Annotated in this window: 56 protein-coding genes, 1 tRNA gene and 1 pseudogene (1 of these 58 running past the window's edge); 24 read left to right on the top strand and 34 right to left on the bottom strand. The window is 44.6% G+C overall.

Annotated elements, in window-relative coordinates; genetic code table 11:
* Positions 1-678, bottom strand: partial view of a SulP family inorganic anion transporter gene (locus ACQEXP_RS10450; protein ID WP_269377458.1) — the 5' portion only. The gene continues 993 nt to the left of window position 1, outside the view; 678 of the gene's 1,671 nt are visible here — the first part of the coding sequence; its start codon is at positions 676-678; the stop codon falls past the left edge of the window.
* Between the two features lie 397 nt (positions 679-1,075).
* Here ACQEXP_RS10450 and can point away from each other — a divergent pair, with 397 nt between their 5' ends.
* Positions 1,076-1,744 carry a carbonate dehydratase gene (gene can / locus ACQEXP_RS10445; protein WP_269377459.1) on the top strand — a complete coding sequence of 223 codons (669 nt, stop codon included), beginning with the start codon at positions 1,076-1,078 and terminating at the stop codon, positions 1,742-1,744.
* Between the two features lie 65 nt (positions 1,745-1,809).
* On the opposite strand, the gene hpt is transcribed toward can, so the two are convergent.
* On the bottom strand, positions 1,810-2,340 hold the full coding sequence (hpt, locus tag ACQEXP_RS10440; protein ID WP_269377460.1) for a hypoxanthine phosphoribosyltransferase: 531 nt from the start codon (positions 2,338-2,340) through the stop codon (positions 1,810-1,812).
* A gap of 317 nt (positions 2,341-2,657) precedes the next feature.
* Here hpt and ACQEXP_RS10435 point away from each other — a divergent pair, with 317 nt between their 5' ends.
* Positions 2,658-3,278, top strand: coding sequence for a LuxR/HapR/OpaR family quorum-sensing transcriptional regulator (locus ACQEXP_RS10435; RefSeq protein ID WP_426969753.1), 621 nt, complete (start codon positions 2,658-2,660; stop codon positions 3,276-3,278).
* A gap of 123 nt (positions 3,279-3,401) precedes the next feature.
* Here ACQEXP_RS10435 and lpdA read toward each other — a convergent pair whose 3' ends face one another.
* From lpdA to xerD, 7 genes are all read right to left on the bottom strand, one after another.
* Complete coding sequence (gene lpdA, locus ACQEXP_RS10430) at positions 3,402-4,829, bottom strand: dihydrolipoyl dehydrogenase (protein WP_138973118.1); 1,428 nt, start codon at positions 4,827-4,829, stop codon at positions 3,402-3,404.
* A gap of 265 nt (positions 4,830-5,094) precedes the next feature.
* Complete coding sequence (gene aceF, locus ACQEXP_RS10425) at positions 5,095-6,981, bottom strand: pyruvate dehydrogenase complex dihydrolipoyllysine-residue acetyltransferase (RefSeq protein ID WP_426969752.1); 1,887 nt, start codon at positions 6,979-6,981, stop codon at positions 5,095-5,097.
* A gap of 19 nt (positions 6,982-7,000) precedes the next feature.
* Positions 7,001-9,664, bottom strand: coding sequence for a pyruvate dehydrogenase (acetyl-transferring), homodimeric type (aceE, locus tag ACQEXP_RS10420; protein WP_426969751.1), 2,664 nt, complete (start codon positions 9,662-9,664; stop codon positions 7,001-7,003).
* A 31-nt stretch (positions 9,665-9,695) separates the two neighbouring features.
* On the bottom strand, positions 9,696-10,487 hold the full coding sequence (gene pdhR / locus ACQEXP_RS10415; RefSeq protein WP_269377464.1) for a pyruvate dehydrogenase complex transcriptional repressor PdhR: 792 nt from the start codon (positions 10,485-10,487) through the stop codon (positions 9,696-9,698).
* 452 nt (positions 10,488-10,939) lie between these two features.
* Positions 10,940-12,676 carry a single-stranded-DNA-specific exonuclease RecJ gene (gene recJ, locus ACQEXP_RS10410; protein WP_426969749.1) on the bottom strand — a complete coding sequence of 579 codons (1,737 nt, stop codon included), beginning with the start codon at positions 12,674-12,676 and terminating at the stop codon, positions 10,940-10,942.
* A gap of 39 nt (positions 12,677-12,715) precedes the next feature.
* A complete protein-coding gene (locus tag ACQEXP_RS10405; protein WP_269377466.1) occupies positions 12,716-13,462 on the bottom strand; it encodes a thioredoxin fold domain-containing protein in 747 nt (248 codons plus the stop codon).
* A gap of 40 nt (positions 13,463-13,502) precedes the next feature.
* Positions 13,503-14,399, bottom strand: a complete 897-nt coding sequence (gene xerD, locus ACQEXP_RS10400) for a site-specific tyrosine recombinase XerD (protein ID WP_269377546.1) — start codon at positions 14,397-14,399, stop codon at positions 13,503-13,505.
* A 164-nt stretch (positions 14,400-14,563) separates the two neighbouring features.
* Between xerD and fldB the strand changes: the two genes are divergently transcribed.
* Positions 14,564-15,085, top strand: a complete 522-nt coding sequence (gene fldB / locus ACQEXP_RS10395; protein WP_426969747.1) for a flavodoxin FldB — start codon at positions 14,564-14,566, stop codon at positions 15,083-15,085.
* 60 nt (positions 15,086-15,145) lie between these two features.
* Here the strand turns inward: fldB and ampD are convergent, their stop codons facing one another.
* Positions 15,146-15,700 carry a 1,6-anhydro-N-acetylmuramyl-L-alanine amidase AmpD gene (ampD, locus tag ACQEXP_RS10390; protein WP_426969745.1) on the bottom strand — a complete coding sequence of 185 codons (555 nt, stop codon included), beginning with the start codon at positions 15,698-15,700 and terminating at the stop codon, positions 15,146-15,148.
* A gap of 133 nt (positions 15,701-15,833) precedes the next feature.
* Between ampD and nadC the strand changes: the two genes are divergently transcribed.
* From nadC to yacG, 8 genes are all read left to right on the top strand, one after another.
* The gene (nadC, locus tag ACQEXP_RS10385) at positions 15,834-16,721 is read left to right on the top strand and encodes a carboxylating nicotinate-nucleotide diphosphorylase (RefSeq protein ID WP_426969743.1); all 888 of its coding nucleotides are present in this window, start codon (positions 15,834-15,836) and stop codon (positions 16,719-16,721) included.
* A gap of 201 nt (positions 16,722-16,922) precedes the next feature.
* Positions 16,923-17,369, top strand: coding sequence for a pilin (locus ACQEXP_RS10380; protein WP_269377469.1), 447 nt, complete (start codon positions 16,923-16,925; stop codon positions 17,367-17,369).
* A complete protein-coding gene (gene pilB / locus ACQEXP_RS10375; RefSeq protein ID WP_426969742.1) occupies positions 17,369-19,060 on the top strand; it encodes a type IV-A pilus assembly ATPase PilB in 1,692 nt (563 codons plus the stop codon). Before ACQEXP_RS10380 ends, pilB begins: the two co-directional genes overlap by 1 nt.
* Positions 19,061-19,069: 9 nt before the next feature.
* Positions 19,070-20,299, top strand: a complete 1,230-nt coding sequence (locus tag ACQEXP_RS10370) for a type II secretion system F family protein (protein ID WP_426969740.1) — start codon at positions 19,070-19,072, stop codon at positions 20,297-20,299.
* Positions 20,300-20,340: 41 nt separating this feature from the next.
* On the top strand, positions 20,341-21,210 hold the full coding sequence (locus ACQEXP_RS10365; protein WP_426969738.1) for a prepilin peptidase: 870 nt from the start codon (positions 20,341-20,343) through the stop codon (positions 21,208-21,210).
* 1 nt (position 21,211) lies between these two features.
* The gene (coaE, locus tag ACQEXP_RS10360) at positions 21,212-21,820 is read left to right on the top strand and encodes a dephospho-CoA kinase (protein WP_426969736.1); all 609 of its coding nucleotides are present in this window, start codon (positions 21,212-21,214) and stop codon (positions 21,818-21,820) included.
* Between the two features lie 34 nt (positions 21,821-21,854).
* Complete coding sequence (gene zapD, locus ACQEXP_RS10355; protein WP_269377475.1) at positions 21,855-22,595, top strand: cell division protein ZapD; 741 nt, start codon at positions 21,855-21,857, stop codon at positions 22,593-22,595.
* 64 nt (positions 22,596-22,659) lie between these two features.
* Complete coding sequence (gene yacG / locus ACQEXP_RS10350) at positions 22,660-22,854, top strand: DNA gyrase inhibitor YacG (protein ID WP_426969734.1); 195 nt, start codon at positions 22,660-22,662, stop codon at positions 22,852-22,854.
* A 156-nt stretch (positions 22,855-23,010) separates the two neighbouring features.
* On the opposite strand, the gene rplS is transcribed toward yacG, so the two are convergent.
* From rplS to ffh, 5 genes are all read right to left on the bottom strand, one after another.
* Positions 23,011-23,364 carry a 50S ribosomal protein L19 gene (gene rplS, locus ACQEXP_RS10345; RefSeq protein WP_138971390.1) on the bottom strand — a complete coding sequence of 118 codons (354 nt, stop codon included), beginning with the start codon at positions 23,362-23,364 and terminating at the stop codon, positions 23,011-23,013.
* Between the two features lie 44 nt (positions 23,365-23,408).
* Positions 23,409-24,149, bottom strand: coding sequence for a tRNA (guanosine(37)-N1)-methyltransferase TrmD (gene trmD / locus ACQEXP_RS10340; protein WP_426969732.1), 741 nt, complete (start codon positions 24,147-24,149; stop codon positions 23,409-23,411).
* A 25-nt stretch (positions 24,150-24,174) separates the two neighbouring features.
* Positions 24,175-24,723: a ribosome maturation factor RimM gene (rimM, locus tag ACQEXP_RS10335; protein WP_138971392.1), complete on the bottom strand. Its 549-nt coding sequence runs from the start codon at positions 24,721-24,723 to the stop codon at positions 24,175-24,177.
* 26 nt (positions 24,724-24,749) lie between these two features.
* Positions 24,750-24,998, bottom strand: a complete 249-nt coding sequence (gene rpsP, locus ACQEXP_RS10330; protein WP_004410028.1) for a 30S ribosomal protein S16 — start codon at positions 24,996-24,998, stop codon at positions 24,750-24,752.
* A 206-nt stretch (positions 24,999-25,204) separates the two neighbouring features.
* On the bottom strand, positions 25,205-26,593 hold the full coding sequence (ffh, locus tag ACQEXP_RS10325) for a signal recognition particle protein (RefSeq protein ID WP_269377480.1): 1,389 nt from the start codon (positions 26,591-26,593) through the stop codon (positions 25,205-25,207).
* A 208-nt stretch (positions 26,594-26,801) separates the two neighbouring features.
* Between ffh and ACQEXP_RS10320 the strand changes: the two genes are divergently transcribed.
* On the top strand, positions 26,802-27,596 hold the full coding sequence (locus ACQEXP_RS10320) for a cytochrome C assembly family protein (RefSeq protein ID WP_269377481.1): 795 nt from the start codon (positions 26,802-26,804) through the stop codon (positions 27,594-27,596).
* 121 nt (positions 27,597-27,717) lie between these two features.
* Positions 27,718-28,989, top strand: a complete 1,272-nt coding sequence (locus ACQEXP_RS10315) for an HlyC/CorC family transporter (protein ID WP_138971395.1) — start codon at positions 27,718-27,720, stop codon at positions 28,987-28,989.
* Between the two features lie 77 nt (positions 28,990-29,066).
* Here the strand turns inward: ACQEXP_RS10315 and rpoS are convergent, their stop codons facing one another.
* The 11 genes from rpoS to folB form a co-directional block, all read right to left on the bottom strand.
* Entirely contained in the window at positions 29,067-30,047 is a 981-nt protein-coding gene (rpoS, locus tag ACQEXP_RS10310) for an RNA polymerase sigma factor RpoS (RefSeq protein WP_426969730.1), read from the bottom strand.
* Positions 30,048-30,118: 71 nt separating this feature from the next.
* Entirely contained in the window at positions 30,119-31,030 is a 912-nt protein-coding gene (gene nlpD, locus ACQEXP_RS10305; protein ID WP_269377484.1) for a murein hydrolase activator NlpD, read from the bottom strand.
* A gap of 2 nt (positions 31,031-31,032) precedes the next feature.
* Positions 31,033-31,659, bottom strand: coding sequence for a protein-L-isoaspartate(D-aspartate) O-methyltransferase (locus ACQEXP_RS10300; protein WP_269377486.1), 627 nt, complete (start codon positions 31,657-31,659; stop codon positions 31,033-31,035).
* Positions 31,660-31,661: 2 nt separating this feature from the next.
* Positions 31,662-32,420 (bottom strand): 5'/3'-nucleotidase SurE, encoded by a 759-nt coding sequence (gene surE / locus ACQEXP_RS10295; protein WP_426969728.1) that lies wholly within the window; start codon positions 32,418-32,420, stop codon positions 31,662-31,664.
* Positions 32,417-33,463: a tRNA pseudouridine(13) synthase TruD gene (truD, locus tag ACQEXP_RS10290; protein WP_426969726.1), complete on the bottom strand. Its 1,047-nt coding sequence runs from the start codon at positions 33,461-33,463 to the stop codon at positions 32,417-32,419. The genes surE and truD overlap by 4 nt, the downstream gene beginning before the upstream one ends.
* A 58-nt stretch (positions 33,464-33,521) precedes the next feature.
* The gene (gene ispF / locus ACQEXP_RS10285) at positions 33,522-33,998 is read right to left on the bottom strand and encodes a 2-C-methyl-D-erythritol 2,4-cyclodiphosphate synthase (RefSeq protein WP_426969724.1); all 477 of its coding nucleotides are present in this window, start codon (positions 33,996-33,998) and stop codon (positions 33,522-33,524) included.
* Positions 33,999-34,001: 3 nt separating this feature from the next.
* Positions 34,002-34,709: a 2-C-methyl-D-erythritol 4-phosphate cytidylyltransferase gene (ispD, locus tag ACQEXP_RS10280; RefSeq protein WP_426969722.1), complete on the bottom strand. Its 708-nt coding sequence runs from the start codon at positions 34,707-34,709 to the stop codon at positions 34,002-34,004.
* Complete coding sequence (ftsB, locus tag ACQEXP_RS10275; protein ID WP_138971402.1) at positions 34,710-34,988, bottom strand: cell division protein FtsB; 279 nt, start codon at positions 34,986-34,988, stop codon at positions 34,710-34,712.
* A gap of 111 nt (positions 34,989-35,099) precedes the next feature.
* Entirely contained in the window at positions 35,100-35,903 is an 804-nt protein-coding gene (locus ACQEXP_RS10270; protein WP_426969720.1) for an undecaprenyl-diphosphate phosphatase, read from the bottom strand.
* 18 nt (positions 35,904-35,921) lie between these two features.
* Positions 35,922-36,407, bottom strand: coding sequence for a 2-amino-4-hydroxy-6-hydroxymethyldihydropteridine diphosphokinase (folK, locus tag ACQEXP_RS10265; protein ID WP_426969718.1), 486 nt, complete (start codon positions 36,405-36,407; stop codon positions 35,922-35,924).
* Positions 36,404-36,757: a bifunctional dihydroneopterin aldolase/7,8-dihydroneopterin epimerase gene (gene folB, locus ACQEXP_RS10260; protein ID WP_426969717.1), complete on the bottom strand. Its 354-nt coding sequence runs from the start codon at positions 36,755-36,757 to the stop codon at positions 36,404-36,406. Before folB ends, folK begins: the two co-directional genes overlap by 4 nt.
* Before the next feature lie 153 nt (positions 36,758-36,910).
* Between folB and plsY the strand changes: the two genes are divergently transcribed.
* Positions 36,911-37,522, top strand: coding sequence for a glycerol-3-phosphate 1-O-acyltransferase PlsY (gene plsY / locus ACQEXP_RS10255; protein WP_426969715.1), 612 nt, complete (start codon positions 36,911-36,913; stop codon positions 37,520-37,522).
* A gap of 30 nt (positions 37,523-37,552) precedes the next feature.
* On the opposite strand, the gene ACQEXP_RS10250 is transcribed toward plsY, so the two are convergent.
* Together ACQEXP_RS10250 and tsaD are read right to left on the bottom strand one after the other, a co-directional pair.
* Complete coding sequence (locus tag ACQEXP_RS10250; protein ID WP_426969713.1) at positions 37,553-38,368, bottom strand: alpha/beta fold hydrolase; 816 nt, start codon at positions 38,366-38,368, stop codon at positions 37,553-37,555.
* 121 nt (positions 38,369-38,489) lie between these two features.
* The gene (gene tsaD / locus ACQEXP_RS10245; RefSeq protein ID WP_426969711.1) at positions 38,490-39,506 is read right to left on the bottom strand and encodes a tRNA (adenosine(37)-N6)-threonylcarbamoyltransferase complex transferase subunit TsaD; all 1,017 of its coding nucleotides are present in this window, start codon (positions 39,504-39,506) and stop codon (positions 38,490-38,492) included.
* Between the two features lie 229 nt (positions 39,507-39,735).
* Here tsaD and rpsU point away from each other — a divergent pair, with 229 nt between their 5' ends.
* From rpsU to ACQEXP_RS10210, 7 genes and pseudogenes are all read left to right on the top strand, one after another.
* Entirely contained in the window at positions 39,736-39,951 is a 216-nt protein-coding gene (gene rpsU, locus ACQEXP_RS10240) for a 30S ribosomal protein S21 (RefSeq protein ID WP_001145625.1), read from the top strand.
* 26 nt (positions 39,952-39,977) lie between these two features.
* Entirely contained in the window at positions 39,978-40,421 is a 444-nt protein-coding gene (locus tag ACQEXP_RS10235) for a GatB/YqeY domain-containing protein (protein ID WP_138971409.1), read from the top strand.
* A gap of 100 nt (positions 40,422-40,521) precedes the next feature.
* A complete protein-coding gene (gene dnaG / locus ACQEXP_RS10230; protein ID WP_426969709.1) occupies positions 40,522-42,279 on the top strand; it encodes a DNA primase in 1,758 nt (585 codons plus the stop codon).
* 98 nt (positions 42,280-42,377) lie between these two features.
* Complete coding sequence (rpoD, locus tag ACQEXP_RS10225) at positions 42,378-44,234, top strand: RNA polymerase sigma factor RpoD (protein WP_269377501.1); 1,857 nt, start codon at positions 42,378-42,380, stop codon at positions 44,232-44,234.
* A gap of 154 nt (positions 44,235-44,388) precedes the next feature.
* Positions 44,389-44,464, top strand: a tRNA-Ile gene (locus tag ACQEXP_RS10220).
* 165 nt (positions 44,465-44,629) lie between these two features.
* Positions 44,630-45,871: an integrase domain-containing protein gene (locus tag ACQEXP_RS10215; RefSeq protein ID WP_114812638.1), complete on the top strand. Its 1,242-nt coding sequence runs from the start codon at positions 44,630-44,632 to the stop codon at positions 45,869-45,871.
* A 41-nt stretch (positions 45,872-45,912) separates the two neighbouring features.
* Positions 45,913-46,368 (top strand): annotated as a pseudogene (locus ACQEXP_RS10210) (tyrosine-type recombinase/integrase); the annotation flags it as partial.
* A gap of 52 nt (positions 46,369-46,420) precedes the next feature.
* Here the strand turns inward: ACQEXP_RS10210 and ACQEXP_RS10205 are convergent.
* The 6 genes from ACQEXP_RS10205 to ACQEXP_RS10180 all read right to left on the bottom strand — a co-directional run bounded on the left by ACQEXP_RS10205 (position 46,421) and on the right by ACQEXP_RS10180 (position 56,135).
* Positions 46,421-49,168, bottom strand: coding sequence for a DEAD/DEAH box helicase (locus tag ACQEXP_RS10205; RefSeq protein WP_426969706.1), 2,748 nt, complete (start codon positions 49,166-49,168; stop codon positions 46,421-46,423).
* A gap of 21 nt (positions 49,169-49,189) precedes the next feature.
* Positions 49,190-50,812, bottom strand: a complete 1,623-nt coding sequence (locus ACQEXP_RS10200) for a site-specific DNA-methyltransferase (protein ID WP_274679754.1) — start codon at positions 50,810-50,812, stop codon at positions 49,190-49,192.
* A gap of 56 nt (positions 50,813-50,868) precedes the next feature.
* Positions 50,869-52,701: an AIPR family protein gene (locus ACQEXP_RS10195; RefSeq protein ID WP_426969704.1), complete on the bottom strand. Its 1,833-nt coding sequence runs from the start codon at positions 52,699-52,701 to the stop codon at positions 50,869-50,871.
* A gap of 12 nt (positions 52,702-52,713) precedes the next feature.
* A complete protein-coding gene (locus ACQEXP_RS10190; RefSeq protein ID WP_426969702.1) occupies positions 52,714-55,614 on the bottom strand; it encodes an SNF2-related protein in 2,901 nt (966 codons plus the stop codon).
* Positions 55,607-55,780: a methylation-associated defense system helix-turn-helix domain-containing protein MAD1 gene (mads1, locus tag ACQEXP_RS10185; RefSeq protein WP_031777608.1), complete on the bottom strand. Its 174-nt coding sequence runs from the start codon at positions 55,778-55,780 to the stop codon at positions 55,607-55,609. The genes ACQEXP_RS10190 and mads1 overlap by 8 nt, the downstream gene beginning before the upstream one ends.
* Positions 55,781-55,979: 199 nt before the next feature.
* On the bottom strand, positions 55,980-56,135 hold the full coding sequence (locus tag ACQEXP_RS10180; protein WP_079380305.1) for an AlpA family phage regulatory protein: 156 nt from the start codon (positions 56,133-56,135) through the stop codon (positions 55,980-55,982).
* Positions 56,136-56,264: 129 nt separating this feature from the next.
* Here ACQEXP_RS10180 and radC point away from each other — a divergent pair, with 129 nt between their 5' ends.
* Genes radC through ACQEXP_RS10165 form a run of 3 tightly spaced genes read left to right on the top strand, consistent with a single transcriptional unit; the run spans position 56,265 to position 57,666 of the window.
* Complete coding sequence (radC, locus tag ACQEXP_RS10175; protein ID WP_001961455.1) at positions 56,265-56,738, top strand: RadC family protein; 474 nt, start codon at positions 56,265-56,267, stop codon at positions 56,736-56,738.
* A complete protein-coding gene (locus tag ACQEXP_RS10170) occupies positions 56,735-57,172 on the top strand; it encodes a DUF2787 domain-containing protein (RefSeq protein ID WP_426969699.1) in 438 nt (145 codons plus the stop codon). The genes radC and ACQEXP_RS10170 overlap by 4 nt, the downstream gene beginning before the upstream one ends.
* A gap of 50 nt (positions 57,173-57,222) precedes the next feature.
* Entirely contained in the window at positions 57,223-57,666 is a 444-nt protein-coding gene (locus ACQEXP_RS10165; RefSeq protein ID WP_426969697.1) for a DUF2787 domain-containing protein, read from the top strand.
* The last annotated feature ends 5 nt before the right edge of the window (positions 57,667-57,671 follow it).

The raw sequence follows: 57,671 nt of genomic DNA, 5'->3' as shown, positions 1-57,671 counted from the left end.
TCCTGCTGGGATCTCGCCAATGCGACGAATGGCATCGGTATCAAATAGAATGACGGAAAGTAAGGTCACAACGATCAGAGCGACTAACTGAGCTGGAACATACTTACGATAATGTTTAGGAAAGAAGAACAGAATTGCTAGGGTTAGCAAACCAAGAAACAGCTCACTAAATCTCATGTTAGCGACCGTTTCTGGCAACGCAGAAAGCGTGCCCATGACGCCACCGGATGGAGCGGCATGACCGAGCAATGGAGAGAGCTGGAGAATAATTAATATAACGCCAATTCCCGACATAAAGCCGGAGATCACGCTATATGGCATCAAAGTGACGTATTTTCCAAGCTTCAACGTACCAAGTAAAATTTGGAAAGCACCTGCCATCATGACAACAGTAAAAGTCATTGCCATACCGGTTTCTGGGTACTTCGCCACCATACTGGTGAGTACCGCCGTCATGATAACCGTCATAGGACCGGTAGGCTCAGAGATCAGCGTGTTTGATCCACCAAACAAGGCCGCAAATAAACCGACCATGATGGCTCCCCAAAGGCCAGCCTCCGCACCAGCTCCTGAAGCGACACCGAAAGCAAGTGCTAACGGTAAAGAAATAATGGCAGTTGTCACACCACCAAACAAATCCCCTCTGAGATTTATATCTTCAAAACGATTCGCGAACACAACTTTGCTCCATGCTTATTACTCAACATTACCCACAGACACCCTCGATGGTGACGCCACTGTGGTTATGTATTGGCATTACAACGTTTTACTCTAAAGTCATATCAATCCATGCTAGTTCTTAGACAGCATAACCTTAGAATTTGTAGGCAAAAATGACGCTAAATGCTGCGAAATAGCGCTATTTACATCATGTTATCAAATGTTATCGAGTAGAGATAAGTGTTAATCACATCCTATAACTCATACTTTATAACCATTTGTTAGGATAACGACTAAGTTTATGATTTTTGGCGCTCAAACACGTCAGATGAGTACCTTTTTGGCCAATTTAACTAGGAAGGAAATTGTAACATTGTGTATAGTGGTGCAAGTATATTTTAAAGGTTGTGAAGAAATGCCGGAAATTAAACAGCTATTTGAAAACAATTCCAAATGGTCAGAATCGATTAAAGCAGAACGTCCCGAGTACTTTGCGAAGTTAGAAGAAGGCCAAAGCCCAGGCTTTCTTTGGATTGGTTGCTCAGATAGTCGCGTACCCGCAGAGCGTCTTACCGGACTTTACTCGGGGGAGTTGTTTGTTCACCGAAATGTCGCCAATCAGGTAATACATACCGACCTTAACTGCCTCTCTGTCGTCCAATACGCAGTCGATGTGCTCAAAGTTAAGCATATTATCGTTTGTGGTCACTACGGCTGTGGTGGTGTTAATGCCGCCATTGATAATCCACAACTCGGTCTGATCAACAACTGGTTACTGCATATTCGAGATCTCTACTTCAAGCACCGTAATTATTTAGATGCCATGCCTGTAGATAAGCGTGCTGACAAACTGGGCGAAATCAATGTCGCGGAGCAGGTTTATAATCTGGGCAACTCAACTATCTTGCAAAACGCTTGGGAGCGTGGACAAGAAGTCGAAATTCATGGCGTGGTCTATGGTATCGGTGATGGCAAACTCGAGTATTTAGGGGTTCGCTCCAGCTCTCGGGAGTCTGTAGATACTTCATACCAGAAAGCAATGGAATCGATTCTGAACCCAGAACACCATTTACTCTGTCGCTAAGCACAACCAAAAACGCCCGCTATTGAATGCGGGCGTTTGCTTTTTGTCACTTCAAAGAGTTTTACTTACTCTTGAGGTACAACTTTGCCAATGTATGGCAGGTGACGGTATTTCTGTGCATAGTCGATACCAACACCAACAACAAATTCGTCAGGTATTTCAAAACCAATCCACTTCACATCCACGTCAACTTCACGACGAGATGGCTTGTCTAGTAGAGTACAGATTTCGATTGATTTAGGCTCACGAAGACTCAAAATCTCCTTAACCTTATTTAGCGTATTACCTGTATCAATAATGTCTTCTACAAGCAGAACATCCTTACCTTTGATGTCGTCATCAAGATCTTTAAGGATGCGAACATCACGTGAACTTTCCATCGTGTTGCCATAACTAGAAGCGGTCATAAAATCAACTTGATGAGTAAGCTCAATCGAACGAGCCAGATCCGCCATAAATACGAATGATCCGCGTAGCAAACCAACCATGACTAGATCTTCACTACCTTTGTAGTGCTCAGTAATCTGCTTACCTAACTCTTTTACTCGCTCGCTGACTTCTTGCTCAGAAATCATTACTTCTACTGTATGTTTCATACCAATCTCGTTTTTCACGTTCTCTGTACCTGGTCAATGAATAACCACTTACGTACAGTCTGATGCTTTAAGGCCGTAGTTTAGCACTAGCCAGCATCAAGGAAAAACGTTTGCCTAAAATAATGACCGATAAATTTAATGTTTCAGGTTGATCCTTAGCACGATATTAACAAAAGTGATTATAAAATAAGCAGAAATCGTTGACCTGACACATATGCACCATTACACTCATAGAGCGTCATGCAATTTATAAAATACTAAAATAGGGCACAGCCCAGACAATTATATTAACAACTCATTTGGCAAGGAAATTAACTATGGACTCTATAGCTAAAAGACCCCGTACACGTCTATCACCGCAAAAACGAAAGCAGCAATTAATGGAAATCGCTCTCGAAGTGTTTGCCCGTCGTGGCATCGGGCGTGGTGGTCACGCTGATATTGCTGAAATTGCACAAGTCTCTGTCGCTACCGTTTTTAACTATTTCCCTACTCGCGAAGATCTTGTTGATGATGTACTTAACTACGTAGTACGTCAGTTCTCAAACTTCCTCTCAGACAATATCGATTTGGATATCCACGCGAAGGAAAACTTAAACAATCTAACAAACAATATGGTTGATTTGGTGGTTAATGACTGCCATTGGCTAAAAGTTTGGTTTGAGTGGAGCGCATCGACTCGTGATGAAGTGTGGCCACTGTTTGTGACGACCAACCGTACTAACCAGCTATTAGTACAAAATATGTTTGTTAAAGCGATCGAACGTGGTGAAGTGTGTGACCAGCATGAACCAGCACATCTGGCTACGTTATTCCACGGAATCTTCTATTCACTGTTTGTTCAAGCCAACCGAATTCAAGATGAAGTGGTTATGTCTCGATTGACACAAAGCTACCTTGATATGCTGTGCATCTACAAGCATGCTGAAAATGCATAATTTTTACGAGTAAATGTTAAAGGCCTACCCTTTGTTGAGTAGGCCTTTTTTCTGTCTGAGCGAAATCGAACAATAAAAAAACCGCTGATGAATCAGCGGTTTTTTAGCGTCTCTACGAAAAAATTACTTTTTCTTTTTCGCTTTAGGGTTTGGTAGGTCAGTGATAGTACCTTCAAACACTTCCGCTGCTAGACCCACAGACTCGTGTAGAGTTGGGTGAGCATGGATAGTTAGAGCGATATCTTCTGCATCACAACCCATCTCGATAGCTAGACCGATTTCACCTAGTAGTTCACCACCGTTAGTACCAACGATAGCACCACCAATTACACGGTGCGTGTCTTTATCGAAGATCAGCTTAGTCATACCATCAGAACAGTCTGAAGCGATCGCACGACCAGATGCTGCCCATGGGAATGTCGCTGTTTCGTAGTTAATGCCTTCCGCTTTCGCTTCTTTCTCAGTCTTACCAACCCACGCCACTTCTGGCTCAGTGTAAGCAATTGAAGGAATAACTTTAGGGTCGAAGTAGTGTTTCTTACCAGAAATAACTTCTGCTGCAACGTGACCTTCATGCACACCTTTGTGAGCAAGCATTGGTTGACCAACAATGTCACCGATCGCGAAGATATGAGGAACGTTAGTGCGCATCTGCTTATCAACTTTGATGAAGCCACGCTCGTCAATTTCTAGACCCGCTTTCTCACCATCGATCAATAGACCATTTGGAACACGACCGATAGCAACAAGAACAGCATCGTAACGCTCAGCTTCTGCTGGCGCTTTCTTACCTTCCATTGAAACGTAGATACCGTCTTCTTTCGCTTCAACTGCTGTCACTTTCGTTTCTAGCATTAGGTTGAACTTGTTCTTCACTCGCTTGGTGTAAACTTTAACGATGTCTTTATCTGCCGCTGGGATAACTTGGTCGAACATCTCTACGACGTCTACCTTAGAGCCAAGAGACTGGTATACCGTACCCATTTCTAGACCGATGATACCACCACCCATGATCAGTAGTTTTCCTGGTACTTCTTTCAGCTCTAGAGCGTCCGTTGAATCCCAGATACGTGGATCTTCGTGTGGAATGAATGGCAGTTTGATAGGACGAGAGCCTGCTGCGATGATAGCGTTGTCAAAAGTAACCGTTGTTGACTCGCCTTCACCTTCTACAAGAATAGTGTTAGGACCAGTGAACTTACCGTAACCATTAACAATGTTAACTTTACGCATCTTAGCCATACCGCCAAGACCACCAGTAAGTTGGTTTACAACTTTCTCTTTCCAGATACGGATTTTGTTGATATCTGTTTGTGGCTCACCGAAAACGACGCCGTGTTCAGCCATCGCTTTAGCTTCTTCAATTACTTTTGAAACGTGTAGAAGCGCCTTAGATGGGATACAACCAACATTCAGACATACACCACCTAGGGTGTTGTAACGCTCGATAAGTACAGTTTCAAGACCTAAATCTGCACAACGGAATGCAGCTGAGTAACCAGCAGGACCAGAACCAAGTACAACAACTTGGGCTTTAATTTCTTTGCTCATTGTGACCTCTTGTAGTCATTATCCCTAACAGGCTGAGTGGGTATTGATTTATATGTTCAAGTCGATTTGTTTTAAACAGTTATTTTCAGACCGCCAACAGTTTACAGAGATGTTAATGGAGTGAAAAGTAAATCAATTTAGCCTGTGAGCTAGACAACAATTCGATGGGTAAAACCTTATTGAATCTAAGGTCTGCTATCAAATTGTCTGGTAGTTATTATTAGCAGAGGCGGCTTAGTTGCCGCCTCTTAATCGTCTATCTGAATTAAAGAACTAGACGACGGATATCTGATAGTGCGCCATTTAGGAACGTAATGAAACGTGCACCTTCAGCACCATCGATCACACGGTGGTCGTATGATAGAGATAGTGGAAGTTGTAGACGCGGTTCAAATTCTTTACCGTTCCAAACTGGTTTAATTTCAGATTTAGATACACCTAGGATACCAACTTCTGGCGCGTTAACGATTGGAGTAAACGCAGTACCACCAATACCACCAAGGCTTGAAATCGTGAAACAGCCACCCTGCATATCTGCTGCAGTAAGCTTACCAGCACGTGCTTTCTTAGAAACTACCATTAGTTCTTCAGATAGCTCGTAAATGCCTTTCTTGTTCACGTCTTTAAATACAGGAACAACTAGGCCGTTTGGCGTATCTACCGCGATACCGATGTTCACGTATTTCTTCAGAATTAGGCTTTCACCATCTTCTGATAGAGACGAGTTGAACGCTGGGAACGCTTCAAGTGCTTTAGCTGCCGCTTTCATGATGAACACTAGTGGAGTGATCTTCATGCCAGAGTCTTTCTTCGCTTCAATCGCGTTCTGCTCTTTACGGAATGCTTCTAGCTCAGTGATGTCTGCATTATCCCACTGTGTAACGTGAGGGATCATTACCCAGTTACGGTGTAGGTTCGCACCAGAGATCTTCTTGATACGTGATAGAGGTTGAACCTCTGTCTCACCAAACTTACTGAAGTCAACTTTTGGCCATGGTAGTAGACCAAGAGCCGCACCGTCCCCTTTGCCAGATGCTGCTGCACCTGCGCCAGACTCAAGACGCTTAAGCGCTTCTTTAACGTAAGACTGAACGTCTTCTTTCAGGATACGGCTCTTACGACCAGTACCTTTAACCTTAGATAGGTTAACGCCAAATTCACGAGCTAGGCGACGAACAACTGGAGACGCATGTGCGTACTCGTTGTTTTCTTGGAAATCGCCAGCTGCTGGAGCTGATGCCGCTGGTGCTTCTGCTTTAGGAGCTGCCGCTGCAGGTGCTGCTGCTTGTGCTGGAGCTGCTACAGGTGCAGGCGCTGCGCCCGCCACTTCGAATACCATGATGAGTGAGCCAGTAGACACTTTGTCGCCAGCTGCAATCTTGATTTCTTTAACCGTACCCGCGAATGGTGCAGGAACTTCCATTGAAGCTTTGTCGCCTTCAACAGTGATGAGCGATTGCTCTTCTTCCACTGTATCGCCAACTGCGACCATGATTTCAGTCACTTCTACTTCGTCGCCACCAATATCAGGAACGTTCACTTCTTTTGCTGCAGATGCTGCTGGAGCGGCTGCCACTGGAGCTTCTACTGCTGCTGGTGCCGCTGATGGAGCGCCAGCTGTTTCGAATACCATGATTAGAGAGCCAGTCGATACTTTATCGCCAGCTGCTACTTTGATCTCTTTTAGAGTACCTGCAAATGGTGCTGGAACTTCCATAGAAGCTTTGTCGCCTTCAACGGTAAGAAGAGATTGCTCTTCTTCAACGCTGTCGCCAACTGCAACCATAATTTCAGTCACTTCTACTTCGTCGCCACCGATATCCGGTACGAAAACTTCTTTCAGTTCTGCCGCTGCTGCTGGAGCTGGAGCTGCTACTGGAGCCGCTTCTGCCGCAGGAGCAGGTGCAGCTTCAGCTGCACCCTCGGCTTCGAAAATCATGATTAGAGAACCAGTAGAAACCTTGTCGCCTTCTGCGATTTTGATTTCTTTAACGATACCTGCTTGAGATGCAGGAACTTCCATAGAAGCTTTATCGCCTTCAACTGTGATCAGAGACTGCTCTTCTTCAACCTTGTCGCCAACGCTTACAAGAATCTCAGTAACTTCAACCTCATCCGCACCGATGTCTGGTACATTAATTTCGATTGCCATTTCTTATCTACCTTCTCAATTAAGCGTATAGCGGGTTAGTTTTTTCAGTGTCGATGTCGAACTTAGCAATAGCTTCAACTACTACTGATTTCTCAACATCACCACGCTTAGCTAGTTCAGATAGCGCTGCTACTACGACATAACCTGCGTTCACTTCGAAGTGACGACGTAGGTTTTCGCGGCTGTCAGAACGACCAAAGCCATCAGTACCCAGCACTTTGTAAGACTCAGAAGGCATAAACGCACGAACTTGTTCTGCGTAGTTCTTCATGTAGTCAGTTGCTGCGATCGCTGGCTCTGTACCCATAACTTGAGCAATGTAAGGTACTTTGTCTTCTGCTTCTGGGTGCAGCATGTTGTCACGCTCTACCGCTTGGCCATCACGAGTTAGCTCGTTGAATGACGTTACAGAGAACACGTCAGATGCAATGCCGTACTCTTCACTTAGGATTGTTGCCGCTTTACGAACTTCGTTCATGATAGTACCAGAGCCCATCAACTGAACTTTAGACTTGTCACCAGCGTAAGATTCAAGCTTGTAGATACCCTTACGGATGCCTTCTTCAGCGCCTTCAGGCATCGCTGGCATCGCGTAGTTTTCGTTCATTACTGTTAGGTAGTAGAACACGTTCTCTTGCTCAGGGCCGTACATGCGACGGATACCGTCTTGCATGATAACAGCAACTTCGTATGCGAACGTTGGGTCGTAAGAAATACAGTTAGGAACTGTACCCGCCATAATGTGCGAGTGACCATCTTCGTGCTGTAGACCTTCGCCGTTAAGCGTTGTACGACCAGCTGTTGCACCTAGTAGGAAACCACGAGCTTGTTGGTCGCCAGCTAGCCATGCCATATCACCTACACGTTGGAAGCCAAACATTGAGTAGTAGATGTAGAATGGGATCATTGGTAGATCGTTAGTGCTGTATGATGTTGCAGCTGCAACCCAAGATGCCATTGAACCTAGCTCATTGATACCTTCTTGAAGTACCTGACCTGATGTTGCTTCTTTGTAGTAAGAAACAATGTCGCGATCCTGTGGCGTGTAGTTCTGACCGTGTGGGTTGTAAATACCGATCTGACGGAATAGACCTTCCATACCAAACGTACGTGCTTCATCACAGATGATAGGAACAATGTTCTTACCAATGTTTTTGTTCTTAAGCAGGATGTTAAGAGTACGAACGTAAGCCATTGTAGTAGAAATATCACGCTTCTGCTCTTCTAGTAGCGACGCGAACTCTTCTAGCTCAGGAACTTGGAAGTCTTGAGTAAATTTAGGTAGACGCTGTGGCGTGTAACCTTTCAATGCTTTACGACGAGCGTGTAGGTATTCGTATTCCGCTGAACCTTCTTCAAGTTTCAGGTAAGGAAGCGCCTTCACTGCTTCATCAGTTAGGATGTCTTGAAGACCTAGACGGTCACGTAGGTGTAGTACGTGAGTCATATCCATCTTCTTAACTTGGTGCGCGATGTTTTTACCTTCAGCCGCTTCACCCATACCGTAACCTTTCACTGTCTTAGCTAGGATTACAGTTGGACGACCTTTAGTTTCTGCCGCGTTTTTGTAAGCTGCGTATAGCTTAGAAGACTCGTGACCACCACGCTTAAGAGCGAAGATTTCGTCATCTGTCATGTCTGCAACTAGTGCAGCTGTCTCAGGGTACTTACCAAAGAAGTGCTTACGTACGTATGCGCCATCTTTAGATTTAAATGTTTGGTAGTCACCATCTACAGTTTCGTTCATCAGCTGTAGAAGTTTACCTGTTGTATCTTTAGCAAGCAGAGCATCCCAGTTGCTACCCCAGATAACTTTAACAACGTTCCAGCCAGCGCCTTTAAATAGACCTTCTAGCTCTTGAATGATGCTGCCGTTACCCATTACAGGGCCGTCTAGACGCTGTAGGTTACAGTTAACTAGGAAACATAGGTTGTCTAGCTTCTCACGCGCAGCGAAAGACAATGAACCACGTGATTCTGGCTCATCCATCTCACCGTCGCCTAGGAAAGCGTATACACGTTGAGCAGAAGTATCTTTCAGACCACGGCCGTCTAGGTACTTAAGGAAACGCGCTTGGTAGATCGCAGAAATTGGACCTAGACCCATAGAAACTGTAGGGAACTGCCAGAACTCAGGCATTAGTTTAGGGTGTGGGTATGATGGGATACCTTTACCGTCTACTTCTTGACGGAAGTTATCTAGCTGCTCTTCAGTTAGACGACCTTCAACAAATGCACGAGAGTAGATACCCGGTGAAATGTGACCTTGGTAGTAAACTAGATCGCCACCGTCCGTCTCGTTTGGAGCGCGGAAGAAGTGGTTGAAACATACTTCGTAGAATGCAGCAGAAGACTGGAAAGACGCCATGTGGCCGCCTAACTCAAGGTCTTTCTTAGATGCACGTAGAACGATCATGATTGCGTTCCAGCGGATGATAGAACGAATACGGCGCTCAAGTGTTGTGTCACCTGGGTAAGCGGGTTCTTGGTCTGCAGGAATCGTGTTGATGTAGTTAGTTGTGATACCTGTTGGCATATCAACACCGTCTAGACGTGCTTTGTCTAGAACTTGCTCTAATAGGAACTGAGCACGCTCTACACCTTCTTCACGTACAACTGACTCAAGTGCTTGTAGCCATTCTTGAGTTTCCAGTGCATCTACGTCATGCTTCATATCAGACATGGCGATCTATCCTTCTATTGGTTGGATCTACTTATTTAAGTAACCGTTTCTTGTTTAAAGAATCGTTACCTTGCTGAATTCGACGCAAAGAGCGCTCTCTGCGTGACTCTTCACGAGTCAAATCCAACAATGTTTCTTCAATATAAGCTAAGTGTGAGTGTGACATTTCACGTGCCTTTTCCGGCTGACCCGAAACAATCGCATCCACAATATTAGCTCGGTGTTTACTTACTTTCTCGACCACTTCATCGCGGCGATGTAAGAGCTTTAAATTCTGTAAGACGTTTTGCTCAAGCAAAGGAGCCAAACTACGAACAATATGCAGAAGCACAACATTGTGCGCAGCTTCCGTCAGGGCAATCAAAAATTGCATAACAGCCCCAGCTTCAGCTTCGACATTTTTCTTCGTTTGCTCTTCGCTGATGTTTTTCAGGCAAGCCTGAATACGAGCAAAGTCTTCCTCGGTTCCACGAACTGCTGCAAAGTAAGCGGCAATACCTTCCATCGCATGGCGAGTTTCCAGTAAGTCCAGCTGAGTTTCAGAGTGGCTAGACAATAAATTTAGCAGAGGATCAGAAAAGCTTGTCCAAATACTCTCGCTAACAAATGTGCCACCGCCCTGACGACGAGTAAGAAGACGTTTGGCTTCGAGGCGTTGTATCGCTTCACGGATTGAAGGACGTGAGACATCGAACTGCTTCGCTAACTCACGCTCTGGTGGCAACTGCTGCCCCGGAGACAATGTTCCTTCCACTATCAGCCTTTCCAATTCTTGTTCAATGACATCAGAAAGTTTTGGCTGACGAATCCTTTGATAAGCCATAGTTGTTTTTCTTCTACTCTTTGCAGTCAATTGGTATTACCAATTTCAAGTTGGCAGGAAAATTAACATAATTAAAACGCAAGTTCCAGTCAAAAATTGACCCAAATCATAGAACAGCCCTTACACCAACACTTTGATAACAATAGCTGATTAAAACAGCAATTAAATTGGTCAGACCAATTACAATTTGTAAACAGATGGGCATGTAACGTGCTAGGGGTCACAGTTTATCTTTTTAGTTTTAAAAGAATATGAATGGGATGTGTCGGGATAAGACGGTGAGATAGGTGAGGCGAGAGAGGCGAGAAAAATAGATCTTCGATAGAATCTGCCCTGTCAATACCATTAACAGCACAGGTTCTATCAACTCACTACCCGACTCTAGCCCTTAAAAGACAAAGTCCAAATTCGCTGTTCGAAGTGAAGCACTCTATAGGGCAAAGCCCCATCCTTTATCGCGCCTCAATATGGTCAATCATCAATTGCAATGACTGATTACCACGAAACTCATTGATATCGAGCTTATAAGCTAAGCGAACCGTTTTAACGGATGCATCAGGCCAACGACGTAAATCGACATTAAAGGCAATGCCATCGATGAGGATGTTGGTCGGATGGCCTTTATGCAAAGGTTCGAGCATTAGCTTGAGGTGTTTCTCTCCCACCAGCTTTTGATGCAAAACTTTAAACTCTCCATCAAAAACAGGCTCGGGAAACGCCTGCCCCCAAGGGCCACCTGAGCGCAGCATCTCAGCAATATGCATTGAGAACTCCTCTGGCGCCAATTCGCCATCGGATAAAATCACACCTTTGAGCGCCGCATCATCCAAGTCCTGCTTTACCGCCTCATCGAACAACTGAGAGAAACGTTCAAAGTTTTTCTCTTCGATGGTCAAACCTGCTGCCATTGCATGGCCGCCAAACTTAATGATCATGCCGGGATTCTGGGTGTCAATGCGATCCAATACATCTCTCATGTGCAAGCCAGGAATTGAGCGACAAGACCCCTTAATTGTCCCCTCTCCTCCATCAGCAAACGCGATGACCGGACGGTGAAACTTCTCTTTGATACGTGAAGCCAGAATACCGATCACGCCCTGATGCCAGTCTCTTTGAAACAGAACCAAACCATGTGGCATATCAGTTTCACCGAATTGCAGACGCTCACAGAAAGCCATCGCTTCCTGTTTCATGCCTTCTTCGATCTCTTTTCGTGTCTGATTCAGACCATCCAGTTCACTCGCCATACGACGAGCAGCATGAATATTGTTACTCAGCAACAACTCAACGCCAAACGACATGTCATCCAAACGTCCAGCCGCATTGATTCGCGGTCCGAGGGCGAAACCGAAGTCAGACGCAACCAGTCGACGAGCATCTCGCTTGGCTACCTCTATCAAAGCTTGAATGCCTGGTCGCGCTTTACCTGCACGAATCCGCTGCAAACCTTGATGAACTAAGATTCGGTTATTTTCATCCAGTGGCACCACATCGGCAACCGTGCCTAATGCCACTAAATCGATCAGTTCCATCAGCTTCGGTTCAGCCATTCCTTGCTGGGTAAACCAACCATTTTTGCGCATATGTACACACAGCGCCATCATCAGGTAGAAGGCAACACCAACGCCCGCTAAAGCTTTAGAGGGAAAAGCGCATTCCTGCAAATTGGGATTGACCATCGCATCAACCTCAGGCAACTGATGACCCGGAAGATGGTGGTCTGTTACGAGAACCAGGAGACCTTGTTGCTTCGCATAGCGAACACCTTCAATCGATGATACGCCGTTATCGACCGTCATGATGACCTCTGCACCAAGCTCAATCGCTTGGTCGACCACTTCAGGGCTGAGGCCGTAGCCATCTTCAAATCGGTTTGGTACCAAGTAATCAACATTACTTGAGCCAAGCATACGCAACGCCAGCACAGACAACGCGGAACTGGTAGCGCCATCGGCATCAAAATCACCAACAACAATGATGCGTTTGTTGGCTTGCAATGCGTTAAACAGCAACTCAACCGCTTTATCTATCCCATGTAACTTTTGGTACGAATGTAGTCCACGGGCAGTGGTTTCCAACTGTTCGATGCTACGAATACCACGGGATATGTATATGCGTTTCAGTAAAGGGGCGATGGAGTCAGGAAGTAAACTTAAATCAGCTTCAGGTCTGCGTTGAATTTCTATCATAATAAATATTAGAGCCTCTAATTAGAGGCTCTTTTCAAATCATTGAGTTTGTTGAAGACGTTGGAGTAACTGTGCAGGAGGAAGATAACCACCAACCATTTCACCATTTGGAAGGAAGATCGCTGGTGTACCGCTAATACCTAACTCACGTCCCAGTGCAAAGTGCTGCTGGATGATTTGCTGGTATTTCGCATAGTCCTCGCCTTGCTCAGGAAACTCACGATTCACTTTTCCGTTATGCATCGCTGATTGAGGATCTTTTGCACCCCAGATCGCCGCCATTTGATCAGCAACAGAACCCGTCGCACCTTGACGAGGGTATGCCATGTAGCGAACAGTGATACCAAGTTCGTTGTAACCCTTCATCTGGCTGTGCAGGCGAACACAGTAACCACAAGTAATATCAGTAAATACGGTTACAACATACTTCTCGTTATCCGCCTTGAACTCAATCATACTGTCTTTGAATGCTTCAATCTTCGCCGCATTTAGGGGCGCCTGACGTTTAGCAAGAACATCTTCATATTGACCTTCTGCATCCAACTTATACAAGGTACCCGCTAAAAAGTAATCACCTGATGGCGTTGCAAATAAAACACCGCCGCTGGTTTGAACTTCAACCAAACCTTCAACTTCAGCAGGAACCACATCTTTGACTTCAAGACCAAGCTTGGCAAAACGCTGCTCAAGCAGTTCCTTGTCAAACTTAACTTCAGCGGCAGAAACGGTCTGAGTAGCCAAAATAAATGGTAATGTCAGTAACGTCATTCGGCGTAATACGCTCATTCAATTCACCTTAAATCAATCATGTTATAACCAAGAGACACTATGCTCTTGGGTGGTGTTCACTATGCAGCTGCTTCAATCGCTCCGTTGCTACATGAGTATAAATTTGTGTTGTCGACAAGTCACTATGCCCCAATAGCATCTGCACGACACGCAGATCAGCGCCATAATTGAGCAAATGTGTCGCAAAAGCATGTCGTAAAACATGGGGAGAAAGCTGCTCAGTATCAATCCCTGCTAACACGGCATAGTGTTTGATTCGGTGCCAAAATGTCTGGCGCGTCATTTGACGAGCTCGTTTACTCGGGAAAACGACATCCGAAGTTGTTTCTCCAAGTAATTCAGACCTACCTTGCTGCAAAAAAGTTTCAATCCACTCGATAGCATTTTCACCCAGCGGGACTAAACGTTCCTTGCCACCTTTACCTGTGATTCTTACCACCCCTTGTCGCAAACTGATGTTTTCCATTGTCAGACTGACGAGTTCAGTGACACGCAATCCAGTAGCGTACAATAACTCAAGCATCGCTTTGTCACGTAACTCCATTGCATCATTGGGATCTGGCGCATTGAGAAGCGCTTCAACTTGTTCTTCACTTAAGTCTTTGGGTAGTCGTTTTGGCAGTTTGGGACTGATGAGTAGTGCGCTGGGATCATCACCGCGAATTTTTTCTCTATGTAGATACTGAAAAAGACGACGAATCGCTGATAGCATTCTTGCTCGCGAGGTTTGTTTATAGCCCGAGTCAGCGAGCCAAGACTGATAGTCTTGAAGTCCAGAGAGGCTGATAAAATCGAGACGATAGTTGTTTGCTGCCATCCACTTCAATAGTTTTACCAGATCATTACGGTATGAATCTAAAGTGTTTTCTGACAACCCTCTTTCCATCCACATTGAATCTAAAAACTGCTCAACTATTCCTTGATCAGGTGACATTTGTTCAGACACAGCAAACCTCTTTATTTCGTTATGCGCTCAAATGTAAGTTCCTAAGAGTAATAAAGCTATAAAAATTCATCCTACCGACGGATATTCGCTGCAAAGCTCGCCATTTTGTGTTTAGAATTCACCATCAATTTTCCAATACAGAAAAGAATACTATGAAAATCGGTCTATTTTACGGCTCAACCACTTGTTATACCGAAATGGCAGCAGAGAAGATCCGTGCCATTATTGGTGAAGACCTTATTGATATTCACAATGTTAAAGAAGCGCCTCTGTCTTTAATGGCTGACTATGATTTTCTGATTTTGGGGATTTCAACATGGGATTTTGGCGAGATCCAAGAAGACTGGAACGAGCTTTGGGATCAAATAGAGAGCCTGCCACTGACAGGAAAAACCGTTGCTCTGTTTGGTCTAGGCGATCAAGAAGGTTACGGCGAATGGTACTTAGATGCCATGGGCTTTCTGCACGATGAAGTGAAAAAAGCGGGGGCTAACGTCGTTGGATATTGGCCAAACGATGAAAACTATCAGTTTGAAGCTTCGAAAGCTCTCACCGAAGACAAAAGCCAGTTTGTCGGCCTGGCGCTAGATGAAGACTCACAATATGAGTTAAGTGATGAACGTATCACGACTTGGGTGGAGCAAATTTTGGTGGAATATCAAGAGACGCTGTAGAGCTGGATTACGATTCCCTCTAGAGAACAAGTCCATCCTGTTATCTAGCCGTGAAGCGCTCTAGCTAGCTATAGAGCGTAGTCCGTTCCTAAATCGAGCCCAATCAAACACTAACCCAGGGTCTGTCTTACGCAGTGGCGCTATATACTGATGTCCTGTGATGCGCGGAAGTGTGATTAAAGGATACTCCTGCTGAATCTGTTGAGTTAGTTCAGTCAATGCTTGATACTGCGCATCGGTGTAAGCGACAAAATCACTGCCTTCTAGCTCGATGCCTATCGAATAATCATTACACTTTTCACGCCCAGCAAAGCTCGACTTTCCCGCATGCCAAGCTCTAGCGGTAAATGGAACAAACTGTACGACCTCACCATCACGACGAATCAAGCAGTGTGCCGAAACCCCCATTTGATGGATAACCTTAAAGAATGGGTGCTGCTCAGGATCCAACTTGCCAGTAAAAAACTGCTCAATATAAGGACCACCGAACTGCCCAGGCGGGAGGCTGATGTTATGTACCACCAGCAAAGAGATATCCTGTGGCTCGCTTCTTTGATCGAAGAATGGAGATTCAACTCGTCGCGCTTTACTGTACCAACCCTGATCATCAATCATTTTGCTGCTCGTTATATTATTCAGTCCTCACGATTTTATCTGTTTGACCATGAAATGCGAGATTAATGGCTGAATTTCACTCTCAGTCAGCGTATCATGCCCACCTCTTGTCCAACTGCGTATTAGATTTGCGATGAAAAACACACACAATAGCCAAGAACGTCTCGAATATTTGAAACAACAACTTCCTCTAGAGATCTCCCGAGCCGTCGCGGATACCATCAAAGAAGATCTTGGTGGCACACTTGACCCTGCTGCTGATATTACCGCAAGTCTAATTCCCGCAGATGCCCACAACGAAGCAACCATTATCACCCGCGAACACGGTGTCTTCTGTGGCAAAGCTTGGGCTGATGAAGTGTTTAAGCAGCTAGGTGGCGAAGTCACCATTGAATGGAATGTCGAAGATGGTGACAAAGTAGAGCCAAATCAGGTTCTTTGTACCCTTTCAGGTCCTTCTCGCGCGCTACTTACAGGTGAGCGTAACGCGATGAATTTCATGCAAACACTTTCTGGTTGTGCAACTACCACCGCTCAATATGCTGAAAAACTGGAAGGCACTGGCTGTCGTTTACTTGATACCCGCAAAACCATTCCAGGTCTACGCAGCGCACTAAAATATGCGGTAGCTTGTGGTGGTGGCTTCAACCACCGTATCGGAGTTTTCGACGCTTACTTGATTAAAGAGAACCACATCATCGCTAATGGTGGTATCACGCAAACCATCAAAACGGCTAAAGAGCTTAATCCAGGTAAACCTGTCGAAGTTGAAACAGAAAGTCTTGCTGAGCTACAAGAAGCGATTGAAGCAGGTGCAGACATCATTATGTTGGATAATTTCACAACCGATATGATGCGCGAAGCCGTGAAGATTAATGCAGGTCGTGCCGCACTAGAAAACTCCGGTAACGTCACTTTAGAGACTCTACGTGAGTACGCGGAAACGGGTGTGGATTACATCTCGGTTGGAGCATTAACTAAACATATCAAGGCGATGGATCTTTCCATGCGCTTTAAATAAAAACATCAGCACTAACTAATAAAGAAATAGAGGCCTTCAAGCCTCTATTTTTTCCCACAACGTCAAATCCTTCTGACACTTATGTGCAAAAAAGGATTATTTTGCTCTCTTCTTGTCCAGAACAACTCACTGCTACATACCTTATCCATTCTCCCCCTCGTATTCTTTTGCCACACAGTCCCCAAACTAGAGGTGAGAAAGATGGCAACGAAGCAAAAGAATAAAGGCTTTACCTTAATCGAATTGATGGTCGTTGTTGCAATTGTGGCGGTACTTGCAACATTAGCGATCCCCAGTTATCAAAACTACGTAACTCGTGCTCATGCCAGTGAAATGCTCAATGCATCCATGGCAATGAAGACCGCGGTTTCCATTTGTCTCATCCGAGGGGAGCCAGATTGCACCTCTGGTAATGGCGACGTTCCTTTAGCTCAAGATCTTGGCGACTTTTCAGTCGAGTCAATTGCCGACGCAATAAGCGGCCGACAGAAAGTGCGAGCGTCAATCAATCCCTCAAAAACAAAAGGTCGGCTAGAAAATGGCGATATGGTGGATTTAATCCCTGAAGTCTCTTCTGGGGGAGTGACATGGAGTGTTGTATGCACATCGATTGATGGTACTGCGGATAACTGGTGCCCTAAAAACTAATGCTAACCACATTGCCTTCAATATTAAGACAAGCAAGTATTCTTAATCACCAACAAGAATCCTTACTACTTAATCACATCAAAGCTTCTGGTCAGTCTGCGCCCGAAGCTTTGATATCATTGAAGTTATTGAATTCTGATCAACTAACTAAAGTGATCTCCCAGCTTTTCGAACAGCCAGAAACCAACCTCGAACAATTTGAATATGCGAAGTTGTGCAACACGCTAGGCTTAAGGGAGCTCATCACACGATTTTCCGCGTTACCAATTGAGCAAAGTGGACAGGTTCTAACGGTCGCCGTCACCGATATTACACATAGTGAAATTGAAGAGGAATTTCGTTTTGCTACCGGATTTCAAATAGATCTCGTCTTGGCCGACTTCCAACAACTTCAAGGCGCTATACGGCGCGTTTATGGAAAATCAGACGTCACACTGCACGCCAATTTTGGAAGGGACATTAATGAGCAGGAACTGGCTTCATTGGTTGACATTACTCAGGAGGAGATGACATCGGTTGAAGATCTTAGCCAAGATGACGCGCCTGTAAGTCGCTATATCAATCAGATCCTTTTAGATGCGGTAAGGAAAACCGCTTCAGATATTCATTTCGAGCCCTATGAACAATCATATCGCGTCCGTATGCGTTGTGATGGGCTACTAGTAGAAAGTCAGCAGCCACCTCATCATTTAAGCCGACGCCTCACCACCCGACTCAAAATCCTTGCCAAGCTCGATATTGCGGAGCGACGGCTTCCGCAAGATGGCAGGATAAAACTGAAGCTAAGCCAACATGCTGCAATAGATATCCGAGTGTCGAGTTTACCGACATTATGGGGAGAAAAAATTGTGGTTCGTCTGCTGGATAGTCGTTCTACGACCCTCGACCTTGATACACTGGGATATACATCTCATCAAAAGCAGATCTATCTTAACGCCCTCAACAAACCTCAAGGACTCATTGTGGTTACAGGGCCAACAGGAAGCGGGAAAAGTGCCTCCCTGTATACTGGCTTAAAAATTCTCAATACCCCCCAGATTAATATTTCCACAGCAGAAGACCCGGTAGAGATAAACCTAACTGGTATCAACCAAGTTCAGATTCAACCGCATATCGGTCTCGACTTTTCTAAGACTCTTAGAGCATTTCTGCGCCAAGACCCAGATATTATTATGGTTGGTGAGATACGAGATCGTGAGACAGCAGAAATTGCCGTTAAGGCTGCTCAAACGGGCCATCTGGTATTGACCACACTTCATACCAATTCGGCTTCCGAAGCCGTTTCTCGATTAAAAAATATGGGGATTGAATCTTATAATCTGTCTTCATCGCTGAGTCTGGTGATTGCCCAACGCCTCGCTCGCCGTCTATGCCCTCACTGCAAACAACGCCTCAATCCTTCAACGTCGGTAAAAAAACAGTTTGATCTACCAGACGACGCCACTCTCTACCAAGCTCACGAGCAGGGATGCAGTGAATGCAACAACGGTTATTCAGGCAGAGTAGGACTCTATGAGTTGATGGCATTCAACGAGACTTTACTTAATGCGGTCAGTGATGATAGCAGCAGCCAAGAGATTGATTGCCTTGCCAGAGAACAAGGCATGATGACTCTGAAACAGGCGGGGGTGGAAAAACTGCTCTGCGGAATAACAAGCTACCAAGAACTTCAACGTGTGCTCTATTTGTAACGTGGAGAAATGATGACGCTTAAACACCGACCTCAAATAAAAGCCTTTATCTGGAAAGGCATCAACCGCTCTGGGTCAAAAGTTACGGGTCGCAGTTTTGCCTATAGTGACTTCGAGGTACGACGTGAACTAAAGCTGAATCATATAAACGAGATTCAAATAACCGTACGTCCACTATCCATGGTCGAACGCTTCACTCAGCAAGTAAAAGCGAAAGATATTACGATTGTGACCCGTCAAATCGCCACTATGCTCTCCACTGGCATGCCGATTATCTCAGTCCTTAAATTAGTCGCGACGAACCAGAACAAAGGAGAAATGAAATCGATACTCATGCGACTTTCAGCAAGAATTGAAGTTGGCGTTCCTCTGTCTCAGGCACTGGGGATGACCAGTGTTCATTTTGATGCAATGTATCGCGATTTAGTTGTAACTGGAGAACAGACCGGTAAACTCACTGACGTATTTGAGCGATTGGCCAGCTATAGAGAAAAGTCCGAACAACTCAAATCCAATGTGGTTAAAGCACTAATATACCCAAGCATGGTCGTGCTAACCGCGCTAATCGTCTGTTACTTAATGCTGACACTGGTTATCCCTCAGTTTGAATCTATATATGCTGGCTTCGGAGCCGACCTTCCTTGGCTAACTAAACAGGTACTGCACATCTCTTCGCTCAGCCAAGATTATCTCGGAGTGAGCTTGCTACTTCTCTTTCTAATCTATCTGACTCTCAAGTCTGTTAATAAGCGCTCTATGCGTTTCACCTTACGATGGAATCAATGGCTACTCGCTGCACCTATCCTTGGCAAAGTGCTAGGACAAGCCGCCATCGCTAGATTTAGCCGCACAATGGCGACAAGCTTTAGCGCTGGTCTGCCTATTCTTTTATGCTTGGAAACGGCGGCGCGAACAGCGGGAAATCTTTACTATCAAAAAGCACTAGAGCGTGTCACGACAAACACCGCATCGGGTATGCCGATGTATGTCGCGATGAGACAGTGTGAAGCATTTCCAGAGATGGTTTTACAAATGGTCATGATTGGTGAAGAAGCAGGAAAATTGGATGATATGCTCAACAAAATAGCGGATATATACGAGGCAAGCGTAGAAAGTAGTATTGACACCCTTGGCAAAACGCTAGAGCCACTGATCATCATTTTCCTTGGCTCGACAGTCGGAGGGCTAGTTGTAGCGATGTACCTACCAATCTTTAACTTAATGAATGTCTTAGGGTAGTATACTCAGGATATATGTGAAATTGGACAGTTGACTCCTATATGGACATTTTTGACTTCAATCCTTGGCTTTTCCCTACTTTGGCGACAGTGTTTGGTCTGATCATTGGTAGCTTTCTCAACGTGGTTATTCATCGCCTACCGCTCATTATGGAACGGGAATGGCGTCATGAATGTGCTGAAAGCTTTCCTGAGTATAATATTGAGCCACCACAGGGGATCTACAATCTGAGCGTACCACGCTCAAGTTGCCCAAAGTGTCAAACGCCAATTCGTTTCGTCGATAATATTCCTCTCGTCAGCTGGCTGATACTCAAAGGTCAATGTCATCAATGTCATGCGAAAATTAGCGCACGTTATCCATTGGTAGAGCTGCTCAGTGCTGCGCTCTCATTCTTAGTTGCCTATCAACTTGGCTTCAGCTATTTCTCGATTGCCTTAATTTTCTTCACCTTTGTTCTGATCGCAGCCACGTTCATTGATCTCGATACCATGCTGCTTCCCGATCAACTCACCCTACCTTTGACTTGGGCCGGTATCCTACTCTCTCTGCTCCACATTAGCCCTGTATCACTACAAGATTCAATTATAGGCGCGATGGCTGGTTACCTATCTTTATGGTCTGTGTATTGGCTATTCAAATTGATAACTGGCAAAGAAGGCATGGGATACGGTGACTTCAAACTTCTTGCGGCATTAGGGGCTTGGTTGGGATGGCAATATCTGCCAATGGTGATACTGCTATCTTCCGTCGTAGGACTCATTTTTGGTTTAATCCAACTCCGACTGAAGCAACAAGGTATCGACAAAGCATTTCCATTTGGTCCTTACCTAGCGATCGCCGGCTGGATTTGTATGATGTGGGGAAGTGATATTTTGGATTGGTATCTGAGCAATTTTCTAGGAATTTAATATGGCACTCGTCATCGGACTCACTGGCGGCATCGCGAGTGGAAAAACAACCGTCGCAAATATTTTCCACCAAGAGTTTGGAATTGAAATTGTTGATGCAGATATCGTCGCTCGTCAGGTCGTTGAGCCAGGTAGTGATGGATTACATCAGATTGAGCAACATTTTGGACCTGAAGTGATTCAATCAGATGGTGCTTTAAATCGTGCCAAGCTGAGAGAAATTATCTTTGCCGATCCTACTCAAAAGGAGTGGCTTAACAACCTACTCCATCCAATGATCAGACATAAGATGCTAAACGATCTTGAAAATGTCCGCTCTGAATACGCATTGCTTGTCATTCCATTGATGGTAGAAAACAACCTGCAAACCTTAGCTGACAAGGTGATTGTGGTGGATGTCGACCCAGAAACTCAAATTCAGCGTACGGTTAAACGTGATCACGTAGACAGCGAGCAAGCCAAGGCAATTCTCGCCTCTCAAGCGACACGCGAACAGCGACTCGCTATCGCCGATTACGTGATTAAAAATAATACAAAAAACCAAAAACTTTTGTATCAAATCACAGAATTACATAAAAAGTTTCTAGAAATATGTAGGGGAAATCTGTGAGAATAAAGGATGAATAATCCAGAGCTGCCGATTAATGACAACGCATTATTTTGAACATCCACTGAACGAGAAAACCCGCATATATTTGAGGGTTGAGGCTTTACTCAACCAACTCAATATTGCCGCTCAGTTCAGCGATAATATGCAGCATCTGATCTTCTACCGTTCACTGTTTGACTTACTGGAAATCTTTGAACAGATTCAGTTGAAAAGTGAGTTGGCTAAAGACATCGAAAAGCAACGCCTCGCTTACCGTTCTTGGTTAAATGTCGAAGGCGTCGATCAAGAGATGCTGCGAGACGTTCTGAACGAAGTTGATAGCGTTCACAGTGAGCTGATGGCCGCAGAACGTTTTGGACAAAGTCTCAAAGAAGATCGCTTTCTTAGCGCCATACGCCAAAGGTTTAATCTTCCTGGCGGCTCATGCTGCTTTGATCTTCCGGCTCTCCATCATTGGTTACACCTACCACTTGAGCAGAGAAAAACGGATGCTCATCAGTGGTTGAGTACCCTTCAGCCCTTAGCGAAAGCACTGAATCAGTGGCTAAAACTCACCCGAGAAACTGGCCATTTTAGAACCATACATGCCAACTCTGGTTTCTACCAAAGTGACGCTGACGAAGCCAATATCTTACGCCTTGAAATACCGATGCATTTCGGCGTCTATCCTATGATTTCAGGCCATAAGAACCGTTTTGCGATTAAATTTATTGAGTTCAAAACAGGCCAAGCTTCCATCGCGAACGTTGAATTTCAACTTGCCGTTTGTTGCTAAACACAATCACTAGTTAACGCGTTATACTACTTCAATACTATTTTTTGGTATTTAGAGAACCATCATGTCAAAAATTACTACCGTACCCTGCCCTCAATGTGGCACCGACGTTGTTTGGGGAGAGCAAAGCCCTTACCGTCCATTTTGCAGTAAACAGTGCCAAATGATTGATTTTGGCGAGTGGGCTGACGAAGAAAATACGATTCCCGGCGCACCGGATATGTCAGATGCTGACGGTTGGTCGGAAGATCAGTACTGAGAAAATGAGAGTCGCGTTTTGAGTATCAGGTATCAGACCTTGATACCAAGCACGATCTCGATTCTCACAGCGAAGCGTTCACAACTCTTTAAGTAGAACGCATAAAAAAACGGAGTCCATTGGACTCCGTTTAATATGAGAACGCTAGTTATAGCATTACTTCTTAGCAAGTTTCTCTTTGATACGAGCTGACTTACCAGAACGCTCACGTAGGTAGTACAGTTTGGCACGACGTACTGCACCGCGGCGTTTAACTTCAATGCTATCAACCATTGGAGAGTGTGTTTGGAACGTACGCTCTACACCTTCACCGTTAGAAATCTTACGTACTGTGAATGCAGAGTGTAGACCACGGTTACGGATTGCGATTACAACGCCTTCGAAAGCCTGTAGACGCTCACGCTCACCTTCTTTTACCTTAACTTGAACAACAACTGTGTCACCAGGTGCGTAGTTAGGTAGGTCTTTTTTCATTTGCTCTTCTTCAAGAGCTTTGATGATGTTACTCATTTTCAATATTCCTAGAATAAACTGATACTAAATTTAATAGGTTACTAAGTTCGAGATTCAGAAATGAATTCGGCTAGTAATTGTTCCTGTTCGTCAGTCAGAGCTAGGTTTTCCAGGAGCTCTGGTCTTCTTAACCAAGTGCGGCCTAACGACTGTTTTAGTCGCCAGCGACGAATATCCTTATGGTTTCCAGATTTGAGTACCGCTGGCACTTCTTTACCATCTAGAACCTCAGGCCGCGTATAGTGAGGGCAATCTAACAAACCATTTGCGAAAGAGTCTTCTTCCGCTGACGCAAAATCTCCAAGCACTCCCGGAACAAACCGAGATACTGAATCTATTAGCGTCATGGCTGGTATCTCACCACCCGTCATCACAAAATCACCAATCGACCATTCTTCGTCGACTTCAGATTGAATGACACGCTCATCTACCCCTTCGTAGCGGCCACAAATCAGAAGCAAGTTCTCGTTTGTTGCCAGCTCTTCAACACCTTTTTGGTCAAGTTTTCGACCTTGAGGTGACAGGTAGATTACCTTCGTCTTACCTGGTGATGCCTGTTTGGCTGCGTGGATAGCATCGCGCAAAGGCTGAACCATCATAAGCATGCCAGGACCACCACCATAAGGTCTGTCATCGACAGTGCGATGTTTGTCGTGCGTGAAATCACGAGGATTCCATGTCTCAATCGACAAAAGACCTTTTTTAACCGCTTGACCTGTTACTCCGTAATCAGTAACGCTGCGGAACATCTCAGGAAATAGGCTAATTACGCCAACCCACATTGTTCAATCGCTCCGTTACTTGGAGTTAGAATCCAGGATCCCAGTCAACTTCGATCCGTTGAGCTTCGCGATCAATATGTTTGATCACTTGCTCTTCAAGGAACGGAATTAGTCGTTCCTTTTGCCCAAAAGCATCTTTTAGATTTGCTTTAATTACCAAAACATCGTTGGAGCCAGTTTCTAGCATGTCAGAGACAATGCCTAGATCGTAACCTTTATCGGTTACTACTTGCATACCAATCAAATCACGCCAATAGAACTCGTCTGATGGCAATTCTGGTAATACAGCAGGGTCAATAGAGATTTCAAAGTTAGTCATCAGTTGCGCGTCTTCACGTACATCAAGACCTTCCAGCTTTACCACCAAACCTTTGTTATGGCGCTTCCAGCTTTCTACTTTGTACTCGACCCACTTTTCACCTTGCTTAATAAACCAAGGAGTGTAATCAAATATGCTTTCGGTATTGTCTGTGTAGGAAAAAACCTTGAGCCAACCACGAATGCCGTAAGTAGCACCAAACTTGCCTACAACAATCTTTTCGTCACTCATTGTTTCTTTACCTTTCATCGACATAAGCTAATTTCTACTTCTAAAAAGAATTAAGCCGCTTTTTGAGCGTCTTTAACTAGCTTAGCTACGCGGTCAGATAGAGATGCGCCTTGACCAACCCAGTGGTTAACGCGATCTAGGTCTAGACGTAGACCTTCTTCTTGACCTTGAGCTGTTGGGTTGAAGAAACCAACTTTCTCGATGAAACGGCCAGTTGCTGCATTGCGGCTGTCCGCTACTACGATTTGATAAAATGGACGCTTTTTAGCGCCGTGACGTGCCAAACGAATGGTTACCATGTCGTCCTCTTTGCTTTCTCAAAAATAAAATTAACCCCAGAAACCATTTATCTCTAAATAGTTTGGGGCTCGTGCCAAAATAAAGCTCCGGAATTTTACTCTTATTCCGGAGCAATGCAAGGTCTTTAGCTACTTTTTCACCAACATAAAACGGGATCTAAGTTTGTGACGCAGCTAACACCTTGAAATATTGTTGCTGAGTAAGTTTAGCGACCAAATGGGTTGAAGCCACCGCCACCCATTCCGCCCATGCCACCCATCATGCCTTGCATGTTGCGCATCATGCCTTTCATGCCACCTTTTTGCATTTTCTTCATCATCTTCTGCATCTGGGTGAACTGTTTCAGCAAGCGGTTAACGTCTTGTACCTGAGTACCTGAACCCGCTGCGATGCGCTTTTTACGTGAGCCTTTAATCAGTTCTGGGCGCTGACGCTCTTTCATCGTCATAGAGTTGATGATCGCTTCCATCTGTTTGAACATCTTGTCATCAACTTTATCTTTGATGTTGTCTGGTAAGTTGCTCATACCTGGCAACTTATCCATCATTCCCATCATACCGCCCATGTTTTGCATTTGACCTAGCTGCTCACGGAAGTCTTCGAGATCAAAACCTTTTTTCTCTTTAAACTTCTTAGCGAGCTTTTCTGCCTTTTCTGTATCTACGTTGCGCTGTAGGTCTTCAATCAAAGACAGTACATCACCCATACCCAAAATACGAGAAGCGACACGATCAGGATGGAACGGTTCTAGTGCATCGGTTTTTTCACCAACACCTAAGAATTTGATTGGCTTACCTGTAATATGGCGAACAGATAGGGCCGCACCGCCACGAGCATCACCGTCAACTTTTGTCAGGATGACACCAGTCAGAGGCAGGGCATCACCAAATGCTTTAGCCGTATTCGCCGCGTCTTGCCCCGTCATTGCATCAACAACGAATAGGGTTTCTACAGGATTAATCGCAGAGTGGAGGTCTTTAATCTCCGCCATCATTAGCTCATCTACCGCCAATCGACCCGCAGTATCGACAACAAGAACGTCGTAGAACTTTTTCTTTGCGTGATCAATGGCAGCATTGGCAATGTCAATCGGCTTCTGGTCGGCAGAAGATGGGAAGAAATCAACACCAACATCAGCAGCAAGGGTTTCTAGCTGCTTAATTGCCGCTGGACGGTATACGTCGGCAGAGACAACCAAGACTTTCTTCTTGTCTCTTTCTGTCAGTAGCTTAGAAAGTTTACCTACCGATGTTGTTTTACCCGCACCCTGCAAACCTGCCATTAAGATAACAGCAGGTGGTTGAGCCGCTAAGTTTAGCGCTTCATTTGACTCACCCATTACACCTTCAAGTTCATTTTGAACAATCTTAATGAACTCTTGCCCAGGAGTGAGCGATTTCGAAACTTCTACACCAACGGCTGCTTCTTTAACGCGCTTAATAAAATCACGTACAACAGGCAATGCAACGTCCGCTTCAAGAAGTGCCATTCGCACTTCGCGCAACGTATCTTTAATATTATCTTCGGTCAGGCGACCTTTACCGCTGATATTTTTCAGCGTTTTGGATAAGCGATCCGTTAAATTATCAAACATCTTAGTCTCTTTACCTAGACGGTTTGCAAGGAGCTTCGCCCTTTAAAATGGCGACAAATTACTATGAGTATACCTTAGCCAACCCATGCTTGACACTGCCTAGATGAGTTTTGATCTCTCAAGTCACGCAAATGAAAGAGATAAGTCATAGCTCAAGCCGTTGATGCAGGGTATAATTTGTTAAAAATCCACCAGCTTATAGAGAATAATGGACAACCTAATCGCCGTTGTTGCTGCAATACTCTATCTATTAGCGATTGCAACTATAGTCCCGGGCCTTGTTCACCAAACAGGCATCCGTGTAAAAACTGTCTTTGTCAGTGCATTTATTGCGTTGGCATTTCATGCTTGGCTACTGAGCGATCTCATTTTAGGTAGTTCGGGACAGAATCTCAGTATTCTAAATGTCGCCTCACTAATCAGTTTTATCGTATCGCTGGTGATGAGCGGAGCGATGCTCAAAACTCGCCTGTGGTTTTTGTTGCCAGTCGTCTACAGCTTTGCTGCGATCAATCTTATCGCCGCCGCTTTTCTGCCGAGCACCTTCATTACTCATCTTGAACAAGATCCAAAGCTGCTGATACATATCTCGTTCGCTTTGTTCTCCTATTCAACCTTGACCATTGGTGCACTTTACGCGCTGCAATTAGCTTGGCTTGATCATAAATTAAAAGCGAAGAAAGCGTTGGCGATCAATCCAAATCTGCCACCTCTACTCATGGTGGAGAGACAGCTCTTTAATATCATTTTAATCGGTAACCTGTTACTCACCGGAACTCTTTTAACCGGCTTTGTCTTCGTGCAGGATATGTTCGCACAAGGTAAAGCACACAAGGGCATTCTTTCCTTCATTGCTTGGATTGTTTACTCAGTGCTTCTATGGGGCCACTATCGTAAAGGTTGGCGTGGTCGTAAAGTCACATGGTTTGCCGTCGCTGGCGCAACCTTACTGACCCTTGCCTATTTTGGCAGTCGCTTTGTTCGCGAGATAATCTTGAACTAGTTGATTAAGAAAGGTGCATCTGATGCACCTTTCTTTTACAATACTCAGTTCTTTTTTGAAATTGACTTCACTGACAAATTAGGTCATAAATTAACCAAACATAACAAGGAAAAGATAAGCTTTGGACGACATATCAACGGGTATCTTATTTGCGCTACTCGCGTGTCTTATTGTTATTTCAGGATATTTTTCAGGTTCAGAGACAGGGATGATGTCTTTAAACCGCTACCGACTCAAACACCTTGCCAACCATGGTCATAAAGGTGCTAAACGCGTAGAAAAACTGCTTGATCGCCCTGATCGACTAATTGGTTTAATCTTAATCGGCAATAACCTAGTAAATATTCTTGCCTCTGCGATTGCCACTATCCTCGGCATGCGCTTATTTGGGGATTTAGGCGTTGCTATTGCGACCGGTGCCCTCACCCTTGTCATACTTGTCTTCGCAGAAGTGACCCCAAAAACCCTTGCTGCTCTATATCCCGAAAAGGTTTCTTACGCGAGTAGTATCTTACTCACGATTCTAATGAAGGTGTTGTCACCTCTTGTTTTACTGGTCAATTTTATCACCAATGGTTTTATTCGCTTACTTGGCATAAAAGCAAACCACGGTGCCGAAGATCCGTTGAGCTCTGAAGAATTAAGAACCGTTGTAAATGAAGCTGGCAGCTTAATTCCTCGCCGCCACCAAGACATGCTGATATCGATTCTCGACCTCGAGCATGTCACCGTTAACGACATTATGGTGCCTCGTAATGAGATTACCGGTATTGATATCAACGATGACTGGAAATCTATCGTACGTCAGTTAACCCACTCTCCGCATGGTCGAGTTGTTCTATATCGCGATAAGATAGATGAAGTGGTTGGTATGTTACGTTTACGTGAGTCTTACCGCCTGATGTTGGAAAAAAATGAGTCAACGAAGGAGACACTTTTGCGCGCGGCGGATGAAGTCTACTTTATTCCTGAAAGTACGCCTCTCAATGTCCAGTTACTTAAGTTCCAACGCAATAAAGAGCGCATCGGTTTAATTGTCGACGAATATGGCGATATCATTGGTTTGATTACCTTAGAAGACATTCTTGAAGAGATCGTAGGGGAATTTACTACCTCTATTGCACCAAGCCTGTCTGATGAGATCAGTCCACAAGGTGATGGTAGCTTCCTGATTGAGGGTAGCGCCAATATCCGAGATATCAATAAAGGACTCAAGTGGTCTCTACCGACTGATGGACCTAGAACCTTGAACGGTCTAATCCTAGAGCATTTAGAAGACATCCCAGAAAGTCATCTTAGCGTGCAAGTCTCTGGTCACCCGATGGAGATCGTTGAGTTGGAAGAAAACCGCATCAAGCAAGTAAAAGTCTTTCCAAAACTGAAGTCGAAATAAACCGATTTCATTGAACGACAATCACGATCAAAAAAGCCTTGGAATTACCAAGGCTTTTTAATACTCAGAGGACAACGTTAGTCTTCAGTAACACTGAATAAGTTTTCCATATTCAGACCTTGCTTGATAAGAATTTCTCTTAATCGACGTAGGCCTTCTACCTGAATCTGACGCACTCGCTCACGAGTTAGATTGATCTCACGTCCTACTTCTTCCAACGTTGAAGGCTCATAGCCTAGTAGGCCAAAGCGACGAGCTAGCACTTCTTTCTGCTTAGGGTTAAGTTCGTCTAACCAATGAATCAGAGAATCTCTAATATCGTCATCCTGCGTGGAGACCTCTGGATCTGAGTTATTGACATCCGGAATGATATCCAGCAAGGCTTTTTCACCATCCCCACCGATCGGTGTATCAACCGAGCTTATACGCTCATTCAAACGCAGCATCTTACTGACATCATCAACTGGCTTATCGAGTTGTGTTGCAATCTCTTCAGCAGTTGGTTCGTGATCGAGTTTCTGTGATAGTTCACGCGCTGTACGTAGATAGATGTTTAGCTCTTTGACGACATGAATAGGTAAACGGATTGTGCGAGTTTGATTCATCAAAGCACGTTCAATGGTTTGGCGGATCCACCAAGTCGCATAAGTAGAGAATCTAAATCCACGTTCTGGATCAAATTTCTCAACCGCTCGGATCAAACCAAGATTACCCTCTTCGATAAGATCTAATAGAGCAAGGCCACGATTGCTGTAACGTCGGGAAATTTTTACAACTAGACGCAGATTACTTTCTATCATGCGTTTACGTGCGGCCTCATCGCCACGAAGAGCGCGTCTCGCGTATAGCACTTCTTCTTCTGCGGTGAGTAGTGGAGAAAAGCCAATTTCGCCTAAGTAAAGCTGTGTTGCATCCAAGCTTTTGCTTGATGCATCAAACTCTTCTTTGACGTCCTCAGATAAATCTAATTTAGTGGATTCGGTAGCTTGAAACGTATCCATCGTTTCGTCACTAACTTCGAATGGTTCGACTTTCGTTGCTGCATTGCTGATACTCATAGCGCCTCCCCCTGGCGAGCTAGCAAGACATTACTACGTCTAATGTCGCTATTTTACTCTAATAGTAAATTTTATGGTAAGTAGCGTTTTGGATTGACTGACTTACCTTGATAGCGAATTTCAAAGTGCAAACGAACGCTACTGGCTCCGGAGCTGCCCATTGTTGCAATCTTTTGGCCTGCTTTTACACTCTGTCCTTCGTGTACTAGCAACCGATCATTATGTGCATATGCACTGAGGTAATTGTCGTTATGTTTAATAATCACGAGATTACCGTAACCGCGTAGCGCATTGCCTGAATAAACGACGGTGCCACCTGCTGTTGATACGATAGATTGACCACGCTGTCCTGCGATATCAATACCTTTGTTCCCTTGATCTCCAGCAGAGAAGTTTTTGATTACTCTCCCTTTTGTTGGCCATAACCACTTGGAAATTTTGTTGTTGTTTGAAGTTGATTTACTGGCTGTGTTGGTCACTTTTTGTTTGTCGTTAGAACCAACATACTCCTTTGATTTCGATTGATCAACCTTCTTAGGAGGATCTTTTTTAACCTGTGTTTGATTATTTTTTGTACTGCTCGGGGTAACCTTTTGATTCGAGTTTTTACTCGATACTGTACTCGTTTGTGGTTTCGATGGTACTGCTGCAACCGCTATTGCAGCTCCAGCACCTGTGCCACCATAGGCTGGAGCATTGTATGCAGGTTGCCATAGCTTAAGCTTCTGACCGGGGTAAATCGTGTAAGGCGCTTTTAATGAGTTATAGCTAATTATCTCATTAACATCCTTATCAGTAACATAAGCAATGAAATATAGCGTGTCGCCTTTTTCTACCTGATAGTAACTGCCTCGATAACTGCCACGAGAAACAGAGCCATAGTCTTTTTGAAGACCAGATACTGGTGCAGGCGAATGAGCAGCACATCCAAATAACATACTGCTTAATCCAAGAATGAGAAGTAAGACGATACAACGCTTCATTACTATGCGAGATCACCCGCGACTAAAGGAACAAAGCGCACCATCTCAATGATCTCTGAACTGAATTGATCATCTTGACGAGTGATCTTTAACAACTGCTGCTCTTCTGTTCCAACCGGGATAACCATAATACCCTTATTATTCAGTTGCTCTAGTAATGCAGAAGGCACCGATTCGGCTGCCGCTGTGACGATAATAGCATCAAACGGTCCCTTGGCTGGCCAGCCTTGCCAACCATCGCCATGCTTAGTCGATACATTATATATATCTAACTGTTTAAGGCGCCTTTTCGCTTCCCACTGCAATGCTTTAATACGTTCGATAGAGTAAACATGATCGACAAGCTGTGCTAGCACCGCCGTTTGATAACCCGATCCCGTTCCTATCTCAAGAACACGACTGTCTCTGTTTAGCTCTAACATTTCTGTCATTTTAGCGACAATGTAAGGCTGTGAAATTGTCTGTCCCTGACCAATAGGCAACGCGTTATTATCATAGGCTTGGTGCATCATCGCTTGAGAGACAAATTGTTCTCTAGGAAGGCGATAAATAGCATCAAGTACCTTTTTATCTTGTATGCCACTCGCGACAAGAAAGTCGATTAATCTGTCAGCATGTGGATTGACCATTGTTACTTATCCTTTAACCAATTATCCATACTCGAAAGAGACTCATGGGCCGTAAGATCGACTTGAAGCGGAGTGATGGACACGTAACCGCGTTCAATGGCAAAAAAGTCAGTACCTTCACCCGCATCTTGTTCTTTGCCTGGAGGGCCAAGCCAATAGATATCATGACCACGCGGATCTTTCTGCTTAATCATTGCTTCTGCGTGATGGCGCGCACCAAGTCGAGTCACCACAGTGCCTTTCAGCTGTTCAGGCGTCACATCAGGGACATTAACATTCAGTAAACGGTTCGTTGGGATCGGTGATCGAGCATGCTGAGCAACCATTTGACGCGCAATCTTGGCGGCAGTTCCAAAATGATGTTTGCCAACTAAAGAGAAGGCTATGGCTTGAACACCAAGAAAGTGACCTTCCATCGCTGCCGCGACCGTGCCTGAATAGAGCACATCATCACCAAGGTTCGCACCATGATTAATGCCCGTTAAAACAAGATCAGGCAGTTGATCTTTCATCAATTCGTTAAGAGCAAAATGAACACAATCCGTCGGCGTACCTTGCACAGAGTAGACCAGTGGAGCGATTTGATTCACTCGCAAAGGCTGCTCTAACGTCAGAGAGTTGGAAGCGCCTGAACGGTTACGGTCAGGGGCAACAATGGTCACCTCTGCCATATCGCGTAGCGCATCTGCTAGAGTATGAATCCCTTCCGCATGCACCCCGTCATCGTTACTGATCAATATTCTCAGACGTCTATCGCTCATTGGTATTGGCGCTCCACTTCGATTTCTTCAATGAGTTCTCGAATAATCGCTGTCGCGAAACAACCAGCGTCCAGAGAGAAGGTCAGCGTTACGTTATCTCCCTCGACTTCCCAACTCAGATCTTGAGGCATCAAGCCAATTTCACGACGATCATGGCGCATTCGATTGCCACGAATCAATGCCATCAGATCGGGTTCCGCATCTAAATGAGGTTGCTCAAGCGTTAAAGCCTGATTCTTGGTAGGCAGTTCATTGTCACCGGCTAAAGCCGCTGTAAGCTGGACATCCCCTTGCATCAACTGGCTGTTGACTCGCTCTAAACTGTCAAGTTCAACGGCTTGTAATGCTTTATCTTGTAGGATCAAATCACCATCGACAGCTTGCGTGAATAGACCTTTTTCAATTCGCTCAGAAACAATGCTGTTAAAAATCCATGAACGCGCCGCAGAAAGGTACAGACTGCGTTTATTTTGGTTACGCGTGCGAACATTTTCACGTCCCCAGCGTCTTGCCTCGATGAGGTTATTGCCTTGATTACCAAAACGCTGACTACCAAAATAATTTGGCACACCGGCTTTACTCACCGCTTCTAGACGCTGTAAAACATCAGCGACATCGGTCACTTCAGAGAGAGTGATAACAAATTGGTTCCCGACGAGATCGCCTGGGCGTAACTTCTTGTTATGTCTATCTGTCGCCAATATCTCTATGTTCGGATATTGAGCAAGGAACGAAGAGAAGTCAGGCATATCACCTTTAGGTAGATGAATGCTCAACCACTGCTCTGTAACAGCATGGCGATCTTTTAGACCAGCCCAACTGACGTCCTTAGATTTAACACCGCACACCTTTGCCAACTCGTTAGCGACAAAGCTGGTGTTTTCCCCACTTTTACGGATGCGCACCATTAAATGCTCACCACTGCCAGTAAACTCAAAACCAAGATCTTCATTAACTTGGAAATGTTCTGGTTGGGCTTTTAGTTTACCTTTAGACGTTGGCTTACCATTTAAGTAGGCCAATGAAGATAGAATATCAGACATAGTATTTTCCATACTGAACGAAGGATTGCTGTCGCCTCCCCACGTTCAATAAGCTTTGTTATTCTTTAACAAGCAACACAACTGCTTCAGTTGCGATGCCTTCTTTTCGCCCAGTAAAGCCAAGGCGTTCTGTCGTTGTTGCCTTGACGTTAATATTAGTCAAGTCGGTCTCAAGGTCTTGGGCTATAACTTGACACATAGCGTCGATATGAGGCGCCATTTTAGGTGCTTGGGCAATAATCGTAATATCCGCATTACCTAAAATATAGCCTTGCTGACGTACTCTCTGGTACACATCGCGCAGCAAATCTCGACTGTTGGCGCCTTTCCATTTGTCATCCGTATCTGGAAAGTGGCGACCAATGTCTCCAGCAGCAATCGCACCAAGCAATGCATCACATAAAGCATGTAAAGCCACATCACCATCGGAATGAGCAATCAACCCTTGTTCATAGGGGACCTCGACACCGCCAATAACAACGGGACCTTCTCCACCAAATTTATGTACATCAAAGCCGTGGCCAATTCGAATCATGAGTTATCCTTTATTTCTCGTCAGATAAAACTCGGCTAACGCTAAATCTTCCGGTTGAGTTATTTTTATATTGTCAGCTCGGCCATGAACCAAAGCTGGCTTCTCCCCAAGCCATTCAATAGCAGACGCTTCGTCAGTAATTTGGACACCTTGGTCTAGTGCGTGCGACAAAGCATATCTAAGCGGTTGAGTTTTAAAAAGTTGTGGTGTTAATGCATGCCACAATGCTTCCCTATCAACGGTATGGTCGATATTTTGTTGAGCATTCGCTCGTTTCATCGTATCTCTGACTGGCGTAGCAAGAATGCCACCGAGTTGATTGGTAATCGCTACCTTAATCAGATTATCGATGTCATTTAGGTCAACACAAGGTCTCGCCGCATCGTGAACCATTGCCCACTGCGCTAACTGATTACTCTCGATGTAATCGAGAGCTGACAGCACAGAGTCCGCTCTTTCCTTGCCTCCAGAGACTCTTATCACCTCTGGATTATTCGCCAAACTGAGTTGAGGAAAATATGGGTCATCATCACTGATGGCGACAATAACTTTGTCGACCGATGTGTGAGTTAAGAGCTTCTCAACGGTATGCTCAAGAATGGTTTTTCCTGATATTTCGAGATACTGCTTTGGACGATCTGCCTGCATGCGGCTGCCGACACCCGCGGCAGGAACCACCGCCACGATGGAGAGTGAAGAGGTTAACGTCATTTAATTATTCTCTCCAACGATACGATAAAAAGTCTCACCTTCTTTAATCATACCTAGCTCATGCCTAGCACGTTCTTCGATAGCATCTAGGCCTTGGCGTAAATCGTCTATTTCTGCGAACATTTCATTGTTTCTAGCTTGAAGATTGTTATTCACTTGATGCTGAACCTGCGTTTCAGCGTTCACTGCTTGAAAATCTGAAATACCGTTTTTGCCAAACCACAGTTCAAATTGTAGCCAGCCAAGAATCAAGCATAAGGTCAGTGCAAAAATTCGCATATGATTAATCAAAGAAGAGAAAGATCAAGACCACATATATACCATAATGTCGCTGCTGGCGCGAGATTGGGCTATGTGGTCTTAGTTAAGATCATGTTGAAAATGAATTCGTTAGTTCAATGTCAAAAACACTATAAGTCCGACACCAAGTAGCAAACGGTAAATCACAAATGGGGTCATTCCCATACGAGAAATTAATTTCAAGAAGAAGTGGATACAAATATATGCACTAATAAATGACGTAACGATTCCCGTCATCAGGAAGCCGAAATGAATTGGCTCACCGCTAGTGACTAATTTGAGACCTAAGTAACCACCCGCAAGCAGAATAATTGGGATAGACATTAGAAATGAGAAACGCGCTGCCGCTTCTCGAGTAAATCCAAGATAAAGTGCGGCAGTAATTGTCGCACCTGAGCGAGAGGTTCCTGGGATCATTGCCAAAGCCTGACTGATACCGATGAACAGAGCTTTCTTCCAATCGGCAGTATATTCATCATCCACTAACTTGGCATTTTTATCGACAAACCAAAGCAGCAAGCCAAAAACGATGGTTGTTGTCGCAATGACCCATGCGCTACGCAAGTAAATTTCAATAAAGTCCTTCATCAGCAGACCAAAGACACAAGCTGGAATCGTCGCTAAAACTATCATCCATGCCAGTTTTGACTCTTTGCTTCGCTCCCCCTTAAAAATGGAGGCAAAGAAAGCAGAAAGAAGACTAACAACTTCATTGCGGAAGTAAATCACCACCGCGGCTAACGTACCAACATGGACGGCAACATCGAAAGCCAGACCTTGATCTTCCCAACCTAAAATTGCCGAAGGTAGAATTAGATGTGCTGAACTCGAAATGGGTAAGAATTCCGTCAAACCCTGAATTAGAGCCAGAATAAAGGCTTCAAAGTAACTCATTAAAATCTCATCTTTTTATTAGCTAAACCACATTGGAACAGGCTCTAGAACAACATTAAAATTGGATTGCTGCCAGATTTGTTCAATCGTTCGCCCATCTTGAGGCACAACCAGTTGTGGACAAAGCTCCATCAAAGGCTGGAGAACAAAAGCATATTTAAAAATATCGCTGCGTGGTAATTGCGGTTTCTCGCTGGAAACCTGTTCACCAAACAAAATAATGTCGAGATCGACCGTTCTTGGCTCAAACTTACCCGCGTCCGCTGCGCGCCCCCATTTCAGCTCAATATCTCTCAATTGACGTGAAAATTCTGTCAATGTCAGTGATGTTTTGATCTCTGCCACTAAGTTGTAGAAGGCATGGCTTTCAAAACCTACGGCTTCGCATTCGAAAATCGTCGACAGACGAATATCCTGCCCCAGAGCTCTAAGCTCTTCAATCGCCGCTTGAATATGCTTGCGTCGATCAATATTGGATCCTATACCAACATAAGCGGTTATCATGCAACGCCTCGTTCGATGATAACACCCACTCCTTTAGCTTGCGGTACAGCTCCTGGCTTGGTTAAACGAATCTTAATCCAAGGCACATTGAAACGGGTCATGATCAACTCAGCGATCTCTTCTGCAACACGCTCAACAAGAAGGAAACGTCCACCTTCAATATGCGATAGAACTGCGGAACTCACCTGAGCATAATCCAGAGCATCAACAACATCATCGCTTTTACCTGCCGGACGATTGTCATGAGCCATTTCAATATCAAGCACTAACTTTTGCTTAATCTCTTGCTCCCAGTCGTATACACCGATCGTAGTAATTACTTCCAATTGCTCGATAAATACTTTGTCCATCTGTTACTTCCTTAGAGGTCGGATACCCAAATCAGGTAAAAAGTCGTACAATTTCTGCCTCAAACCTCGTACATATGTAGTTTGAGAGCGTCAAGCGCGATATGATATCAGTTACTTGCTTGGCTAACACCTGTTTCGGACGAGTTCTCTACTATGACCCCACTAGCACTGGTTATGATCATTTCAGCCTATCTACTAGGCTCGATCTCGAGTGCGGTTTTAATTTGTCGTATTTTGAGATTGCCGGATCCACGAGGTGTGGGTTCGAACAATCCGGGCGCAACGAACGTTCTTCGAATCGGTGGCAAGAAAGCAGCGGTTGCTGTCTTACTCTGTGACATGCTGAAAGGCACCATACCCGTCTGGGGTGGTTACTTTTTAGGTATTGATCCAATTATGCTAGGCGTGATTGCCATAGCGGCTTGCTTAGGACATATGTACCCTATTTTCTTCCATTTTAAAGGCGGAAAAGGAGTAGCAACTGCACTGGGCGCGATCGCTCCTATTGGATTAGATCTGACCGCTATGATTATTGCTACGTGGATCAGTGTTGCCTTTTTGTTCCGATACTCTTCACTCGCGGCACTTGTCACTGTACTGCTCGCACCGTTCTACACTTGGATGATAAAGCCACAATATACTCTGCCAGTCGCTATGCTCTGCTGCCTGATCATTTTCAGACACCATCAGAATATAAAACGCCTACTGGAAGGTACTGAACCTAAAGTCGGTGAAAAGAAGAATGGATTAAATAAAGCCTCATAACGAGGCTTTATTTTTGGATGGTGAATAACTTTAAGCGTGAATTCTGTCTAGGAAATTTTTAAGCATTTCCGTGACAAATTCCGGCTGTTCAAGATTCGATATATGCCCAGCCCTCGGGATCTGAATTAATTCTGAACCACTAATGCAATCGTGCATAAGATAAGACTCTAACACTGGGCGAGGTTTATCCTCCTGCCCAACGGCAATCAGCACCGGCAGAGCAAACTTCTCAATATCTTCAATCTGATCTCGACGACCAAACACCATTCGCCCTACGCGTGCAACCTCTACCGCTTTATCACCTTTCAATGCCATTAGAGATTGAACAAACTGATCCACCAATTGAGGGTTATCTTGCTGAACATTATTGGCAAAAAATAGCGGCGTGACTGCGTCTACAATCGGGGCAGGCACCGCTTGTACCTGACTGATGGTATCGAGCATCGCAAAATACTTTTTATGGGTAACTTCAGGCTCCAAGCCAACAAATGTATCCATCAGAACCAAGGCATTCACACGCTGCGACGCGAGTGAAACAAGTTCAGTCCCCCACATTCCCCCAACCGATAAACCAACCAGTGAGAAAGTTTCAATATCTAGGTGATCCATCAACGCAAGAATTTGCTGAGCGTAGTCAGTGAGTGAGCGTGTTGAACTAGGTGCAAAGTCAGAATCACCATGCGCCCACAACTCAGGGACAATACAACGATAGTGTTGGCTCAATGCCTCAACCTGCGGAGCCCACATTTGGCTGTCCCACAAGTAACTGTGACCAAAAACAATCACTGGTCCTTGACCTACATCCTGATAGGCCATTTCACAGCCATCGATGGCAAACTTATTCATCTTTTGTATTCCAGATATGATTTCAAAAGCGCAGCCTATCATTATTTGGCTAATGAAGAGCTCGGAGCTTAGATATAGCAAGGTCGCCCAATAGGGCGACCTTTATTTGTGCATCGTGAGATTATGCAACAGGCTCAAGTTGGTCGATCGGCCAACGTGGTACAGCCTGAACGGAAAGATCGGCCACTTCACCATTTCTTAGACGCTGCATACCTGCGTAGGCGATCATCGCGCCATTGTCGGTACAGAACTCGGTTCTAGGGTAGTAAACTTCACCGCCGATTTTCTTCGCAAGCTGTTCTAGATCGGCACGTAATCTGCGGTTAGCACTAACGCCACCAGCAATTACGATACGCTTGAATCCCGTTTGTTCCAGTGCACGCTTACACTTGATAGTTAAGGTTGCACACACTGCCTCTTCAAACGCAAGGGCGATATCGGCGCGCGTTTGCTCATCATCGCCATTCGCTGCAATGGTATTCGCCGTAAAAGTTTTCAAACCAGAAAAACTCATATCTAGACCCGGACGATCTGTCATTGGTCGTGGAAACTTGAAGCGACCAGGCGTGCCTTTTTCAGCCAATTTCGATAGCAGTGGACCACCTGGGTAATCGAGCCCCATCAGTTTCGCGGTTTTGTCGAACGCTTCACCTGCTGCATCATCAATCGACTCACCAAGAATCTTGTATTCACCGATGCCTTTAACTTCAACCATCATTGAGTGTCCACCCGACACTAACACCGCAACAAATGGGAAAGGAGGTGGATTATCTTCCAGCATCGGAGCAAGTAGGTGGCCTTCCATATGATGTACAGGAACCGCCGGAACGCCCCAAGCATAAGCAAGGCTGCGGCCGATTGTTGCGCCAACTAACAACGCCCCCACAAGACCAGGGCCTGCCGTGTAAGCAACGCCGTCAATATCTTTTGGAGTCAGATTTGCCTCAGCCATAGCGGCTTTGATCAACGGAATTGTTTTCTTAACGTGATCACGAGAAGCCAGTTCAGGAACGACACCACCGTAATCGGCGTGAAGTTTTACCTGACTATAAAGCTGGTGAGAAAGTAGTCCCTTCTCATCATCATAAATGGCAATTCCCGTTTCATCACAAGAGGTTTCGATACCAATAATGCGCATGGTTTACCCTGGATGTCTTTGTCTCAAATTCAAAATTGGCGCAATCTTACCGCGCCTTAGCTTCTCAAACAAATTTTGTGCAAACTCTACCCAACAAAATACTTTACAAAGCCAGTGTGATCGGATTAAAATTCCGCACCATTTTTGATCAAGCTGATTGTAGACCTAACGGCTAAGTTAGGTACTGTGAAGTCAGCATTAACGAATTAACCCCTGAGGTGAAAGGCATATGCCAGTAGTTAAAGTACGTGAAAACGAACCGTTCGACGTTGCACTACGTCGTTTCAAACGCTCTTGCGAAAAAGCAGGTATCCTTTCTGAAGTGCGTCGTCGTGAGCACTACGAAAAACCAACTACAGTTCGCAAACGCGCTAAAGCAGCAGCTCAAAAGCGTCACGCTAAGAAGCTTGCTCGCGAAAACGCTCGTCGCGTTCGCCTGTACTAATAACTAAGTCCTAAAGGATTCTAGTTATGGCTCTGATTGAAAAACTCAAAGAAGAGCAAAAATTAGCGATGAAAGCCAAGGACAAAGCGCGCCTTGGCACTATCCGTTTAGCTCTGTCAGCAATTAAGCAACGTGAAGTAGACGAACAGATTACTCTGAACGACGACGACATTCTTGCTGTTCTGACTAAAATGGTTAAACAACGTCGCGACTCTGTCGCTCAATTTGAAGCAGCTAATCGTCAAGATTTAGCTGATGCAGAGAAAGCTGAAATTACCGTACTTGAGGAATTTATGCCTCAACCACTCACTGACGATGAGGTAGCAGCATTGGTTGACAATGCAATTACTGAATCAGGTGCAGCGGGCATGCAAGACATGGGTAAAGTAATGGGCGTTCTTAAACCTCAAATTCAAGGGCGTGCAGATATGGGTAAAGTAAGTGGTTTAGTTCGCTCTAAACTGGCTTAATCTCCCAAATCAATTGCAACAAGCCGTGCTATCCTTCGGAATGCGCGGCTTGTTTGTATCTACTCTTTCATTTTTTGTTAGTGCGTTTTTCTAAGGTTTTATGGCAGGACACATCCCTCGTAGTTTCATTGATGACCTCCTCGCTCGACTCGATATTGTCGACATTGTTGACGCTCGCGTAAAACTTAAGAAAAAAGGCAAAAACTACGGCGCTTGCTGCCCTTTCCACAACGAAAAAACGCCATCTTTCAGCGTCTCTCAAGAGAAACAGTTCTATCATTGCTTTGGCTGTGGTGCACACGGTAACGCCATTGATTTTATGATGGAGTATGAACGCTTAGAGTTTGTCGAGGCGATTGAAGAACTTGCCTCTTACCTCGGATTGGACGTTCCTAGAGAACAAAGACAAGGCGGTGGTTTTCAATCCAACCAACCGCGAGCCAATACAGAGCAAAAGCGTAATCTATACGACATTATGGGCAGCATTGCTCAGTTTTATCGTGATCAGCTCAAACTGCCTAAAAGCAAAATAGCCATTGATTATCTGAAAGATCGTGGGTTATCCGGTCAAATTGTACAGAAATTTGGTATTGGATATATAGCCGATGAATGGGACTTAGTGCGCAAGAATTTTGGTCAAACACAGCAAACGCAAGATATGTTGGTTACTGGCGGTATGCTGATCGAAAACGATAATGGCAATCGCTACGACCGTTTTCGTGGACGTGTGATGTTCCCAATTCGAGATCGCCGCGGACGTGTCATTGGATTTGGTGGTCGTGTTATTGGCGACGGCACTCCTAAATACCTCAACTCTCCTGAGACGCCGATCTTCCATAAAGGCAAAGAGCTTTATGGCCTTTATGAAGTAATGCAGGCATATCGAGAACCACCACAAATCTTGGTGGTTGAAGGCTATATGGATGTGGTTGCTTTGGCCCAGTATGGCGTGGATTACTCCGTCGCTTCGCTAGGTACGTCGACAACAGGTGATCATATACAGCTACTTTTCCGCCAAACGAATACCGTGGTGTGTTGTTATGATGGTGACAGAGCGGGTAAAGAAGCCGCTTGGCGCGCTCTTGAAAATGCGCTTCAGTATTTAAAAACCGGTAACACGCTTAAATTTTTGTTCCTACCTGATGGTGAAGACCCCGATAGTTTTGTCCGTGCACACGGTAAAGAAGCATTGAAACAAAAAATTGAGCAGGCGACTCCACTTTCAAGCTATCTATTTGATAACCTGATCGAAATCCATCAGTTAAACCTTGGAAGCCATGAAGGTAAGTCGGCGCTAAGGGCACACGCCAGTGCGCTTATCGACAAGATTCCAGATCCCTATTTTCAAGAGTTACTTGAAAAACTCTTAGATGAAAGAACGGGATTTGATAATAGGCTTCGCCAAGCTCGCAAAAAAAACACAGAGACTCGACCTCAGCCACATAAAGAGATCAAGCGCACGCCAATGCGTGAGGTGATCGCTTTGCTTATTCAAAATCCGAGCTATGCTGATATGGTACCGGATCTCTCAACTGTGAGAGAGTTAACAGTCCCTGGTCTAAGTTTATTTGTGGAAGTGCTTGAATATTGTCATCAGCATCCCAATATTACTACGGGCCAGCTACTTGAACGCTGGCGAAATAGTAGCCATGAGGCATTATTGTCACGTCTAGCAGGGTGGGAAATCCCCCTCGACGAAGACAACGAAAAAGATATATTTTTAGACTCGCTGGACAAAATTCTTGCCCAGTGTGTTGAAAAGCAAATTGAAAATCTGCAGGCCAAAGAAAGAAGCGTCGGTTTATCAACCGAAGAGAGACGGGAGCTACTAGCGTTAATGCTAGATTTAAAAGCGTAACCCTATTCAGATAGTCAGCAATCAATTAATTTGTTAAGATGTGTGGTTTGCAACTCGCATACTAATTCCTTCACCAGATACTAAGTTGGATACCGTCTATGGATCAAAATCCGCAGTCACAGCTAAAACAACTTGTCATTAAAGGCAAGGAACAAGGCTATCTGACCTACGCAGAAGTAAACGACCACCTGCCAGCAGAAATCGTCGATTCAGAGCAGGTCGAAGATATCATTCAAATGATCAACGACATGGGCATCCGAGTAGTAGAAACTGCTCCTGATGCTGATGATCTTGCACTGAATGATGACGATACAATCACCGATGAAGATGCTGCAGAAGCCGCAGCGGCTGCGCTATCTAGCGTAGAAAATGAGATCGGCCGTACTACAGACCCCGTTCGCATGTACATGCGTGAAATGGGTACTGTTGAACTATTGACTCGTGAAGGCGAGATCGATATTGCTAAGCGTATTGAAGATGGTATTAACCAAGTTCAAAATGCAGTGGCAGAGTATCCGGGCACTATCCCATACATCCTTGAGCAATTTGATAAAGTTCAAGCTGAAGAGCTACGTCTGACCGACCTTATTACCGGTTTCGTTGATCCAGATGCAGATGAAACAACAGCACCGACAGCTACGCACATCGGTTCTGAACTTGCTGAATCTGATCTTGATGATGAAGACGCAGATTCAGACGACGAAGATGTGGATGACGAAGAAACCGAAGAGGAAGAAGATACAGGTATTGATCCTGAACTTGCTCTAGAGAAGTTTACTTCGCTACGTAATACTTTCCAAAACTTCCAGCTAGCGTGCAATGAATACGGTAGTGAAAGTTCAAAAGCGCAAGCCGCTCACGAACTTGTGTTAGAAGTGTTCAAAGAGTTCCGTCTAACTCCAAAACAGTTTGACTACCTAGTTGAAGAGCTACGCACTTCAATGGAACGTGTACGCACTCAAGAGCGCCTTATCATGAAGGCAGCGGTTGAGTATGGCAAAATGCCGAAGAAATCATTCATCACGCTATTCACTGGTAATGAATCAAGTGATGCGTGGCTTGACGAGATCTTAGCGTCTGATAAACCATACGCTGAAAAAATTCGTCGCAGTGAAGAAGATATTCGCCGTTCAATTTCAAAACTGAAAATGATCGAAGAAGAAACTTCTCTGACAGTTCAAAGCATCAAAGATATCAGCCGTCGTATGTCTATCGGTGAAGCGAAAGCTCGTCGCGCGAAGAAAGAGATGGTTGAAGCGAACTTACGTCTGGTTATTTCTATCGCTAAGAAATACACCAACCGCGGCCTACAATTCTTGGATCTTATCCAAGAAGGTAACATCGGTCTGATGAAAGCAGTAGATAAGTTCGAATATCGTCGTGGTTACAAGTTCTCAACTTACGCCACGTGGTGGATTCGTCAGGCAATTACTCGCTCGATTGCAGACCAAGCTCGTACGATTCGTATTCCGGTTCACATGATTGAAACCATCAACAAACTGAACCGTATCTCTCGTCAAATGCTACAAGAGATGGGCCGTGAGCCTCTGCCAGAAGAGTTAGCAGAGCGTATGCAAATGCCTGAAGATAAGATTCGTAAAGTACTTAAAATCGCTAAAGAGCCAATCTCTATGGAGACACCAATCGGTGACGACGAAGATTCGCATCTAGGTGATTTTATCGAGGATACTACGCTAGAACTGCCTCTAGACTCTGCAACCGCAACCAGTCTGAAAGTGGCAACTAAAGATGTTCTAGCCGGTTTGACTCCGCGTGAAGCGAAAGTACTGCGTATGCGTTTTGGTATCGACATGAACACTGACCATACTTTAGAAGAAGTTGGTAAGCAGTTTGACGTAACTCGTGAACGTATCCGTCAGATCGAAGCAAAAGCGCTGCGTAAACTTCGTCACCCTAGCCGCTCAGAAACTCTGCGCAGCTTCCTAGACGAATAGTCGATAGCTTATTTTCTCGACAATTGATTAAAAGGTGGGCTAAAGCTCACCTTTTTTATATCTATTCGATTTAAGTGGATAAAAACTAAGCGCATTTATACCCGTTACTGGCTAGACAGCTAGATCCTCATCCCCTATAATCATTGCCCTATAAGGCCCCTTAGCTCAGTGGTTAGAGCAGTCGACTCATAATCGATTGGTCCCCAGTTCAAGTCTGGGAGGGGCCACCATCTTCTCTTCTATCTATGTCTACCGACGTCTATTTACCCCAGTAAAATCAATACTTAGAAAGCAGTCTTTGTCTATAGCTGTCCATGCTCATCTTGTAACATCCACGTTTTAATGTACCATCGAATGTACCAACGGCTAAATATCGACTATTTTGGTGGTACATCATGGCAAAAAGAGTGGTCCCTTTAACTAACACTCAAGTTAAACAAGCTAAAGAATCCGACAAAGAATACACTCTCTCTGATGGTGATGGCCTTCAATTGCGTGTTAAAACGAATGGCACAAAGTTATGGATTCTGAAATACACTCATCCGATAACAAAAAAAAGAAACAACATAAGCTTTGGTAGTTTTCCTGATGTCTCTCTTGCCGAGGCAAGGAAAAGACGTTCTGAAGCAAAAACTCTTTTAGCTCTCAATATCGATCCTAAGCAGCATAAAGATGAACAGCTCTTAAAAGAAAGAGCAGAACTTGAAAATACCTTTGGTAAATTTTCTGATAGATGGTTGGCACTCAAGAAAGAGAGCGTAAAACCAGAAACAGCAGATAAAGCTTATCGTGCTCTTGAGAAACATATCCTACCTAAACTTGGGAATGTCCCCATCCAAGACATCAAACCCAGAACGGTACTCAGTATTCTTGAGCCAGTAAAAGCACAAGGAACTTTAGAAACAGTTAAAAGACTATGCCGTATAATCAACGAGGTGATGCGCCTTGCTGTAGCGTCAGGTGACATTGAAGTAAACTACCTAGCAGACATCACCAAGCTCTTTCCGGCCCCTAAACGCCAGCATATGGTAACTATCGAACCAGAAAGACTACCAGAGTTGATGCAAGCTATAGCTGGTGCAAACATTACACTATCTACTCGTTGCTTGCTTGAGTGGCAGCTACACACGATGACAAGGCCAATTGAAAGCGCTACAGCACGTTGGCAGGACATCGATTTTGAAAATAAAGTGTGGGTTGTTCCTGAGGAAAGAATGAAGATGAAGCGTCCCCACACAATCCCTCTCACAGAGCAAACTTTGGCACTTTTAGAAATAATGAAGCCAATCAGTGGTCATAGAGAATTCATTTTCCCAAGTAACAAAAATCCCAAAAGTCATGTAAATAGTCAGAGCGCTAATATGGCACTAAAAAGAATGGGGTTTGAAGGACAGTTGGTTTCTCATGGGCTAAGAGCATTAGCAAGTACCACTCTTAACGAGGAAGGATTCAATCCTGACGTTATTGAAGCTGCATTAGCTCATGTTGATAAGAATGAAGTTAGGAAAGCTTATAATCGAGCAGAGTATCTTGAGCAACGCAGAAAACTCATGTGCTGGTGGAGTGATCATATAACCGCTTCTGCTGAAGGGAATGTATCACTCGCAAGTCGAAAAGGGCTTAAATTGGCAGGATAACAGCCCATAATTCCACCAAAGGAAGTAGACGTAAGATTTAGTGGGAAGAAAAGATATGGATCATTCCAGCCGAGAGAATGAAAAAAAGAAGAGAGCACCGCATTCCGCTCACAGAGCAGATGCTGGCGCTATTAGAAGTAATTAAGCCGATAAGCGGCCACCGTGAATACATATTTCCTTCAGATCGCGATCCGAAGAAACCATGTAACAGCCAAACGGCAAATATGGCTCTAAAACGTATGGGGTTTGCGGGAAGATTGGTTAGCCACGGTCTGCGCTCTCTCGCAAGTACTACACTCAATGAACAAGGTTTTGACCGTGACTTGATCGAAGCGTCACTGGCACACGTCGATGATAATCAAGTGCGTAGCGCCTATAACCGTACTGACTACCTTGAACGCCGCCGTCCTATGATGAGCTGGTGGAACGGGCATATAGAAGAGGCCGCCAAAGGCAGCCTTTCTGTTACTGGTACCAAACAACTGAAAGTCATTTAAAACTTAGATTTATATAGGCTTCAATGTTGAACTGAAGCCTAGATTTTACTAATTAATTTTCTTGGTATCGTTCTACGAAAAAGTCTAATGAGTTAGCTTCTTTCACTGCATCATGCGGAATGAGTAAGTACTTCCAAGGCTTGCCACCGTGTTGTGCAAGGTATTCACTAGCATGACTACACCACTTCACACCGCTGCGGGCTTTTTCGGTGACTTCCTCATTCCAACTACCATCCTGGTTTTGATGTTGGGTACTTTTAGTTTCAATCATCAATACATAGTCAGCGGTTTCAGAAACGAAATCCGGCACGTATTCAGGGTGCTCGCTGCCACGTTTGTAATACATCTTGAACTGGCCCTTAGCTGGCTTGAACCACTTCTCGCAATCACGTTCCAAGATCACTGCAAAACGGCGCTCTGTGTCTGAGTCAAACTTTTGCAATGGGTATAAACATCGGCTAAAGCCGCCAAAGAGCATTTGTTTGATTCGGCCAACTTCGCGCACAGTGTCACGATAATTTTGTATCGGCTGGTCTTGCGCAATGGTATAGGCACATTCACGCAAAGTACTGAAACCACTACGTACATCTACGACATACTCAGTCGCCTCTTCAAAGAAATGGTTGTTCAGCTGAGCATGAATTAACTTCGCAATCGCATCACTTTGGTTTTGTAGAATATTCTCAACCACATCATCTTCGTTTTCATCTGTCAGCGTATTAACAGCCTGCGTGGCCAAGCCATACAAAAGTTCAGCTTGCTCGTCATAAGGAATATCGTCATAGTCGAACAGCTTCTTCAAAATGTAGTTCTGCTTCACCGGCTCGTAGTTACCTGAGTCCCCTTCTCCACGAATAGTTTGGTGATTGTCTTGCAAGCTTTGTTGAATTAGCGTTCGGTCGATTGGTTTTAAACCTTTAATCACGGCAATATCTAAATCAAACGGGTGATAACCAGTACGTACTTCTCCTGATGGTGAAACAATAATACGCGGAATATCTATGCTGTTGTCCACAGTCAGCTGAGCGACTTGTTCAACAATCGTGTCAATATCCACCGATTCTTCGGTAAATAACTCCCGTTGCTCTTGAGTTAACTGCGCTTTTACCTGTTCGGTGATCTGCGCTTTTACCTCTGTCGTTAACAACGCTTTGCTGGTTGGTGCATCGGTAGGGCGCGTTTGATATTGCTTAATCACATCCAATGCAGCGCGGGCAACGGCTTGTTGGTTCGGCGTAGTATAAGTTGCCTTAGGTTCTTGTACTTCACGGTTACCATCCGCACCTGTTGCTGTTACGCCAGAACCAGTGAGTTGCTGCTCTAGGTTCGATTTCACCTGCACACTTTGTTTAGTTACATCGTCTTCTGGGCGATCTAATACTCGCGTTTTCAGACGCAGCGGGTTGTTCGGGTCATTGGCTTCATCAACAATCTCTTGGAACTTATCATGTGCGACAATGCTTAACGTATCGACGGCTTCAACACCGGTACGTTTGCCATAAGGTAAACGCAAACCGCGGCCAATTGATTGCTCAATTAAGGTTCTGGCATTGGCGGCGCGTAGTGGCACGATAGTATATAGGTTAGTAACGTCCCAACCTTCTTTCAGCATGTTAACGTGAATGACGATCTCGGTGGGTTCATCCACATGTTCAACATTCAGCAGTGCTTGAATGGTTTCTTCTTCTTTTTTGCTGCTATCAACCTGAATCACTTTGCCACGGTAGCGCCCTTCAAATACGGCTTCAAGCTTAGCTAGCAGCTCAGCGGCATGGTTGGTATCACGGGCAATCACCAACATAAAGGGCTTAACTAACTTAACATCATTTTCATGAGCATAAATGGTTAGATCCACTTTGGTTTGCTCATGCAAACGAATACCGTCCATTAGTTTGATAGTTTCTATTTCATCTTTGTCGACGAGTCCTATCCTCACTTTCTCTTCAAACCCTCTTTGAGTAACAACGGCAGGCTCTTTGACAAAACCATCATCCATTGCACAAGCTAATGGGTAATCGATCACCACATTTTTAAAGTGCACAGGACCACGGCCCGACTCTGTAAATGGCGTTGCAGTTAGCTCCAAAGCAAACAAAGGATTAAGCTCATTCAGCGCACGCATTCCAGCATCAGCACGGTAGCGATGTGACTCATCCATTAGCAGCACTAAGTCAGGTAAGTTCGATAAGTACTCGAAGTAACTTTCGCCTAGGGTTTCCGCTAAACGCTTAATGCGTGGCGCTTTTCCACCACGAACTTCTGTATTAATTTTGGCGATGTTAAACACATTAATACGTACCGAACCAAATAGGTCACTTTGTACCTGTGCGCCACGGCTTTCATAATTATCGCCGGTGATCACTTCTGGCGGTGCCAGCACAAAATCTGTAATGCCTTTAAATACATATTTAGGTGAAGCGGGTGAAAAGTCGCTGATTAATTTTTCATAAATAGTCAGGTTAGGTGCCAACACAAAGTAGTTGCGGATACCGTGTACCTGATACAAATAGGTAATAAAAGCGCCCATCAAACGGGTTTTACCTACACCCGTTGCCAATGCAAAACACAGTGATGGAAAGTCACGCTCAAAATCACTGAGCTTAGGAAACTGCGCTTTTAAGGTTTCTAATAATTCTGGCACATCGCGTTTTGGGTTCAGTAACTTGTGTTCAGAAGCACTAATTGCCGCCGCCAAAGCACGCAGTGAGTCTTGCTGCGGCTGACGTAAACTTAAGCGGCCGATAACGTTGTTAATGGCACGTAATTGGTCGGGTTTTAAGCTTGATAAATCCATGGTCATTATAATTATCCTTGTTAACCGTTAATCTTGCTCTTGTTCGATATCATCCGTTGCTTCATCAGTTAAATTGGCAACGTTTAATGAATAATTATCCTGACCAAATTGGCACTTGTCTAAAATTGCTTTTGGCAGTTTTTTCAGCGTTAAATTGACAAAGCGACCTGACTCACAGCGAAATGCACCACACATAACCAATAGAGTTCGATCACTGCCTACTTCCTCGGAAAGCGCTTCTAACTTTTCAACAGACAGGCTTTGTGTGGTCACGTAAATATGGTCAGTCTCAGTTGAGTAACCATGATCCCACCAATCCACTTCCGATGGCGCATAGGTAAAGCCTTCCAGCTTACAAACGGCTTCGGCGAGCATTTCTGGGTTATATTCTTTATTTATCACTTCCAAGCCAAACTTATCTTTGACAATTAAAGACGGCGCAAGCTTGTAATAACGGAAACCGCCACCACCTTTCCAATCAACAGACTTAGAAATACCACCTTGGTCTTCCCCATCAATAACTTTATGTAAACGCGGAATAATATGGGTATGACAATGCTCACCTAACTCGACCATCAGCCAACGACGCCCCATTTTGTGTGCAACAGCACCTGTTGTACCTGAGCCAGCAAAAGAGTCTAGAATAATATCCCCTGGTTGAGATGCTATGTGAATAATTCTCTCTAACAGCTTCTCAGGTTTAGGTGTGCCAAACGGTTTTTGCTTTGGTGTCAATTTTTTCACCTCAGCCTTCGACGAACGATTAGATCCTACATCAGCGTTAAACCAAATCGTTTCGACAGGACGTGTAGGATTATCTTCTGCATAAATACGGTAGTTTACTGACCAACCATTCTTACCATTAATCCATTCAATACGTTCTGATTCGGCCTCAACTTTTGAGCTAGTCCATCTCCATGCTCCATCAGTACCATCCTGTCGAACTGGCCATACCTCCGTACCATCAGGAGCTACAATTGGATAATATAGCGTTGGACGAGCTTCCCTTGAATCACCTTGCCCCCCCATAGCTCTCAGCGGCTTCAAATAATATCTTCTACCTTGCTCATCAACTTTGTTGTAGTGTTTCGGTACTTCGGAAGAAAGCCTATTCCATTTCGTTTCATCCAAGTTTTTTGCATAAACCAACAGGTGATCATGTCTACTGGAGAAAAACTGAGCATCCATTCTAGGACTGTCAGATTTTTCCCAAATGGCATTAGCAATAAAGTTCGGGCGCCCAAAAATTTCGTCACACATTACTTTTAAATAGTGAGCTTCATTGTCATCAATGGTTATCCATAACGAGCCATCATCACTGAGCAAATTACGGATAATTTCTAAGCGGTCGCGCATTAGCGTTAACCAAATTGAATGCTCAATACCATCGTCATAGTGTTCAAAAGCACTACCCGTGTTATAAGGTGGATCAATGAACACACACTTCACTTTACCTGCATATTCTTGCTCTAGCGCCTTCAACGCCAATAGGTTGTCTCCAAAAATCAGCTTATTATCAAAAATATCGTTATCGCTAACTTTTTGACTAGCGTGGTAAGACTTGCTTGGGTCTTCCAATAAAATGCGCGGTTCAAGCTTTTTGCGCTCGTTTTTACCTATCCAGGTTAGTTCTAATTTGGTTTTGCTCATAATTTCTATGCTCTTATTTTGTGTTCGTTACTTAGCCTTTTATTCCACCTCAATGACTACGTTGGCTGTTCTTGTCGATTGGCAGCTTGTGTTGTTTGCCTCTGCTGGCGCTGTGCCTGCTCGGCTAAGTAACTGAATAAATTCTGGTTATGTGGGTCGTTAGCCTGAAGGCGTTCTTGTTTTGCTATCACTGCTTGGTTTTCTGCCAAGTTTAAATGGCTGATCCACACCGACTGCATTAACTTCGCGGTATCGCCCAAGCGTTTGAAATACGCGTGCGGAACACTGCCCAACGCTAATGTTGTAAAACTATCAAAAAATTGCTGTCGAAGCTCATCAAAGGTACGGCTGATTAAGCCTTCAAATACTGCTTGCTCAGAAATCTCAGGGGCAGTAATAGCGTCTTTAAACTGCGCCATTACAAGCGTGGTTATACAGTAGGTAAAATGGCGATAGACCAGTTTTTCTGGGCTTGGATGTCCGCGTTCCGCAGCCGTGCATAAGCCTTGTATCGCCAGATAGCAGTTCACCGCGTTAATGGCGACGGCACCTTGTAAATCTGTACTAAAAATGGCTTGGTATTCGGCGCTTTCTTGGTTAGTAAATTTGCTTGGCTCTACTTTTAGCTGATAAGGCACGCGTACATCGGCTTGCATACAGGCCAGCGCTTTTGCCAAGGTGTCGATAGTGATACTGCGAATACCAGCCGCTGCGCTTTGTTGCGGGCGATAGAGGTATTCGACACCGAACATTTTCATCTCTTGGCGCAAGCGTTCTTGGGTATCATCTAGAGCAGCAAAGTTGGCTAAATCAACCGGATTTTGTAAGTTACGCGCTTTGGTTACTTGTTTGTGAAACGCATCGTTACCCGTGTTGATAATCGTCACCATCACTTGTGCTTGGCTGATATCGGCGTCTGGATTATCACGCATAAATTGCGCTGCACTGGCGATGGTTTGCGCACCGTTAACGACAGATAGACCTCTCACATCGATATTTTTCGCACCGCTTCGGTTATTTGACTTAACTTTAACCGTATTTCCTACAAGGGTTATGCCGTTGTTAAGATAAATAAAATTTTCCGGCTCATGTAAAAGGGTATCTTTAATAGCCTTATTTACACCGCGTCTGCCAGCACCAATAAAATAGCGAATATTCTTCTCGTAGAGTTTACGGTCATGAGTGGTGTGCAATGTAATCAAGTCAGTTAACTTGGCAATACCGAATACTACTTTTCGTGGTTGCTCTTGCACACGAAATTTGTAGACAGCGACACGTTCGTTTACCGCATCGACTGCATGCTCACTGCGAAGTGCCTGCTCAACTTCGGCAGCAGTGTACTCTTGATATTCAGGTTCGATTTGCTCTTCACCTTCATCAATCAACGCTTGCAGAGCAGGCTGTAGGAAGTTTTTTGCCTGTATGGTAATGCCATTACCTGTGTATGCGACAAGCAGTTGAATATGTTCGCACTCATCTAATGCTGTTTCGATATCTGCTTGAAGATTTTTTACATTTTGATTAAAACGTTGAAATTGCTTGTTTAAAAGTAATTTTACGCCCTCAATAAATGCCTGCGCTTCGCTCAGTTGGAATTGCGCATCTTCCTTCATTTTTGACTGCACTAAGTACAGCGTTTGGTCTGCTTCGTGATAATAGATGGCATCGATACCATGGTCTTCATAGTCGTCCACCACAGCTTTTACCGCAGTCACTACGTCTAAATCGAATTTTTGCTGAAGAACAAATGCACTAAAAGCCCTAGAAATTTGTTTTTTTGGTAAGTCTTCTCGCCCACCTTGCCCAAGCAATGGCGGTAAATGCGGCACAAAACGCTGCCGAAGCAAGTCTTTTAATGGGGCAAGAAATTGTGGTTGTAATGCTGCCAATGTTCAGTTTCCTTATTTTAATTGCCAACTGATCGTAAATAGCGTTTCCACGTCAGTTTTTTTATTGAGCTTCTGTTCTAAGGTTTCAATCAAAACCTCACGACGTTCTTCCACCTCATCTTGTCGATCAAACAGTTCTCGCCTACTTTTGTTACGTAGACTTTCGAGTTGTCGTTGTTGTTTCTGTAAACTCAGCTTCTCTTCCAGCGTTGCCACTATTTTGGCTTCTCGACGAACTTGTTTGATCTGCTTATCGAGTTCTTTGATTGATTGCTCAATCCCTTCTTTTAAATCATCGGCCCATGCATCTAGTTTGCTAACTTCCTGCTCAAAAAAACCAAGATTGCGTTCGTTTACTTGTTTTTCTATCGTGTGACGCGCCAGCGTAAACGCGTCAGAGAGAGCCACTTGATAACCAGGGAACTGGTGTACTAAATCCTGTTCTGTCACTTCACCTTGGACACTACCGTTAAGCTGCATCAGTTTTTGTGAAACCTCACTTGGTAATATTTCGCCATTTTGGTTCTGAGCAGCAAAGAGCAAGTGATCCTCACTACGCTCCAATGACTCAACACTAAACCTTTGTAGGCTTAGTACGCCAGAAGAACCAATGTACGGTTCTAACATACTGATTTTATTTGGATGGTTACTGTAGTCAAAAACTATCTTTGCAACAGGCAGTTTCCGCTCCAACGCCCTATCAATGACCCATTCGCCTATTGGATGGTTAATACGAAGAATATGCGCATATGGAAGTTTACCTGACTCATCCGTGCTACTTTGTTGGCCACGACGAACTAGTTGGTAAATACCCGCTGGTGAATTGTTGATTGATTGCTTAAGGTCTAAGCTATAGTTACTTGCGTTAATCTCTGCTACGTCAGCTAGCTCATGGCAGCTTAGCTGCCAAAACCATCGACCTACTTTGTCTAGCCGCTGCTGAGCAGCATCAAGCTGGATTTTGAGTAAGTCATGAATATCTTCATCAAAGTTCTCAAGCAAAAGTTGCTGGGTTTCACGCATCTTTTGATTGATTTCAGTTTCAAGCTCTTTTTGTAGTTGATCAAAAGCAGCTTCAATCTCAGCTGGTTGGCGACAAGTTTCATAGATGTGTTGGATACGTTTTTCAAAGTCAATACCCGATTCGATGCTACCTAACACGTCATCAGATGCTCCAAACACACCATCAAATAAGTGGAATTTTTCGGTAAGTAGCTCTAATACTCGCTGATCCGCTTGGTTCGCTTCATTTAGAAAGTTGATAACAACAACATCAAACTCCTGGCCATAACGATGGCAGCGACCGATGCGCTGCTCTACTCGTTGCGGGTTCCAGGGCAAATCATAGTTAATGAGTAATGAACAAAACTGTAAGTTCACCCCCTCAGCTGCCGCTTCAGTTGCGATCATCACTTCAGCATGATGGCGAAAATAATCAATTAGTGCGGTACGCCGGTCTATTTGGGGCGAACCACTAACCTTATCGCTACCTTGGTTTTCAACAAGCCACTGCTGATAGATCTTGGTTGCCTCTGGGTGACTATTACTGCCACTAAAAGTCACTAATTTGTCGGCAAATCCATTCACCTCAAGGAATCGAGCTAGGTATTCTTGCGTACGCTTGGACTCGGTAAAAATGATGACCTTACGAGGTGCCTCCATTTCTTCCATTTTGGCAAAGCCCTGATTCAAAGCGGTAAGCAAGGCTTGGGTCTTGCTATCTGTGGTGATTGACTTAGCCTGTTCTATGTAATGCTCTAGCTCGACAATTTCGGCACCAAGTAGTTCTAAATCAATGTCTTGTTCAGTAGTGACACTCTGTGCGTCATACATAAACTCACTGTACTCTTCTCCCAAATCATCAGTCTCAACAAGCTCGCTGATAAGATCGAGTTCGGATTTAGCCTGTACTTTTAAGTCAACTAGTCGGCGCTTTATCGTTTCGAGAGTATTAAGTACCGCGTGCGAGCTGGACGCGAGCAGCTTTCTAAGAATTAAGCCAGTTAAGTGACGCTGATTTTTAGGTAGCGCATAGCTTTCTTCTTTTTCTAATAAGGCACTAATGCTTTCATAAAGCTCGATTTCCGCAATAGAAGGAGTAAACGGCACAGTCAACGTTTGTCGTTGGGTGTAGCGGACATATTCAAGGACATCTTTACGCAACGTACGCTGTATGAATCCATTTAGCCGTTGTTTAAGGTGAACTAACGCACTTTCGTTATTAACGAATTGTTGTTTAAAGCTACGCTCATCACCGAAAATCTGATCGTCAATGATGGTTGATAAACCGTACAACTCCATCAGTGAGTTTTGTAGTGGAGTAGCAGTAAGTAATAGCTTCTTACTGCCTTCCAATGCTCGACGTAACGTTTGTCCCATTTTGTTGCTAACACGGTACGCATTTCGCAATTTATGAGCTTCGTCGATAACCACAATGTCCCATGGCTCCAGCATTAGCTGCGCCTCCATCCGCGCAGCATAGTGGTAGGACATAATGGAAATGCATTGATTGGCAAGCGGGTTGGCTTGCCCACTATTAATATTTATACGCCAAGTTTTTGCATCTAGAACTTGAGAGGGCAAGTTAAACTTGTCAGCTAATTCTTGTGCCCACTGACGTCGTAGCGAAGCAGGGCAGATAATAAGAATGCGACGTTTACGCTCAGCCCAGTACTGTGACAATACGAGACCCGCTTCAATTGTTTTACCTAAACCTACTTCATCTGCTAGCACAACACCTTTGCTTAAAGGGTTGTTTAGTGCAAAAAGTGCAGCATGAATTTGGTGCGGATTGAGATCGACACTTGCATCAAAAAGCGATTGCGACAGCTTATCAACACCATTTTCAGCGTGTCTGATAGTTAACTCATGCGCAAAATATTTCGCATGGTATGGCGTGATATTGTTAAGCATGCTTTTGGCTCTCTATCCATTTTTCTAAATCGTCTTTCTTGAAGCGCCAAGAGCCACCGACTTTGAAGCCTGGTAGTTTTCCCTCACTCGCAAGTCGATACGCTGTTTTCTCTGCCAGCTTCAAGTAAGCAGCTACTTCCTTAAGCGTTAAAATTTGGTCATCCATTGCTGAGTATTTTCTCTAAGCTTCAGTAAATAAATTGAATTATGAGAGAATATGGGAAAATTGGGGAGCAAACAATGTTCAGGGCAGTGCATTGTGAATTGTGAATTGTGAATTGTGAATTGTGAATTGTCTCTGATTAGTTGGATACATGGCAACCACTCTGGTTTGCAAACGCTCTTCCATCCACTTCGCTTTCCACCTAGGTAATCTCCCTATCCCACAAACTCACTGATTGTGGAAACTCTCCAATATTCATCTTACGGAAAATCACCAAACGAGTCGGTGCCGTTTTTTCCATTACTTCTTTTAGCTTTAAAAATCTCATGGGACGTTCTCCTATGTCTGTGGCCCTCATGGGATATAGCGCTGGAGTAAAAAAAGACGGTAATGTGTTAAGACTTGGTGCGACAAGGCTTAATCCAAAAATATTCAGGCATATGTCATCAATGTGAAACCCCATCATTGATTCCGACAGGAGCCCGAAATGAATCCCAAAACTTCCGATTACCACAAGCAGCAACGCTATCAGGAAAATGAAATCCTAGAGCATGCCGCTGAAATACTGGCTAACCGCTACGTACGTGGCGATGCCTTAACCAATCCTGATGCCACCAAAGAGTATGTGCGCTGTAAGCTAGGCAGCCATGAGCGTGAAGTCTTTGCCTTATTACTACTGGATAACCAAAACCGTCTGATTGAGTTTAAAGAGCTGTTTCAAGGAACGGTGGATGCAGCCAGCGTCTACCCGCGAGAAGTGGTGAAAGCGGTATTAGAAGTGAATGCCGCAGCGGTAATCTTTGCCCATAATCATCCATCCGGTGACTCAACGCCATCTCAAGCCGATAGACGCATAACCGAAAGACTCAAAGACGCGCTCGCGCTGGTAGATGTTCGCGTTCTCGACCATATCGTGACAGGCGATACCTGCACCTCATTTGCTGAAAGGGGGTGGTTATGATTGGTCAACATTATGGTGAGCTTTCTATTGATGACGCTTTACATGTGTCACTGGAAGCACTTATGAATCGGTACACTCTCCCAGAGGACGCTGAACGACTCGTGCTCAACTGCCGCCAAATGAGTTACTACCGACATCGACAAGGTTTACATCCCATTGAGGTGCAACTTAAACGTGAGTCAGCCTCTAGTCCTTGGTTGGTGGTGTTCTTTGCCAGCTTCTCTTATCCCGATGACAACAGCACAACCGTTGAGCCTGAGTTGTATTTTCACCTGGCTAATCGCTGGTGCTATCAACCCGATGTGGGGAGCACGGATTTATCCCACACAGAAGTAAAAGATCTGCTCTCGGTCTGGATGAAAGCTTTTGCTCGCCACCTTTCCAGAAACGTCTTTGATGACGTGCAACTGACGATGGTCGGCACGTTCCAATAATTCTCACTCTGTTATTTCTTATTTGAATCCTGAAACAAGGAGGACTCACTATGTCCAAATTAATCTTCACAGCATCCACACTACCTATATCGAAGAAACTGCATAAGCTGCTAAGTGAACAGTTCACCGCTCATTTGCTGATTAATGAAGCGCTGACCACCAGCCATTATTTGGTGTTTAACTTTCGCGATAAAACATACAGCGCGGATGAAGGCGGCTTCCATCCGGTTGAGATGGCAATTTGCCAGACCTCAGCAGGAGCGTGGAGCATTGAGTACATCACCGATTTTGCTTATATGGGAAACTACTACCCAGAGCTTGAGCGCAATTTGGATTTTGATTTTCGGGCCGGGCAGTTCTTTGTCGCCTATCGTGGCTGGCTACCAATGCAAGGTAGTCGTGATGCAAAAGAGCTGTATCGCCTATGGGAGAATAACTTTCTTGCCTATGTCGATACGGACGCTTACAACGAGATAGCCGTCACCCCGCAATAACTCAT

Source organism: Vibrio sp. TRT 1302 (assembly GCF_050113875.1).
In the GTDB taxonomy this organism is placed as follows: Bacteria; Pseudomonadota; Gammaproteobacteria; order Enterobacterales; family Vibrionaceae; genus Vibrio.
Note: the sequence above shows the minus strand (reverse complement) of the source record. Positions and strands in the feature narration are given on the sequence as shown.

Bases quoted from the DNA above. Each gene is read 5' to 3' on its own strand.
- can (WP_269377459.1), top strand. From the start codon at position 1,076: ATGCCGGAAATTAAACAGCTATTTGAAAACAATTCCAAATGGTCAGAA.
- hpt (WP_269377460.1), bottom strand. From the start codon at position 2,340: ATGAAACATACAGTAGAAGTAATGATTTCTGAGCAAGAAGTCAGCGAG.
- ACQEXP_RS10435 (WP_426969753.1), top strand. From the start codon at position 2,658: ATGGACTCTATAGCTAAAAGACCCCGTACACGTCTATCACCGCAAAAA.
- lpdA (WP_138973118.1), bottom strand. From the start codon at position 4,829: ATGAGCAAAGAAATTAAAGCCCAAGTTGTTGTACTTGGTTCTGGTCCT.
- aceF (WP_426969752.1), bottom strand. From the start codon at position 6,981: ATGGCAATCGAAATTAATGTACCAGACATCGGTGCGGATGAGGTTGAA.
- aceE (WP_426969751.1), bottom strand. From the start codon at position 9,664: ATGTCTGATATGAAGCATGACGTAGATGCACTGGAAACTCAAGAATGG.
- pdhR (WP_269377464.1), bottom strand. From the start codon at position 10,487: ATGGCTTATCAAAGGATTCGTCAGCCAAAACTTTCTGATGTCATTGAA.
- recJ (WP_426969749.1), bottom strand. From the start codon at position 12,676: ATGATAGAAATTCAACGCAGACCTGAAGCTGATTTAAGTTTACTTCCT.
- ACQEXP_RS10405 (WP_269377466.1), bottom strand. From the start codon at position 13,462: ATGAGCGTATTACGCCGAATGACGTTACTGACATTACCATTTATTTTG.
- xerD (WP_269377546.1), bottom strand. From the start codon at position 14,399: ATGTCACCTGATCAAGGAATAGTTGAGCAGTTTTTAGATTCAATGTGG.
- fldB (WP_426969747.1), top strand. From the start codon at position 14,564: ATGAAAATCGGTCTATTTTACGGCTCAACCACTTGTTATACCGAAATG.
- ampD (WP_426969745.1), bottom strand. From the start codon at position 15,700: ATGATTGATGATCAGGGTTGGTACAGTAAAGCGCGACGAGTTGAATCT.
- nadC (WP_426969743.1), top strand. From the start codon at position 15,834: ATGAAAAACACACACAATAGCCAAGAACGTCTCGAATATTTGAAACAA.
- ACQEXP_RS10380 (WP_269377469.1), top strand. From the start codon at position 16,923: ATGGCAACGAAGCAAAAGAATAAAGGCTTTACCTTAATCGAATTGATG.
- pilB (WP_426969742.1), top strand. From the start codon at position 17,369: ATGCTAACCACATTGCCTTCAATATTAAGACAAGCAAGTATTCTTAAT.
- ACQEXP_RS10370 (WP_426969740.1), top strand. From the start codon at position 19,070: ATGATGACGCTTAAACACCGACCTCAAATAAAAGCCTTTATCTGGAAA.
- ACQEXP_RS10365 (WP_426969738.1), top strand. From the start codon at position 20,341: ATGGACATTTTTGACTTCAATCCTTGGCTTTTCCCTACTTTGGCGACA.
- coaE (WP_426969736.1), top strand. From the start codon at position 21,212: ATGGCACTCGTCATCGGACTCACTGGCGGCATCGCGAGTGGAAAAACA.
- zapD (WP_269377475.1), top strand. From the start codon at position 21,855: ATGACAACGCATTATTTTGAACATCCACTGAACGAGAAAACCCGCATA.
- yacG (WP_426969734.1), top strand. From the start codon at position 22,660: ATGTCAAAAATTACTACCGTACCCTGCCCTCAATGTGGCACCGACGTT.
- rplS (WP_138971390.1), bottom strand. From the start codon at position 23,364: ATGAGTAACATCATCAAAGCTCTTGAAGAAGAGCAAATGAAAAAAGAC.
- trmD (WP_426969732.1), bottom strand. From the start codon at position 24,149: ATGTGGGTTGGCGTAATTAGCCTATTTCCTGAGATGTTCCGCAGCGTT.
- rimM (WP_138971392.1), bottom strand. From the start codon at position 24,723: ATGTCGATGAAAGGTAAAGAAACAATGAGTGACGAAAAGATTGTTGTA.
- rpsP (WP_004410028.1), bottom strand. From the start codon at position 24,998: ATGGTAACCATTCGTTTGGCACGTCACGGCGCTAAAAAGCGTCCATTT.
- ffh (WP_269377480.1), bottom strand. From the start codon at position 26,593: ATGTTTGATAATTTAACGGATCGCTTATCCAAAACGCTGAAAAATATC.
- ACQEXP_RS10320 (WP_269377481.1), top strand. From the start codon at position 26,802: ATGGACAACCTAATCGCCGTTGTTGCTGCAATACTCTATCTATTAGCG.
- rpoS (WP_426969730.1), bottom strand. From the start codon at position 30,047: ATGAGTATCAGCAATGCAGCAACGAAAGTCGAACCATTCGAAGTTAGT.
- nlpD (WP_269377484.1), bottom strand. From the start codon at position 31,030: ATGAAGCGTTGTATCGTCTTACTTCTCATTCTTGGATTAAGCAGTATG.
- ACQEXP_RS10300 (WP_269377486.1), bottom strand. From the start codon at position 31,659: ATGGTCAATCCACATGCTGACAGATTAATCGACTTTCTTGTCGCGAGT.
- surE (WP_426969728.1), bottom strand. From the start codon at position 32,420: ATGAGCGATAGACGTCTGAGAATATTGATCAGTAACGATGACGGGGTG.
- truD (WP_426969726.1), bottom strand. From the start codon at position 33,463: ATGTCTGATATTCTATCTTCATTGGCCTACTTAAATGGTAAGCCAACG.
- ispF (WP_426969724.1), bottom strand. From the start codon at position 33,998: ATGATTCGAATTGGCCACGGCTTTGATGTACATAAATTTGGTGGAGAA.
- ispD (WP_426969722.1), bottom strand. From the start codon at position 34,709: ATGACGTTAACCTCTTCACTCTCCATCGTGGCGGTGGTTCCTGCCGCG.
- ftsB (WP_138971402.1), bottom strand. From the start codon at position 34,988: ATGCGAATTTTTGCACTGACCTTATGCTTGATTCTTGGCTGGCTACAA.
- ACQEXP_RS10270 (WP_426969720.1), bottom strand. From the start codon at position 35,903: ATGAGTTACTTTGAAGCCTTTATTCTGGCTCTAATTCAGGGTTTGACG.
- folK (WP_426969718.1), bottom strand. From the start codon at position 36,407: ATGATAACCGCTTATGTTGGTATAGGATCCAATATTGATCGACGCAAG.
- folB (WP_426969717.1), bottom strand. From the start codon at position 36,757: ATGGACAAAGTATTTATCGAGCAATTGGAAGTAATTACTACGATCGGT.
- plsY (WP_426969715.1), top strand. From the start codon at position 36,911: ATGACCCCACTAGCACTGGTTATGATCATTTCAGCCTATCTACTAGGC.
- ACQEXP_RS10250 (WP_426969713.1), bottom strand. From the start codon at position 38,368: ATGAATAAGTTTGCCATCGATGGCTGTGAAATGGCCTATCAGGATGTA.
- tsaD (WP_426969711.1), bottom strand. From the start codon at position 39,506: ATGCGCATTATTGGTATCGAAACCTCTTGTGATGAAACGGGAATTGCC.
- rpsU (WP_001145625.1), top strand. From the start codon at position 39,736: ATGCCAGTAGTTAAAGTACGTGAAAACGAACCGTTCGACGTTGCACTA.
- ACQEXP_RS10235 (WP_138971409.1), top strand. From the start codon at position 39,978: ATGGCTCTGATTGAAAAACTCAAAGAAGAGCAAAAATTAGCGATGAAA.
- dnaG (WP_426969709.1), top strand. From the start codon at position 40,522: ATGGCAGGACACATCCCTCGTAGTTTCATTGATGACCTCCTCGCTCGA.
- rpoD (WP_269377501.1), top strand. From the start codon at position 42,378: ATGGATCAAAATCCGCAGTCACAGCTAAAACAACTTGTCATTAAAGGC.
- ACQEXP_RS10215 (WP_114812638.1), top strand. From the start codon at position 44,630: ATGGCAAAAAGAGTGGTCCCTTTAACTAACACTCAAGTTAAACAAGCT.
- ACQEXP_RS10205 (WP_426969706.1), bottom strand. From the start codon at position 49,168: ATGACCATGGATTTATCAAGCTTAAAACCCGACCAATTACGTGCCATT.
- ACQEXP_RS10200 (WP_274679754.1), bottom strand. From the start codon at position 50,812: ATGAGCAAAACCAAATTAGAACTAACCTGGATAGGTAAAAACGAGCGC.
- ACQEXP_RS10190 (WP_426969702.1), bottom strand. From the start codon at position 55,614: ATGCTTAACAATATCACGCCATACCATGCGAAATATTTTGCGCATGAG.
- mads1 (WP_031777608.1), bottom strand. From the start codon at position 55,780: ATGGATGACCAAATTTTAACGCTTAAGGAAGTAGCTGCTTACTTGAAG.
- ACQEXP_RS10180 (WP_079380305.1), bottom strand. From the start codon at position 56,135: ATGAGGGCCACAGACATAGGAGAACGTCCCATGAGATTTTTAAAGCTA.
- radC (WP_001961455.1), top strand. From the start codon at position 56,265: ATGAATCCCAAAACTTCCGATTACCACAAGCAGCAACGCTATCAGGAA.
- ACQEXP_RS10170 (WP_426969699.1), top strand. From the start codon at position 56,735: ATGATTGGTCAACATTATGGTGAGCTTTCTATTGATGACGCTTTACAT.
- ACQEXP_RS10165 (WP_426969697.1), top strand. From the start codon at position 57,223: ATGTCCAAATTAATCTTCACAGCATCCACACTACCTATATCGAAGAAA.